The following is a 56656-nucleotide window of genomic DNA, read 5'->3' as shown; positions in this document are numbered from 1 at the left end:
GTGCAGTCGAATGCCAAGCGAGTGCTGAACTACAACTTCTCCTACCTGGACGCGACCTACCCCCTGCTCTTGAGCCTGCCACAGCCACAAACCGAGAAGATTCTCCTGGAGCGGTTGAAGGAACTGGGCGCGGAGGTGGAGTGGAACACCGAACTGGTGGACATCGAAAACCTGCCGGGTTCGGTGCGCATGACGCTCAAGCATGCCGATGGCACCGACGAAACCTTTGCCAGTCGCTGGGTGGCCGCCTGTGACGGCGCTCGCAGCAACATCCGAAAACGCCTGGACATGACCTTCGAAGGTTCGTCCTATGACCGCTTCTTCATGCTCGCCGATGCCGATATCCAATGGTCCGGCAGCCAGGATGAGGGCGCGTTTTTCCTCGGTGCACAAGACGGCTACGTGGCGGTTGCGCCGATCAGCGCCCAGTCCCGTTATCGGCTGTTCATCGAAATGCCCTACAACCTGCCGCCAGAAGGCGAGCGTCCGTCACTGAGCCTGGAGAACTTCCAGCGCCTGTGCGAAGGACGTGGGCAGAAGATGACGTTGTCCAATATTTCCTCGACGACCATCGCCTCGTTCCAGCATCGCCGCGTGCAAACGATGCAACAAGGCTCGGTGTTCCTGCTGGGGGACTCGGCGCATATCGGCAGCCCCATCGGTGGCCAATGGATGAACCTGGGGGTTTCCGAGGCCTATAACCTGGCCTGGAAAATCGCCTATGTCGATCAGGGCCTGGCGGATCCGTCCTTGCTCGACAGTTACAACGAGGAGCGTTATCCGGTTGCCCTGGAAGTCGAGAACACCGCCCACCGGTTGACGGGGCTGATTACCGTCCGGCGGCGCGCCCTGGTCTGGCTGCGTGACAACGTCCTGCCGTTGTTGAGTAAACGGAAAAAGGTCCAGCGTAAGTTGCCGTCAATGATTTCCGGTCATCAGTATCACTACGAAAAGAGTGATTACATCCAGGAATCGCTGACGAAGAAACAGCGCTACAACTGGAACAAGAAAGGTAAAAAAACCGAGTTCCCGAGTGCAGCACCTCGCGCCGGGCAACTGGCACCCGATGTCGAGTTGTGGCAACTGCAAGGGCTGCCCACAAAACACTTGATCGACCTGTTCCACGGAACGTTCACGCTGTTGATCTTCAGCGCGGCCGATCAGTTTTCACCTTTATTGCCGGGCCATTACGCCTTGGCCGAGTCGGTGGAAAAGGACTACCCAGGCATCAAGGCTTATTGCGTGATCGATGCCCTGAGCAGCGCCGGGCTGCCCTCCTGGCACTCGACACTGCTGGATCCCGATTGGCGACTGCACAAGCGCTACCACGCTAAGGCAGGCACGTTGATGCTGATTCGTCCTGACGGTTACATCGCTTTCCAAGGTGCCGATGCAATAACGCTGGCGACCTATCTGAACGTAAGGTCCGGGTTGCTCAAGGGCGCCAGAAAAACCATTTCTTGTGAGATCGACGCAGTGGAACTCCAACTTTAAGTCGCGCCATGGCTACAGCCAATTTGCTTCATTGATATAAACAAGGCCCAGTCCTGGGCCATGATTTTTGATCTTTCTTTTGTATAGAAATATCGACCGACTTGGTTAGGAGAACCTGATGCGTTTGCAACTTAACGATGTGGTGCAGGAATTCATCGTGTCCAACGGGAGAATAGCCCACAGCTATTTCTCTCTGTCTGAAAAGATCATTGAGTCATTGTGCGAATCCAATGTCGCCAAGGAAGCGATATTGCTGCGCGTGTTGGAACAGGCCGAAACCGTCACGGCCCATTACTTCAATGCTCATCAACAAGTTCTCGAGGGCGTTTATGCCCATGGGATCGAAACCTCCGTCAGCCAGAGTGTTGCAGTGCTGGAGCCTGTTCACGCTAAACCGACCATCTTGGCCCCGATGCCCGTCGCCGAAACCGTCGCAGAGACATCGGCACTCAGCTACGGGCAATGGTTGCGCGGCGAAATCAGCGCCGTCACCGGCTTCCAGGCACAACAGATCGACTTCGATCAAAGCTTCGAGAGCCTGGGGATCGACTCGCTGGGACTGGTGGATATTTTCGAGTCCCTGGCCCAGCACTTCCCGGAAAAGAAAGCGCTCACCGCGCAGCTCTTCGATGCCCCTACCCCGACCGCCTTGCTGGCCCGACTTGAAGCCGATCCACAGGCGCCGGCGGTGGATGTCCAGGGTTGGGTACTCGACCAACTCGCGGCGATCACCGGCTTTACGGTTGAGCAGATCGACCCGACACAAAGCTATGAAAGCCTGGGCCTGGATTCGCTCGTGCAGCTGGATTTCCTCGAGTCGGTCGTCGCCCTGTGGCCACAGCTCAAGGCTCACAGTTCCGAGCTGGCCAATGCCAAGTTCCCGCAGGCAACCATTGCCCTGATCCAAGCCGCCCTGGCCGATCCCCAACCGCAAGCGACGCCCTCACCTGCCGCGGCCGCCACTCAAGGGCAGGCGGAAAACCTGCTGCTCAACGCCCTGTCGCCGTTGATCCCGGACGCCGCGCAGTCCATCGATATCCAGACGCCGTTCGCCCAACTGGGCCTCAACGGCTTCGCTCGGGAGGCGCTCTGCCATTCCATGGCGCAACAGTGCTCGGCCAGCGAGTTTGCCGGTGAAGCGTTGATGTCCCGTCGCACGCCCCAGGATGCCTTGTCGCTGCTGGCCAGACTGAGCTGAGCCCAGCAACGAGCAACAGGAATGGAATCCGGGTGACGAACCAGTCACCCAGCAGTTTGGCGATCAGGAGACAGGGTATGAGTGGCGCAGCAACAACAGCGGGCGATTTTTGCTTCAGCGCGATGGCGGGCGAGTTTCCAGGAGCGCCGTCAACGGAAGCGCTTTGGCAGTTGCTTTCCCAAGGGCAGGTCGCACCGATCGAATCGATGCCGACACGCTGGGACGTGGACAAGGCGTCGATCTATTCAACCAAGGCCGGCGAGAAAGATCGCACCTACCTGGACAGCGCTTTTTGCCTGACTGACGACGCTTCGACTCCGTCACGGCACGAAGGACGACAGGTCGCCATTGGCAAGAAAGTGCTCCAGACGCTGTTCAGCCAACTGGCCGCACAGGGCTCGCCACTGAGTAGCGAACGCACGGCATTGGTGGTCGCAACCTCCTGGAGTGACGAGAGCTATTTCGTCACCGGCATGTCCGGAAAACCCGATGCACCGCTGGGCTTTACCCCGGGTGAACAAGTCGCGGCGCTGGCCGCGGCCTTTGCCTTGGGTGGACCGGCGCTATCGGTGGACACCGCGTGCAGTTCGTTCCCCTATGCCTTGGACATGGCCCAGGCACTGGTTAACAGCGGCCAGGCAGATAACGCGATTGTCATGGCCCTCAACACCGTGCTGCCGCCGGCGCTGTTCCTGGGCTTCTCGCAGTTGACGGCGTTTTCCGCGCGGGCGCGGATGGAAGCCTTCGGCCAGGACGCCGACGGCATTGTACCGGGCGAATGTGCCGTTGCGTTCCTGGTCGAACCGCTCGCCCAGGCCCTGACCGCGCAGCGCCGTCCAATGGGCGTCTTGCGCGCCTTGGGCATGTCCGCCGACGGCGCCGAAGGCTCGGTGTTTGCCCCCGGCAAACAGGCCCAATACTCGGCTTACCAACGTGCTTATCGCGGCCTTGACCCAAGGGACGTGGACTACATCGAAACCCACGGCACCGGTACACCGCTGGGGGATGCGACGGAACTGGCGTCGCTGGACAGCTTCTTCGCGCCCCATCGCACGGGCGGCGAGAAAATCACCATCGGTTCGATCAAGTCGGTCATCGGCCATCCCCTGGCCGCTGCCGGCGGCGCTTCGCTCGCCAAGGCCCTGATGATATTGCGCCACAAAGGCATTCCCCCGCAGCCGGGCTATCGCCCCAGCACAAAGGTCGACGCCACCTGCCTGCGACTCGCCACCCAGCAGGTACATCCTCTGGAGGCGCGTCAGTCGGCGATCCGGATTGGCATCTCCAGTTTCGGTTTTGGCGGCGCCAACGCTCACCTGGTGGTGGATGAATACGTTCCCAACGAGCGGCCTGCCGCAGCCCCCGCCAACACCTGCGGCGTGGTGATGCTGGACCTTGCCATCGTCGAGGCTGAGGCCGCGCTGGGCAGCCACCGTTCGTTGCAGGCATTCCAGCAGCAACTTGACCAACCGGCGGCGCCTTCGGTCGTGTTCCCTTATGGGCGCTTCGTCGATTACACCCCGGCGCCCGGTCAGCCGTTGCTGGGCAAATTCCTCGCCCAGGACCACGTCATCGATATCGATGGCTTCGGCATGGGCCCCAAGCCGCTGGCCCACGTCGACCCGTTCAAACTGTTGATCACCGATCGCGTCAACCACTTGCTGCGACGCTTGCCGGGCGTGGCCGGTTCGCCCGGCACCGCGATGGTCATGTGCTGCAACATGGGCGGCGAGCGCTTCAGCAACGCCTACAGCAGCGCCCACAACTTCTTTTCGCGGACACAAGGCGCGGCGCCGGGCGTCGAAGTGACTGACGTGGCAACCATGCTGCCGAACATGCTGTCCGGCTACCCGGCGCAGATTTTTGACTTCAAGGGTTTCCATCAGACCCTGGTCGGCACCGCGGGCCTGTTCTGGCAAACCTTGCTGGCTTCGCCGCAATGGTTCGACAACGGCATCACCACCCTCCTGCTCGGTGCCGGGCGTTTTCTCAGCGGTGAAATCGAGGTCGAGCGTGCCCGGCGTACCGAAACCCAGCAGGGTGAAGGACTGGGGCTGCTGGCGGTGCGTCGCTATCAGCCGCAGGCCTCAGACAAACCGTTGCTGGTGATCCGCGCCGCAGTCCTCGCCCACGCCGCCGACTCGTTGGAAGCGGCTTGCCGGTTGGTGGGCAAAGCGCCGAGCGATTATCCGAACGTTGATGCCTGTGAGTTGCAGCCTGCTGCGACGCCTGCCAGCGGATCACTGCAGGAGATCACCGGCTTCCTGGCTGAAGCCAGTGGTATCGAAACCCTGTTGGCGGTGATGTTGAAGGGCGCGACCCATAGCGTGATCGAGGTGCGTGAGGCCGGCAAGACGGTGATGTGGCTGTTTACCGAACGGCTTCGCCAGTGGACTCCGACCACAGCCGAGGCCAGCTCGCCCATCAAGCATCCGTTCATGCTGCGCTTTGCCCATTCGTCATCCCAGGAACTGCAGCAGGTCATCACGCCTGTCAGCCTGGTCCGCGAGCCACAGAACGATGGCGTCGACGTGCAACAGCTCAGCGACATGCTCACCAGTACCCTGCTCTCCGGGCTGCGGGTACGGGTGCGCGCCATGGAAAGCCTGTTCGCCCTGCACCGTGGCGATACCGCCCAGCGCCCGACGCCCTGGCAGCGCAGCGCGGAACATAGCGTGATCACCAACGCCCGGCGCAGCCCTCAGTCGCTGCACGCCCAACTGGTGGTGAATGAAGCGCACCCGTACTTCTTTGACCATCCGCTGGATCACATCCCGGGCATCTTGTTGCTGGAGGGGGTGCTGCAATTGCTCGAACTGGCCATGCCGCCACTGAGCGGACGGGTCGCCTACATCAAGACCCTGACGATCAAGTTCCAGCACTACGTACAGAAGCACGGCACGGTCGATCTGCATGTGGAGCAAGGCGAAGATTCCCAGGTGTTCAATGCCAAGGTCATGCAGGCCGGAAAAGTAATGTGCACGTGCGTGCTCGGGATGGCCTACAGCTCGGCGTTCGAGACCTCGCCGGCCAGCGACTTCACCGCCACGCCCTGCCGCGACAAGGCCCTGTTGCACAAGGCCCGGGCGGAAAACGTCATCGTCAGTGACATGAGTGGCGTCGCCCAAGGCCTGAGCGTGGACACGGTGAAACTGCCGCCGGAGCACTTCTTCCAGGCAGGCGATCCCCAGCACTATTCCATGGTGTATTTCCTCGAGGTGGCTCGCCAGTGCTACATGCAGATCGCCCATAGCCATTTGCGCATCCCGCTCAACACCCCGATGAACCTGCTGGCCTTGAGCTTCACCCTGGATCGTCCCATCCCCAGGAACAGCCCGCTGTCCTTGGCGCCGCAGGTCGGTTTTGACGCTGCGCTCCAGGCCTTCAAGACCAACCGCATCTACATCGACCTGTTCAACCGGGGCGAAAAAATCGGACAAGCCAGCATTACCGCCCAGGTGCTGAGTCAATCCGCACCGGCAGCCTGAGCATTGAATGGATCTGCCACCCCGCATGACCGTGCCCCCCACAACCAAGGTGTCACCGTGAACGACGTCAACGTGCAAGTCATAATCAAATCGCCCCCTTCTGAAATCTGGAAGATCTGGAGCAATTTTGCAGAAGCGCCGCTATGGGATACCGACGTCCGCCAGTGTCAACTCGACGGCCCGTTCCAGGTGGGGACGCGCGGCAAGTGTGTGCTCAAGAATGGCTTGAACATGCCACTGAAACTGGAAGCCGTGAGCCTGCACGAAAGCTATCGCAACAGCGCACGGCTGCTGTGGATCGACCTCGAATTCGATCACCAGATGCGCAGGATTTCTCCCGATGAAACCCATGTCATCCATAGCGCGAAGATTTCCGGCCCGCTGAGCTTCCTCTACCGCGGGCTGCTGCGCAAAGCGTTGACCGCAGCGATGACCACGGCACTGGACAACCTGTGCACGCTGGCTGAACAACGGGCCATCGGCGCACCAGGACACGAGAAAACCGCGACGCCTTTGCACCTCGTATGAATACCTCCCGGCAGGAGGCGCGCTGAACGCGCCTTCCCGGACTCGCTTCGCCTACTTATCGATAACAGCACATTTCGGATCTAGCATGAACCTACAAAAAAACACCCAGTATCTTGTCATGGGCATCGTTGGCCTGGGTGTCATCGCCCCAGCATCGACCTTCGCCGACACACTTGGCCCTTATGTCAGTGCCATGGGTGGCGTGAACTGGGTCTCTAATCAGGACCTGACCCAGAACAACCTCGACTTCGTCGAGATGGAATACAATCAACCGCTGCACTCGGGCTACGCTACCGGGCTGGCACTGGGCTGGCGGTTCCCGGTCGGGCTACGGCCCGAGGTGGAGCTGAGCTACCGCCGCAACACCATGGACCAGTTCAATAACCGGGTCTACGAAGGCGGCACCAGCATCGAGGGCAAAGGCGAACAGGAAGCCACCAGCCTCATGGCCAACCTCTGGTATGACATCTCGAACCTGCCGGCCCCCTTGAGCCGCTTCACACCTTATGTAGGCGGTGGCCTGGGCTACGCCGTGCTGACCATCACCGGCCTGGAAGCTGGCGGCGTCGAGTTCGGCGACACCCATCGCGACACCGTCTCGGCTTGGCAACTCGGCGCCGGGGTCGCTTATGAACTCAGCGAGCATTGGTCCATGTCCCTGGACTATCGCTACTTCAAGACCGGCGAAGCGCACTTCGGCGACATCCAGGGCCTGCCCCAGGGCGATGTGCAAACGGAGTACAACGCCCAGACCGTGATGCTTGGCTTGCGGTACTGGTTGTAGGCGAGGGCCGCTGCGCAGGGACTATGTGGCGAGGGGATTTATCCCCGCTGGGCCGCGGAGCGGACCTAAAATTAGACACTGTGATGTTTCAGGTTGACCGCATTCAGCCTTTGTTGGGGCTGCTGCGCAGCCCAGCGGGGATAAATCCCCTCGCCACAAGGTTATTTATTTGATGGGGGTATAAACGAAAAATGCTCCGTACCTTTCGATACGGAGCATTTCTTCAAGGCTTCCTCAGATGGCCAGGGCTTCACGCGGTGGTGAGTCGCCTGCTTCAATCGCCTGCAGAATCCAGAGCGATTCCGCAGTTTCTATCGAAGAAGCCAAAGCGGAACCTGCCTGGTATCCTTCAGGCGTTCTGGTTCCAGGGACGGTCTCCATGCTCGTCCTTAATGCGCGTCGGCAAGCCCATCACATCCAGCGCCTCGAGGAACGCCTCGGCAGGCAGCTCCTCGACGTTGACCATGCGCTGCACGTCCCACTCGCCACGGGCCACCAGCAAGGCTGCGGCCACGGGTGGCACGCCGGCGGTGTAGGAAATGCCCTGGCTGTCGGTTTCGGCGTAGGCATCCTCGTGGTCGGCTACGTTGTAGATGAACATCTCGCGCGGCTGGCCATCCTTGGTGCCCTTGACCAGGTCGCCGATGCAGGTCTTGCCGGTGTAGCCCGGCGCCAGCGAGCTCGGGTCAGGCAGCACGGCCTTGACCACTTTCAGCGGCACGACTTCCAGGCCTTCGGCGGTCTTGACCGGTTGTTCGGAGAGCAGGCCAAGGTTCTTGAGCACGGTGAACACATTGATGTAGTGCTCGCCGAAGCTCATCCAGAAACGCACGTTGGGCACGTCGAGGTTCTTCGACAGCGAGTGCACTTCGTCGTGACCGGTCAGGTACAGGTTCTGCGAGCCTACGACTGGCAGGTCGTCGGTGCGCTTGACTTCGAACATGGTGTTGCTGGTCCACTGGCTGTCCTGCCAGCTCCACACCTGTCCGGTGAATTCGCGGAAATTGATTTCCGGGTCGAAATTGGTGGCGAAATATTTGCCATGGGAGCCGGCATTGACGTCGAGAATGTCGATCGAATCAATGCGGTCGAAATGCTGTTGTTGCGCCAGTGCCGCATAGGCATTGACCACACCCGGGTCGAAGCCTACGCCGAGAATGGCGGTGATGTTCTTCTCCTGGCACTCCTGGAGATGGTTCCACTCGTAGTTGCCGTACCAGGGCGGCGTCTCGCAGACCTTGCCCGGTTCTTCGTGGATGGCGGTGTCCAGGTAGGCCACGCCGGTATCGATGCAGGCACGCAGCACCGACATGTTGAGAAAGGCAGAGCCGACGTTGATGACGATCTGCGACTCGGTTTCGCGAATCAGCGCCTTGGTCGCTTCGACATCCAGAGCGTTCAGTGCAAAGGCCTTGATGTCGGCGGGTTGCTTGAGGCTACCCTTGGCCTTGACGCTGTCGATGATGGCCTGGCATTTGGAGATGTTGCGCGACGCGATAGCAATACGACCGAGTTCGTCGTTGTGCTGCGCGCACTTGTGGGCCACCACCTTGGCGACACCTCCTGCACCAATGATAAGTACGTTCTTCTTCAATTTCTTTATTTCTCCTTCCGCCAGCTCAAGAGAGGCTGGACAAGTAGTCGTCGTAAACAAACTCGCGAACCACCTCGACGCTGCCGTCGAGTTGCTTCACAACGATGGACGGCATCTTCAGGCCGTTGAACCAGTTTTTCTTGACCATGGTGTAGCCCGCTGCGTCGATGAACGACAGCCGATCGCCGATGGACAACGGACGATCGAATTTGTACTCGCCAAAGATGTCTCCGGCCAGACAGGATTTGCCGCACACCATGTAGGTGTGTTCGCCCTCGCTCGGTGCCAGCTTGGCGTCCAGGCGATAGATCAGCAGATCGAGCATGTGCGCCTCGATGGAGCTGTCCACCACGGCCAGGTGCTTGCCGTTGTAGAGCGTATCGAGCACGGTGACTTCCAGCGACGCGCTCTGGGTGATCGCGGCCTCGCCCGGCTCCAGGTAGACCTGCACGCCATACTTTTGCGAGAAGGCCTTGAGCCGTGCGCAAAAGGCGTCCAGGGCGTAGCCCTCGCCGGTGAAATGGATGCCGCCACCGAGGCTGACCCACTCGACCTTATGCAGCAAGTGACCAAAGCGTTCTTCGATAGTGCCCAGCATCTGGTCGAACAGGCCGAAATCGCCGTTCTCGCAGTTGTTGTGGAACATGAAGCCGGAGATGTGCTCGATGACCTGCTCGATCTTCACCGGATCCCACTCGCCCAGGCGACTGAACGGTCGCGCCGGGTCGGCCAGCAGGTAATCGGAGCTGCTCACCTGCGGATTGACCCGCAAGCCACGGACCTTGCCGGCGGACGCTTCGGTGTAGCGCTGCAATTGGCCGATGGAGTTGAAGATGATCTTGTCGCAGTTGGCGAGCATCTCCTCGATCTCATCGTCGGCCCAGGCCACGCTGTAGGCATGGGTCTCGCCGGCGAATTTCTGCCGGCCGAGCTTGAGCTCGTAAAGCGACGACGAGGTGGTGCCGTCCATGTACTGCTGCATCAGGTCGAACACCGACCAGGTGGCGAAGCACTTGAGCGCCAGCAAGGCCTTGGCCCCGGACTGCTCACGCACATAGGCGATCTTCTGCATGTTCGCCAGCAGCTTTTGTTTGTCGATGAGGTAGTACGGCGTTTTGATCATTTTCGAGGCCTCCGGGCAAGGCGAGCCAAAAAAGGATGCGCATTGTGCCTTCACTGACTGCAGATCGAAAGAGCGAAAAGCCCCGTTCGCGCAATCATCCTGATCCAGGCCGACGCTTTGCGATAACCGGACGTACCGGCCGCCCAGGCGACAAGAGGCTGGATCTGGCAACGAAGGGATAATCAAAAAGCGCTGACGCTCGACCTTGAGCCGTCACGGATAAGCGGCACGGCGGGTTAACCGTCCGTGATCAGCTTTTATACATCAGGCCATGGAGCACACCGAACCTGAGGCCCGCTTCGCTAGCGAGCATGCCTGTAATACCGAAGACCTTGAACGCCGCCAGCATGATCGCCAGGCCACCGGGCAAGATGCCCAGGCGATGGCGTTGCAAGCCGGCCAACCTGAGTTGATCGACATGCCCGACTTCCAGCAGCCGCAGCGACAGGCGCAGCAACCCGCCGTAGGTGATGCCGCCTTGTCCGAAGTCGTTGAGGCCATTGGCCTTGAGCACCTTGGCCAACATCCGCGCCGTACCGGATGAGCCGATCACTTGCTGCCAGCCCTGCGCGCGATAATGCGCCGCCACTGCTTCAAACTGCAGGACGGCTACGCGTTCAGCCTCCAGCAGCGCCTGAGCGGTGATGCGTCCGCCCGGAAAGTAACGCGCGCCAAAGGTGCCACTGCCAATGGCAATGCTCTCCGTCAACAGCGGTTGGGCGCCCTGCCCCAAGATCAGTTCGGTCGAGCCACCGCCGATGTCCACCACCAATCGCGTCTGTTCAACGCCGGGCACCGTATGGGCCACGCCGGCATACACCAGCCGGGCCTCTTCATGCCCCGACAGCACGTCGATCCGAAACCCCAGGTGCCGCTCGGCACTGGCCAGGAACAGCTGGGCATTGGCCGCTTCGCGCACGGCACTGGTCGCCACCGCCCGCACTCGCCCGGCTTCAAAGCCGCGCAGTTTCTTGCCGAATCGGGCCAGGGCCTGCCAGCCTCGATCCAGCGCCAGCTCGTCCAGCGCCCCGGCCTGCAAGCCCTCGGCCAATCGGACCGGCTCGCGCAAGGTTTTCACTTCCTGGATCACCCTCTGTCGATTGCGCCTGACCGACTGACCAATCATCAGGCGAAAGGCGTTGGAACCCAGGTCAATGGCCGCGAACAGGGGGGCGTCGCCTTTCATAGCGGTATTCCTTGATTCATCAGCCAGCAGGCACAAGCGCTGCCGAGCATCCCACAATGATTTGCGAGGATCCTGCCACGCGTTCGATGACACCTGGATGACACTCCCTGTTTTAGCCAACGACAAACTCATGAAGCGTAGATGACGTCACTACTATGTAACAAACTGCAGATAGCGTGGATCGCGCCTCCACGACCGAGTTCTCCACCATGCTTTCAACCCAGGACACCTTGGTACAGCGCATCCACCGCGAGTTGCTCGATCACAGTGACGAAGAACTGGAGCTGGAATTGTCCGAAGACGGGCATGACCTGAACGCCCTGTTCGATGAACACGCCCCGCAAAGCAGCGAAAAGGAAAGCCGCCGACTGTATTTCAGCGAACTGTTCCGCCTCCAGGGCGAACTGGTGAAGCTGCAAAGCTGGGTGGTCAAGACTGGGCACAAGGTCGTGATCCTGTTCGAAGGACGGGACGCCGCCGGCAAGGGTGGCGTAATCAAGCGCATTACCCAGCGGCTCAATCCCCGGGTGTGTCGCGTTGCCGCCCTGCCCGCCCCCAACGACCGTGAACGGACTCAATGGTATTTCCAGCGCTACGTCTCGCACCTGCCGGCGGCGGGTGAGATCGTGCTGTTCGACCGCAGCTGGTACAACCGCGCCGGGGTCGAACAGGTCATGGGCTTCTGCACCGACGACCAGTACGAAGAGTTCTTCCGTACCGTGCCGGAATTCGAGCGGATGCTCGCCCGCTCCGGCATCCAGCTGATCAAGTACTGGTTCTCCATTTCCGACCAGGAACAGCACCTGCGCTTTCTCAGCCGCATTCATGACCCGCTCAAGCAATGGAAGCTCAGCCCCATGGACCTGGAGTCCCGTCGGCGCTGGGAGGCCTATACCAAGGCCAAGGAAATCATGCTTGAGCGCACGCACATCGCCGAGGCCCCCTGGTGGGTGGTGCACGCCGACGACAAGAAAAAGGCCCGGCTCAACTGCATCCATCACCTGCTGGGGCAAATGCCCTATGAAGAAGTGGAACTGCCGACCATCGAGCTGCCGCAGCGGGAACGGCAGGAAGACTATTCCCGCAGCCCGACGCCACCGGAGCTGATCGTGCCCCTGGTCTATTGAGACCCGCCTGGCAGGGACGCCCGGCATCGGCTTGTTCACCTCCTGCCGTCACATATCTATGTGGGAGCGAGCCTGCTCGCGATAGTGGTGTGCCAGCCAACATCCATTCAACTGACCGGACGCCTTCGCGAGCAGGCTCGCTCCCACACTGTTCCGAGGCGCTGCCACTATTGATGCCTGGCCCAATTTCCCCTGTGGGAGCGGGCTTGCTCGCGAAAGCGGTGCATCAGCCAACATCCATTCAACTGTCCGGACGCCTTCGCGAGCAAGCCCGCTCCCACACTGTTCCGAGGCGCTGCGAGTATTGATGTCTGGCCCAATTCCCCTGTGGGAGCGAGCCTGCTCGCGAAAGCGGTGCATCAGCCAACATCCATTCAACTGTCCGGACGCCTTCGCGAGCAGGCTCGCTCCCACACTGTTCCGAGGCGCTGCGGAGTATTGATGTCTGGCCCAATTCCCCTGTGGGAGCGGGCTTGCTCGCGAAAGCGGTGCATCAGCCAACATCCATTCAACTGTCCGGACGCCTTCGCGAGCAGGCTCGCTCCCACACTGTTCCGAGGCGCTGCGAGTATTGATGTCTGGCCCAATTCCCCTGTGGGCTGGGTGAGTTCATAGCCAGAAACGGTTAACATCCCTTTCCTTCGTCTACCCTCACAGAACGGCGTACCACCCCTGTGGGCTGACGCTTCAATATTTCCTTGCCTTCCTGTATCGGAGATCCTTCATGCTCAAGCCGTCCTTGGCGTTGGCCGCTGGTGTTGCCCTGTCGTTTTGCAGTTGGCTAGCGCAGGCCGCCGACACCCTGAAAGTCAGCGCGATTCCCGACGAAGCCCCGACCGAGCTGCTGCGCAAGTTCAAGCCACTGGGGGCTTACCTGGAACAGCAGACCGGCATGAAGGTCGAGTTCGTCCCCGTGAGCGACTACCCGGCCGTAGTCGAGGCGCTGGCCACCGACCGGATCGACATGGCCTGGCTGGGTGGCTTCACCTTCGTACAGGCGCGCCTGAAAACCGGCAACGCCATCCCCCTGGTCCAGCGCGAACAGGACGCCCAGTTCACCAGTAAATTCATCACCGCCGACCCTGCCGTCAAATCCCTGGCCGACCTCAAAGGCAAGAGTTTCGCCTTTGGTTCGGTGTCGTCGACGTCCGGCAGCCTCATGCCGCGCTATTTCATGCTCCAGGACGGCATCAAGCCGGAAACCTACTTCAGCCGCGTGGGTTATTCGGGCGCCCATGACGCCACCGTCGCCTGGGTCCAGGCCGGCAAGGTAGACGCCGGGGTGCTAAACGCCAGCGTCTGGGAAAAACTGGTCGCGGCCGGCAAGGTAGACACGGCCAAGGTCAAGGTGTTCGCCACCACCCCCACCTACTTCGACTACAACTGGACCGTGCGCGGAACCCTCGACCCGGCGTTGGCGGCCAAGATCAAGGCGGCCTTCCTGGCCCTCGATCCGGCCAACCCGAAGGACAAGGAAATCCTCGACCTGCAAGCCGCCAGCCGCTTCATCGAAACCAAGCCTGAGAACTACAAGGGCATCGAGGAAGCCGCGCGCGCCGCCGAACTGCTCAAATGACCCTGCAACTGACCCAGGTCAGCGTGACCCATGCCAACGGCGTCCAGGCGTTGCGAGGCATCGACTTGCACATCGGCGCCGGCGAACAGGTCGCGGTCATCGGCCCGTCCGGTGCCGGCAAGTCGAGCCTGCTCAATCTGCTGGCCACCGCCCTGCGCCCGGGCAACGGCGAGGTGCAGCTGCTCGGCGAGCGTGCCTGGCAGCTGCCTGCCCGTCAGCGGCAGCGCTTGCGCGCGCGCATCGGCCTGATCCACCAAGCGCCGCCCCTGCCGCCACGCCAAAGGGTGGTCACGGCGGTCCTGGCCGGAAAGCTCGGTCAGTGGGGCATCGGTAAAAGCCTGTTGAATCTGCTGCACCCGCTGGACATTCCCGGCGCCAGGGCGGCATTGGCCCGGCTGGACCTGGGCGACAAACTGTTCGCGCAATGCCAGCAACTGTCCGGCGGTCAACTGCAACGCGTGGGCATCGCCCGGGTGTTGTACCAGGCGCCGGAGGTGTTGCTGGCCGACGAGCCGGTTTCGGCCATGGACCCGGTATTGGCCGAACATACGCTTTCGGTGCTTTGCCAGCATGCCCGGGAACACAACGTGACCCTGGTCGCCAGCCTGCACGCGGTGGAACTGGCCTTGGCGCATTTTTCCCGGGTCATTGGCCTGCGTGAGGGGCAGATCCTGTTCGACCTGCCCACCGAGGCGGTCGACCGTCCGCTGCTCGACACGCTCTACGCCAACGATCAACTGCAGCCTTCACCAACGCCCCCTACTACCTTGAGCGTGCAGATCCCCCGATGCTGACACGCGATACCCGAGACCCCGCCACCCGCCCTCGCCTGCTGCTCAGCCTGCTGGCCCTTGTGCTGCTGTGGCCGGGCATCCGGTTCAGCGAATTGGACCTCAGCGTATTGGTCGCGAGTGACAGCCAGAGCGAGATGGGCCGCTTTGTCGCGGCGTTCTGGCCGCCCGCCCATGGCGACGAATTCGTTGAACTGCTGTGGCAGGCCACCTTGCAGACGCTGGCCATCGCCACGGCGGGCATGGCCCTGGCGTTGCTGCTGGCGGTGCCCGCGAGCCTGCTGGCCAGCCGCGCCCTGTCACTGTCGGCGGCCTCCCGTGCCGGCCACCCTGGCTATTGGGGCCAACTGCTGCGCTGGCCGGTACGCGGCCTGTTGATCTTCTTGCGCAGCGTCCCGGAAATCGTCTGGGCACTGCTCTTCGTCCGCGCCGTCGGCCTCGGCCCCACGGCCGGCGTACTGGCGATCGCGATTACCTACAGCGGCATGCTGGGCAAGGTCTACGCGGAAATCTACGAATCGGTCGACCAGCGTCCGGCCCACGCACTCTTGCAGTCCGGCAGCAGCCGACTCGCCGCCTTCTGCTACGGGATCCTGCCCAATGTCGCGGCGGAACTGTTGTCGTACACGGTGTATCGCTGGGAGTGCGCGATCCGCGCCTCGGTGGTGATGGGTTTCGTCGGTGCCGGGGGCCTGGGCCAGCAGATGGACCTGTCGCTGCGCATGTTCGCCGGCGGCGAAGTGGCCAGCCTGCTGCTGACATTCCTGGCACTGGTGCTGCTCGCCGATCAACTCAGCCGCCTGCTGCGCTGGAGGCTGGCATGAATCGCCTGATCAACGCGGCCATTGTCCTGTGCCTCGGCGCGGCGGTCATCGCCTCGTTCGTTTACCTCGGCATCGACCTGGGCGAACTCGGCGACAGTCGCAATCTGCACCAGATGGGCGCTTATGCGCAGCGTTTCTTCAGTCCAGACCTGAGCCCGGCCCATTTGAAGGCGATCGGTCACGGCGCCCTGGAAACCCTGGCCATGTCGGCCCTGGGCACCCTGCTCGCAGCGGTGTTCGGCCTGCTGTTGGCCTTGCCGGCAGCCGGGCGCTTTGGCTGGCCCCTGCAGAGCGCATCGCGCCTGGTGCTCAACGCCTTGCGTGCCGTTCCAGAACTGGTGTGGGCCGCGCTGATGGTCCTGGCCGCCGGGCTTGGCCCGAATGCCGGCACCCTGGCCTTGGCCCTGCACACCACCGGCGTGCTCGGCCGGCTGTTCGCCGAAGCCCTGGAAAATACCCCCTCCGAACCTGCCGACGCCATCCGCCTGCAAGGCGGCAACGCCGTGTTGGCGTTCTGTTACGGCACGCTGCCCAATCTCCTGCCGCAACTGCTGGCCTATGTCCTGTATCGCTGGGAAAACAATATCCGCATGGCCAGCGTGCTCGGCTTCGTCGGTGCCGGGGGCTTGGGGCAAATGCTCTACGTCAGCCTCAGCCTGTTCCAGGAAGCCCAAGGCAGCACGGTGATTCTGGCGATGCTGTTGCTGGTGTTGGCCGTCGATACGTTAAGCGGTTGGAGTCGCCAGCGTTGGGTCAAGGCCTGAGGGCGTTACCTTGCGTTGATGTGGCGTGAGCCCATCCCAAAAAAGACTGCGCAACCCCGTGGGAGCGGGCTTGCTCGCGAAGGCATTATCAGTTTCAACATCATCGTTGGCTGACAGTCTGCGTTCGCGAGCAAGCCCGCTCCCACAAAAGCTTTCCCCTGGGTATTTACCGCCCCCCATCGGCTGGGCTTGCGGTTCCGACAGGCCGGATTCAAGCCGGCGCCAGCCCAGCCGATAACCCTATCAATGATAGCCCCTGGCCTTGCCGGGCTCTGCCAGTTGCATAGGGTAATGATCAATGGGTTTGCCGCTGAATCGCCTGCTGATGTGGGGCGTCCTGATGTTCCTCGCTGCAAGCGCTTGCGCGGCAGAGACACCGCTGCGCATCGTGACGGAGGAGTTGCCGCCCTACAACATGACGCAGGACGGGCGCGTGACCGGCATGAGCACCGAGGTGGTCCAGGCCGTGCTCAAGGAAGTCGGCATGGACGCACCCATCCAGCCCATGCCCTGGGCCCGAGCCTACGAAATGGCGCTCAATGAAAGCAATGTGCTGATCTATTCGATCGTCCGCACGCCTGCACGGCAATCGCTTTTCCAGTGGGTCGGCACCATTGGCCCGACGCAGTGGTACATCTATTCCCTGGCAGACCGGCCGGTAAAACTCAACTCGCTGGCCGATGCCCATGGTCATCAGATCGCCACGGTCAATCAGGACGTGGGCGAGCAGTACCTGGTCTCGAAAGGCTTTCGCATCGGCGAAGACTTGCAGTCGAGCACCAAGTACGAACACAACTACCGCAAGCTCAAGGTCGATCACGTGGAGCTGTGGATTTCCAATGAGCTCAACGCGCTGTACCTGACGCGCCAGAACGGCGAAGACCCGGACAAGGTGCTGATCCGCTCCCTGGCGCTACCCGAACTGAGCAGCCCGGACGGCCTGAACATGGCGTTCAGCCGCAAGACGCCGGCCGAAACCGTGGAGAAGTTCCGCGTCGGCCTTGAAACCATCCGGCGCAACGGGGTCTACGACGCCATCCTGCGCAAATGGTTATGACATGGGTGACCCTTTCCGCACGACGTCCTCCCTGCCACCAGCGACCAAGGCGTTCAGTTCCCTGGGCCGGCGCCTAGTGCTGGCAACGCTGTTGTTCTGCCTGGTCTTTACCCTGGCCATGGTGACCTGGCGCACCTGGCAGGCCTGGGAAAACAACCTGGCGGACATGAATTCGGAATTGGCCCTGATCGATCAGGTCTTCCAGAACACCCTGGCCTACGCCATTTGGGAACTGGATCGTGAATCTCTCGACCAGCAAATCACCAGCGTCGCCGCGGCCGCTCCCGTGGGTCGCGTGGTGTTGAACATCTTGCGCCCGGGACAAGCGCCGGAAGTCATCGAACTCAAGCGCTACACCGTCGATCAATCGGGCGTGGTGCCGGTGCTGCATCGCCAGCTTATCGCCCACCCCTACGCCGGGGCCCATGAAAAAGTCGGTGAGCTGACCATTGAAGGCGACAATAACCTGCTGTGGGAGCGCCTCTGGAGCGAAGCACGCGGCATCGTCATCACCCAGCTCATCCAGTCCTTGCTGCTGGCTGGGTTGGTCATGACCATGTTCAACCGCCTGGTGACCGTGCATGTGGTGCATATCGCCCGTCATCTGGGTGAACTCGCGCCGCACACCCTCAAGCATCATCTCAAGCTGCAACGAGCGGTGCAGCGCCAGGACGAACTGAGCCTGCTCGAGTTCCAGGTCAATGAACTCCAGGACAATCTGCGCGCGCACCTCGAACGCCAACACTCGGACGAACTGGCCTTGGCCGCCAGCCGCGATCAAATGGCCGAACTGGTCGAGGCACGCACCGCGGAACTGAAGGCGGCGAACCAGTCGCTTGAAGCGCTGTCCCGTCACGATGCCTTGACGGGCCTGGCCAACCGTCGCTATTTCGACGAATTGAAGGAGATCGAGTTTCGCCGGGCGATCCGCCACAACACCCCGCTGGCCGTGCTCATGTGCGACGTCGATTTCTTCAAGATCTACAACGACACCTACGGCCACATGCAGGGCGACCTGTGCCTGAAAGAGATCGCCGAAACCCTGCGCACTGTGTTCGGCCGCTCAGGCGAACTGACCGCCCGCGTAGGCGGCGAAGAGTTCGTCGTGGTCCTGCCCAACGTCGACGCGGCCCAAGCCTGCGAAGCCGCCCAACGCTTGCGCGCCAGCCTGGCGGAACGTGAGCTGCCCCACAGCGGTTCCAAGGTTTCACCTTTCGTCACCGTGAGCATCGGCGTCGCCGAGTTGGACACGCAGACCATGGACCATTTCGATCAACTGTTGCAACGCGCCGACCAGGCGCTGTACCGGGCCAAACACCAGGGACGCGACCGCGTCGCCCTGTAATTACTCTCGCGCGCCATGAGGTCTATCTATGCACTATCGCCTGATACTCTGCTCGTGCTTGCTACTCGCCTCGATCAGCCTGCACAGCCACGCCGACACGATCGAAGTCGTGACCGAAGACTCCCTGTACGCCCATCAGCGTGACGACAAGGTCATCGGGCCGGGCATTCGCATCGCCGAAGAAACGCTGAAAAGCGCGCAGCTCACCGATTACAGCCTGTCGCTGTACCCATGGGCCCGGGCCTACGAAAAGGCGCTGCACGAGCCCAACGTGCTGATCTTCCCGCTGGACCGCACCCCGGCCCGCGAACAATTATTCAAATGGGTGGGTGAAATACATCGCGTGGCGAGCCGGCTCTATAAATTGCGCGACAATAAAGACATCGCCGTCAACAGCCTCGAAGAAGCCAAGCAGTACAGCATCGGCGTGGTGCGAAACGACGCCAAGCAGATCTACCTGCAACAACGTGGATTCACCCGGCTGGTCATCTCGGCCAACAACCACGACAACTTTGAAAAACTGCTGAATCGCCAGATCCAGTTACTGCCGATGCCGGAGAATACCGCGCGCCTGATGAGCAAGGATGCCCAGGTGGATTTCACTTCGCTGGAAGAGGTCTATACCCTCGACGAACAACCCCACAGAGTCCACTTGGCCTTCAGCCTGAGCACGCCGGATGACGTGGTCGCCAAGGCCCAACTCGCTTTCGAAAAACTCAAGGCGTCCGGTGAAGTCGCACGAATCATGAACGAACAGCGGTAGACTCTGGGGGATCACACCGCAAGCAACGATGAGGTATGTCCCGATGAGTAAAGCGTCCTACGTTCCGCCCAAGGTCTGGAAAAACGACGCCCCGTCTGGCGGCCATTTCGCCAGCATCAACCGCCCTGTCGCCGGGCCGACCCATGACAAAACCTTGCCGGTTGGCAAGCACCCGCTGCAGCTCTACTCCCTGGCCACGCCCAACGGCGTGAAGGTGACCATCCTGCTGGAGGAGCTGCTGGCGCTGGGTCATGCGGGCGCGGAGTACGACGCCTGGCTGATCCGCATCAACGAGGGCGATCAGTTCTCCAGCGGCTTTGTCGAGATCAACCCCAACTCCAAGATCCCGGCCCTGCTGGACCGCAGCGTGGAACCCGCCATCCGTGTCTTCGAGTCCGGCTCGATCCTGCTTTACCTGGCGGAAAAATTCGGCGCCCTCCTGCCCACCGACCCGGCAGGTCGCACCGAAACCTTGAACTGGCTGTTCTGGCAGATGGGCTCTGCACCGTACCTGGGCGGTGGCTTCGGGCATTTCTACGCCTACGCGCCGGAGAAACTCGAATACCCGATCAATCGCTTCACCATGGAAGCCAAGCGCCAACTCGACGTCCTGGACCGCCGCCTTGGCGAAAGCCACTACCTGGCCGGCAATGACTACACCATCGCCGACATCGCGGTCTGGCCCTGGTATGGGCAACTGGTGCGCAACAACGTGTACGGCGCCGCCGAATTCCTGAGTGCTCACGAGTACACCCATGTGCAGCGCTGGGCGGAAGAGATCGCCAAGCGCCCGGCCGTAAAGCGTGGGCAGCGGGTCAACCGCACGTGGGGCGATGAAGCGAGCCAGGTGCCGGAGCGGCATGCGGCTGGGGATTTGGGCTGAGGCCCTGTGGGAGCGGGCTTGCTCGCGAAAGCGGCGGATCAGCTAACATCGATGCTGAATGTGCCGATACCTTCGCGAGCAAGCCCGCTCCCACACTGGATCGGCGGTGAACCTCGGTTTCTCGACTGGCACAGCCCCCATGTGGGAGCGAGCCTGCTCGCGAAAGCGGTGGATCAGTTCGCCTCGATGCTGAATGTGCAGACGTCTTCGCAAACAAACTCGCCAACTCCCGCTCTGCAAAAAAACGGTTTGCCAGCGATACACGGCTACCGACTCTTGCAGGTCTTTGCAGAAATTCCAACTTCTTGATTTCAGTAAATAAATCGCCCCCCTCATAGGCTGCCCCCGCGCCCCCTGACTTACGAGGCCCATTGAGTTTTTTCAGGATATATACCTTCCTTCCAGAGCCTCGCTAATTTCATGCTTGCCCTCTGCATCCATTCTCCGTCTTGGTCTAATGGGCACGCAGCAAGTACCGTTAGCGTTCCCCGCACTTTGTTTAGCCTAAGAACACCAACATCCGCACCCCGCCCAAAAGAGTAGTCAACGTACTCCTCGGTATCAGCAATCTTGTCCATTTCAATGTAAAAGGCCATATTTTTCAGTCCTACCTTCGTTACTTCGTTAACGGGACACCGCCGTTAACGCGGAACAGCGGACGGTCGGAGCAATAATGAAATGGGGTGTGGCCGACGGTTTTTGCTTCTGATCGTTCGGTCATTTGCGATCTCCACTGACTGAGATGCAGCAGGACCGCGATACAGAGCTGCGGAGCAGATGAGGCCGTTTTTTTGATCTATTGATATGCATTGTTCAACTCCCTTGATTCGAAGAGCTGCCGCATCCGTTACCAAGCGAATGGGTGGCAGCTGTGCGCAGGTTGGTAAACCGGGGAATCAAGGAACCGGCACGTCAGAAGACGTCCCACGCACAGCTGCCATAAAACAAAATCGCAGGCCTGAAAGCCTGCAATCCTGTCTGTGCACTGTTACGCCTTATTCCACCGGGTTACCAAGCCCGGTCGCTGAATGTGCAGCGACATCCAGAGCGTAACGCGACAGAAAACCTTCGGCGAGAGGCTTAGGAATAGAATAGTGCTTTTGGTGGGATTTTCAGAAGTTTCCTACACGAGCCCCAATGCTCGCAGTCCATCAGGGACAGACACGTTTTGCGGACGCAGCTCAAATTCTCGAAGCACCTTTGAGAGGCTTGAGCACGCGTTGCGAGCAGGGGTACATCAAGAGGCACAGGTATTGGAGCAGATTTATGGTGATCCCTCAGGATTTGTCCCCCGTTATCCTGATACCTCCGACTGGCAAAACGTATCGCTCACCGAAGTGTCGATGATGATCTCGAAATGATCTTTGTCATGCTTGACTACCGGTGAAACTGAGCTGATTAGCTTGAGTTCAACGAGCTTCCCACAGATCTTGATCTTTTGGCGATTGAATGACCTTAGCGTCTCTTCATCAGTGCGATTTTCGACATGCGAACTGAAAATTTCTCGCTCGCTTCCTCCACTCTGGACCACGTTAGGACAAGACGCAGCTTCGAAGTCTTCACAGTAAGCTATTGGCACTGCAAGTTTATTTACAATGCGCAACTCGTATAAAAAAACTTGTTCCTCCAAGTTCTGTGCCAGAAAACAACCAGACAACACCAGCGGCAAACCCAATATTCTAAGGACGCTTAGAGATACAAATAAAATTCTTGACATCGCTCTCACTCGCAATTAATCGGTCAAATTTTATCCTAACGCTATCGGCTTCGTAGTATTTCATCAAATTCATTTCACCAGTTTTTGCGAGTAAACGGCGACAGACCACATTTCCAAAAACCAAGACAGCAATCGCTGCGCTGCACCTCCCGGCCGGCCTCGCTGAGTTCTCCGTCCGATAATTGCTTCAACTTCATCAGAGAACGTGGTCTGCCCCGCTTCTCCCAAGCAAAAACCGTTCTTTCAATGCAGCCACAACATCACGCATTGCTAAAAGCGGAGGAATCTCATCTTGAGAATATAAGCTGCAAGAAGACATATCCTCTGGGTAGTCAAAATCCGCATAAGCTTCCTGAAGGAAATTTATCTTCTCTTCGTAAGAGCCATCTAATGCTTCTATCCATAATAAGAATCCCAGTCGCCACTTATCTACGTCTGAAGCCCTACTTGTGCTCTCTAACGTTGAAATCAGACCAATAAGCTCATCATCACTTAAATCCTCCCCCCCGGCAATGATAGCGACATTCTCATTACTAGCATGACTGCCACTCACAAGCTGATTGACAGCGTAATCAAAAATGTCCTCTCTCTTTACCCACCCCCTTCTAAACCCAAAAACAAGTGTCGACCAACTCATCAAACCCAACCCAATCAGTATCTTGAACGGAGACATTTTTTCCATCCTATTTTTGAGACTCTGGTTAGGCAGCCGGGGGGAAACGGAGATAGACCACGTTTTCTAAATTAAGACAGTAATCGCTTTCCCAGGCGCCCCGGACGGCCTCGTTGAGCTCGCCGTCCAATCTTTGCTTCAATTTCATCAGAAAATGCGGCCTACTTCCATTTTTCCTGCCTGGCGGGAACGAATGGTGGTGGTTCCTTGGTTTACCGTAGAGAGGCCCCATTCCCAGCCGAGGGGTCTTCAGGCTTTCTCCATAGGAGTATCCTTGGCTGATCATGCACGACCGCTCCCTTCATCCGCGGCGCCCTCATAAAAAGACCTTTCAAACCGATGACTTACAGCGAGGAAAAAACAATGTATCAAACCGCTCTCCAACAAATCCGCGCTGTTTATGACGATAAAACCATTCGTGTTTATCAAGCCTATTCCGATGCTATTGCCGACAGTGCGTTAACACGCGGAACGTTTGTTTCGCCTCCCTTTAAAATGGAGCGCATGACGTGGATTAAGCCATCATTTCTGTGGATGATGTATCGCGCCGGTTGGGGATTCAAGGACGAAGGCCAAAAACGCATCCTTGCCATCGACATAACCCGCGAAGGTTTCGAGTGGGCACTGGCACATAGCTGCTCTAGCCATTCTGAACCTAACATGAGCCACGAGGAATGGAAACAACTCAAAAGCCGCTCCTCGGTACGTGTTCAGTGGGACCCAGAGCGCAATCTACTACTGCAACCACTGCCGTATCGCGCCATCCAGATAGGCCTCAGCCAAGAGGCCGTCCTTTTATATACCGAAGAATGGATTCAGCGGATTACTGACGTAACACCACTGGCCCACAAGATCAATTCACTTGTAATTAATCAGCAGATGGATGAAGCAAAAAAACTACTACCTCCAGAAGCTCCACTGCTAGGAATATGAACCAAAAGGCCCATATACCACTTTGTTGTTCTGCATCGCCTCTTCAAACTCAAGCTGCGTTGGCATAGACTCAAAGTGATCTACCCACTGCTCTTTTATGTGTTCGAACCAGTCTCCAGAGTTCATCTCATGGATTGGCTCCAAAATTTCAATTGGATACAGACCATCATCAGAGAGCCGCTTTAGCGCTTTCTGAGTAGCATCAACATAATCAATTCCAGACGCATAGCAACTTACATATGCCCCAGAAAAATCGGACGGCATGATTGACGACTCAAGCGGTCGAACATGAAAAGGAATAATAAAAACTATCGCCACCTTTACGCCTCTACCTAAGGAAAAAACGGAGACAGACTACGTTTCCAAACCAAGACAGCATCGCTTTCCGGGTGCCCCGGTCGGCCTCACTGAGCTCCCCGCCCGATCATTGCTTCAATTTCATCAGAAAACGTGGTCTGTCCCCGTTTCTCCTTTTTTATCGGGAACAAACAGTTCCCATGCCCCGGCCAATTTTAGATCCCTGATTACACTTAGAGTGCTAGGCCATCCATCGCCATAAACTTTTATATAAACAAACTCAATTTGCTGATCAACATCGTAGAAAAAAGAAACCTCCAACTCAAAACCTGAATAAATTTCGATCTCAAGTTTTTCACTCAGAAAGCTCAACCCCAAGCTATCAATCAGACATTCTTTAAACTCTAACGGCAAACGATTGCTCGTCTCAAACTCCCATCCATCCTGACCCAACTCTTTTCTTGCCCCTTCAGGAAGAATGAAAGCGGCCTGATATTTCCCCTTCATGACATCACTCCCATACAAGAACCGAAATTTTATTCAAACCTGCTTTCTTAGCGGCTACGGTACGACGGTGCTCATCTTGGATCTCCAATCGACCAGCGGAAACCGGGGACACTAAGCCCTCAGGGTTTATCCCCATGTCCTCCCCTATTGACAAAATTTATCGCTTACCGCTCTGTTAATGATGATCTCTGAATGGGCTTTGTCATACTTGACCACTGGGGACACGGTGCGAATCATCTTGATATCGAGGACCTTTCCACAGATCTTAATTTTTTGACGGTCGAATGCCTCTGAGTTTTCTTCGTCACTATCGACATGCGAATAGAACATTACACTCTCGGTTCCGCCACTCTGGATCACCTTAAAACAGCTCGTAGCATCAAACTCATTGCAATAAATTATTGGCGTTTCCTGATTATTCTTAATACGTAGCTCGTCTACAAAAACCTGTTCCAAGTCCGGCATCAGAAAACAGCCAGACAACGCGAGCGGCGGACAAGACATCTTAATGACGTTTAGAAATATAGATAAGATTTTTGACATCGCTCTCACTCGCAATAGATCGTTCATATTTTGTGCCGCTAGACAAATTTCTGTAAAGGAAACCGGGGATAGACCACGATTACCGAAAAACGTGGTCTGTTCCTAAGGGATCCCCAGAACCTACAATGCTGAAGCTCTGAGTCGCTACTGTGACCGTTACCGGATGCAGCCGATAATCCCTCTGCGGCCCATGAAATGCAAAACCAAGCCCGGCCTGCCTAGCTTGTTGTATCGGCCAAAATACCGGCCGCGAAACATCATCGAACACATGTTCGGCTGGCTGAAAGAAAGCCGCTGCATCGTCACACGCCTCGACAAGCTCGCGAAAAGTTATGCTGCGATGGTCTCGTTAGCTTGTGCTATGCCGTGTTTGCAACATTCCTTTTCGTACAGAGCCTAACTCTTCAGGAAGACCTCGACGTTGACCGCCCCAGTCTTGCGATCAACTCGGGATCGACTAATCACCTTTGCGTCCAACGGCTGCTCGGAAGGTATGTATATTTCAAACACGCCCTCGCCCTCAGTTTCGAATTTCCCTAGCGTCCAATTGGACTGATCCTCTTTCGACGGTTCCGGATACTCACTTAACGCCAGACGCGTAGCCTCCTTAGCGATTGGCTCCATTTCATCCAAGCTCATCAACCTCTTCATCACCATGGCTTCCACCCATTCAAGCTATCACCGTTCGGAACAAATATGCCTCGTTGCCCCATAGAACTGAACGCAAGGATACGCCAGGCATCGAGACGCATGCTCTGCGTGGCATATGGAGAGTCCTTTCGTACAAGTCGGACCAAAAACTTAGTCAACTCCAGAAGAGACAGCACCCTTTTCTATTCCCCTACTGTTTCAGTCAATCAAAATACATCAGAAGACTTGATCTGCCCGCACTGCCCCAAAGCTGCCAACTGGCTTTCGCTATATAACAGACTGCAACGAAACCGCCATCTCCAATGCAACCTTCGAATAATTCACACTACCATCAGAAGCCGGCTGTTGTTTCAATTCATCTAACGCATACACAACACTAGCTTTGTAACCAGACCGAAACAACCGAACGTCTTCCCTGTCGTTGACATAAATACCAACAGCTCGCACCGAGCCGTCTTCTAGCTTTAAATCAAGCATATTATTTGCTTGATGCTTATCTTGCCCCGCAACATAAGCCCGCAAAATGACGCCAGAAACGAATAACAGTGGCATTTGTCCTTGGCGGATGCTATCCCACCAATCTACTGATCCAAAAAGCCCATAGGTTCCTTTAAGCCCTATAAGCGGGCGAGTTTTATCCAATGTTAAAGCTTGAGTCAACGATACTCTTTCGTGATCTCTTTCCAAGTCATGCTCAAGACGATAAATCAACCTCATTGAATTATCATCTTCGCTCAAGCCAAAAAATATTTGGAGAACTCACCCAGCCAACCCTCAAAACAGATAATTTTTATCGCCAAACTCAGAATCTACTTGTGCGTAATGCTTTTACCCGACAATCGCTAGCATTCTATTTAGCCTTTAAAGAACGCAACAAAGCGTTAATAGCACTACTTCAAGTGAGCCAGAATTTTGCCCCCCCGTTAAGCCCTCTTGATCTTATTCTACGACCAACTGCCAACCGCCACTTCTTGCCTCTTCTTGCGTCAGATCCACAACATCTCTTATTTCAAAAGCCTTTTGATCAAGATTCGATTGTTGATTTAGCATCTTACGCTCACAAACTATCGTCAGAGGCTGTCGAACCTTATCACCAGAAACCGGATAAAATCGTTTTCCGATAACATCAACATTGGAGTTACAGCCTTTACAAGCGACGATCGTAACTCCATCTGACAACTCAAATTTTTCGACTACGCTCATTGTAAACTTCATTTATTAGAGCCCTATCTTTCTGTTGCCTTCTGACTTCTCAAGTGCGTTGGTCACCGTGATCCAATCTGAAAATCTCGCCATCGGCAAAATCCGTCATCACAACGCTACCAATAACAATATTATCTTATCTTTATCACGCTTGACATGTCAGTAGTCAATTCGCAGCTCACCTCGCTTGCCGAAGTTAACAATACGGACCAACTGAAATCCCATTGGAAGTACCTTATCTCGAATCAACTGGGAAACCGCATCTTCCAGAGCTTCAGGTGTGACCAAGTCCGCTGAAATGTGAATCCAGTACGGTACGTTTTCATGCGCATCTTCGTCTGAAATAGCGACGGAGAAAGTCATGCCACCAAGGGAACCCTTAAAATAATAACCATCAATGTAATTACTGCTCTCGCGCTCTTCCCCATCACTGACGTCTAGGGCATCGAAGAATCTTTTCGCAAATGGTCGCAGTTCCACGCAGCTAGGGTGCATGCCAAGCAGATTTACATATTGCATTGAATTCAACCTCCAGAAACGATTAGTTTCCAACAATTGACAGCCGGGGTCCCTCAGGGTCTGCCCCCCGTTTACCCTTGACAAAATTTATCGCTTACTGCCCTATCGATGATGATCTCGGAATGGTCCTTGTCACGATTGACTATTGGCGACACTGAGCGAATCAGCTTGATATCGAGGACCTTTCCACAGACCTTAATGTTTTGACGATCAAATGATTCTAACCTCTCTTCGTCACTGTCATTATCAACGTGCGAAACGAAAATTACGCTGTAGCTTCTGCCGCTCTGGACTACCTCAGAACAGGTCGTAGCATCGAATTCGTTGCAATAGGCTATTGGTACCGCCAGCTTATTTTCGATACGAAGCTCGTCAAAAAAAACTTGTTCCATTTCTATCAGAGAACAACTAGACAACGCCAGTGGCAAAATCGACACTTTAATGACGTGTAGAAATATAGATAAAATTTTCGACACCACTCTACTCTCACTCGCAACAGATTGGGAATATTTTTAAGGCATTATCTTATTAGCTACTTCAGCATCTATTGAAGACACCATCAAGATTCTCGACCGCATTGTTAGCCTCATCAGATTCACCATAGACTCCCCAATATGCGTCAAGTCAAAAGATAAAGGTTTCGCCAGAATAGAAACGTGGCTCTACCCTCCTTCCCTCTCATCAGTAAGCACAATATTCGCCACCAATGAACCTAGGGGAAGCTCCTTCGTTTTCCTAATTATTTGGCCTTTTAATGTCCAGTAGACATCAAGGTCTGAAACCTCTAGGTTGTCGACAACATCCTTACCACCGAGAAACAATGGCACCCTATAGCCGATACAGTCTTCATAGCTAGGAGCAGCACCTTGAGCTAGCCATTGAATATGGAAGCTAACAGCTAAAGCCTCTTCTCGGAACTCCATCAATTCTTCGTTATGAAAAGTCACGATATTGCAGGGAATCTCTAGCGCCTCTCCGGTTCCTGGCTCAAACATAACAACTCCAGAATGCCCCCCTTCCAACCGACCTGAATCCAGCGCAAATATGCAACCTAGCCAATCGTAAGCAAAGCATTGCACACGCCCATCGAAATTGGGGAACGCATATTCAATGACTTGGTTCCACTCACTAATCGAGCTAGGCGCCATCACTCGATATAATGCTCTATCAAATGAACACCCTCCAAACTCCGACATCAGTTCAGACACCCCATAAGCGTCGCCTTTAATATCCAGAGCAGTCAGGCCTTTATCGACTACACGATAATCCTCGGAGAAAGAACTGCGAAAAATATCATACATGCGTCAATCTCCGATCTTCCATATTGTCAACTTTAAAAAACATTGGAGCAGTTCACATTTTCTACAGTATCCGCTATTGTTACCCCTGCTCCTTTCGCCTACCGCTGACAACTTGATTCCAATAGCGCACAGCTTCAAAATGCTGTTGCCTCGTCAACCATGTTTTGTTTTCTGGGCTTATTGGATCGCCACCTAAAATGACCGGTACGATCTCGAACAACTCCATTCCCTTGGGGCGCCCTGGCTTATTCATCCTCGTTTGCCAACCGAGCAAATAGATCGGGGAGATCGTAGGCTAGCGTTTCGGCATACCGCCGATCCATGCCTATAAACGGGATGCGCACTATCGGCATCGCTGCGTCATCGGTATCGAAGCCATACCCCTCGCCGCCTCCGCTCGAAGCGAACAAGAAGATGCCCGGAGCATAGACTTCTACTTCATACTCCCGATTGAAGTCGGCCAATTCCTCTGCACTCCAAAAAACAATGTAATTCTCGCCTATGAAACCCTCGCCACCATTATGCTGTTTGAGAAAGTCGATATAACTTTTTGGAAGTGCCATACCCGAGTGAGTCGAGAGGTCATTGAGGATCTCGGATTCAGCTGGGTCATTGAACTCCCCCTCTGTCAAATGATATTTCATAGCTAACAATACCTACTCCAATCAGTTGGTTCGTCTGACGGACTTTCCTTTTCATCTATAGCCCACAGCACCAATTTCTCTCCCGTCAACCAAAGTGGAACTCCTGGCATATCAAATATCTCTTCAATAGAAACCAGAGTTATTAACTCACCCTATGATATTTGACGGCAAACTCGAAAACCTCGCTCCCCTACCCTAAGATCTATCAATCGATGAACGTCAGGGTACTCACCATACTTTTCCGAAATTATTTCTGGATGGATGCTGAGCACTTAAAACAACTCCACTCCATCACAAGACTCATGGTATCGAAATAGAGCAGATTTAAGTCGGCGCTGGATGCTCAAGCAAGCTTTCCCAACAGCAGAAACATAAGGAATATAGCCCCCCCCCGAGGATCCGCTACCCCTCGTAAACAGTAGCAGCAATTAACATTTCCGCAGCAATCCGCCAAGTTATTTTTTCAACATCAACAGCTTCCCCCATATTTTTGTAATATCCACCCATGTCATTTGCGAAACCTGAGAGCCCCAAAAGAAACTGATCCAAAGTATCGTTCTGCCACTCGTCACGATTACTTACATAATCCCGGCTTAATATCTCAACAAAATCGACAAAACCCGCTTTTGTTGAAACGGCCTTTGCGCATTCACACAACTCATCACTCGTCATAATTTATTCCCAGGAACAGATCACGATTATGAAACGAACCAATTACAGGTGAATTCAAATCTCGACCTATCCTTGCCCCCCTTACATCATCTTTCTTTGCCAAACACTTGACTTAGAGCTCCGCCACGCATGCCATCCAAGCGGAAGATCAGCCAGCTCAATAACGGTTGGGTCGAGCATCACAATGCTTTGCAAACTCACGACCATTGCATCTTCTTCGCTGACAGGCTCCGATTGACTGGAGTGAAACTGCCAAGCACCATCATCGCTATCATGCGAAACATACGCTATCCAGCCACCCGATAAAACTATTTTCTGGCTTGCAACGACCGCGACGTTCGGAGGATCACTAAACTGCCAACCTGCCGTTACCATACTTATCATCCTTAACTGCTTTTTTGTCTTCTCTGTTTCCGTGTAATCACTACAGCCCCCACCCAACATAGTTAAATCACACACCCGTCAGTAATCCAATCAGTTAACGACATACCGATCCTTTTAAATTCATCAGAATCCATACTGCCTTGATCCACTAGGTAGACGCCTTTACCTGCAAGCGGAAGCATTATAGAACGGCCACCACTATCGTCACCTATAGCAAGATAGGCTGAGGCATATTTATCCACCTCCAGGGTCTTATTCCTTTCAACAAGCTCACTAGAAGAATATAAGATCACACCATTTTGCAATGAAAAACCATCTGCCGAATTAAGCATCTGCACATAAGCGTCTGGCAGTTGCACGTGAAAACCTCCTTGCAACTCAACCAACCTAACGCTCGAGAGAGCACCATTGACTATAGCAACTCCTCTAACATTCAAAATATTCATTTACCCTCCCAGAAACATGGCCTGCTCCCGCCTTACCCAACCTCCTTTCACTCATCAACCATTAACTCAAAAGACTCCGCTAAAACATCACAATCAACCCACGCAACGGGTTCCTCAAACAAACCCTCAAAAATATACATTCGGCAGTCACCAGAACCACTTGCTAAAGGAGGTAAATGCCCTATTAAATATTCATCCTTAAAGCCGTCCGGCTCTTTGGGATCTCCGATGTATTCGGTCAAACTCCTTTTTGATGTAACAACACCTCGAAACACCAGCTTTCCGGATGGCAATCGCGGACCGTCGGCCATCAACGGATGTCCGGCCATCGGAAGAACCCCATATACAGGGATAGACAAAGTTCTTCCTTCCGTTAAAGGGCTACTTAACCGTGACTCCGTAAAGTGAAGCTTTTCAATCCCCTCAGAAACTCGCCTCATACTTATCACCGATGCTCATGAAGGGGGATTCCCTCTCGCGCCTAGGATTGCTTTGGCGGCCATAACAAGTAGCAAGAGGCCATCACCGAAGCATAGCGGCTGCCATTTTTTCGTCTAGAGGTCAGGGACTGTTTTTTCATCGCCCTCCCCTGGCACCCATACGAAAGTCGCTGGCCAACAGACCTAGTAAACCCCAACCAAAAGCCCCTATGGACCCTCCCCGCAAATAGCACAAGCTCACGCCCACACAAGCCCCCCTCAGCCGTGACCGCTACAGCGAAAGGACTCCCACGCATCCCTCGTACGCATCACGTCGCGCTCAACCGAGTCCAGCCATGAACCTAGCGAACCTCTTCAACAAAGCCCGAACCCGCACTCAAGGGACGGTCAGCGTGGCCTGCATTTCGGGTGAACTTGACCAAACGCTGGCCAACCTACGTATCACCCCAGTACTGATCACCGGTTTCGTCTCCCCTCACCTGGACATCGACCAGGTCGCCGCCAAGATCAAGAAGCGCTTCGCCCACAGCACCATCAGCCTGTGCACGACCTCGGGTGAGTTGTGCAACGCTGCGAACACGCTGTACTGCCAGACCGGCGAAACCTGGGATCGGGTAGTACTGCAGTTGTTTGACGCCAGTGTGATTGTGTCGGCCGAGGTGGTGATGGTGCCGCTGGAGTGCGAGGACATTCGCGGTGGCGGCAAGCGCTTGGCCATGCGTGAGCGAATCACGCGGTTGGTGAATAACATCAAGCAGGCGCAGGTGCGCACGCCCATTGATCATCGCGATACCTTGGCCTACGTGGTGTTCGATGGTCTTTCGGCTTCCGAGTCGTTTTTTATGGAAGCGCTTTATGAGTCTGGACGCTTCCCCTGCCTGTTCGTCGGTGGTTCGGCCGGGGGCAAGGCTGATTTCAAGAAGACCCTGATCAGTGATGGGCAGCGCAGTTATCAGAACCATGCGCAGATTGTCTTCTTGAAAACCGCGGCGGACGTGCGCTTCGGGGTGTTCAAGAGCCAGAATTTCCAACCGGCGGGGTTGACGTTCAGCGTGCTGACCGCGTCGGTCGAAGACCGCACCATCGACCAGGTCATCGACAGCCGGGGGAACATCAAGAGCATGGTCCAGGCGCTGTGCGAGGCATTCAAGTGCAGTGCCCAGGCATTGGAGAAGAAGCTGGCCGATTATTCATTTGCCATTCGCGTGGGCGAAGAATTGTTCGTGCGTTCCATAGCCCGCATCGACCATCAACAGCAGATCATCCAGCTGTTCTGCGACGTGGCGCCTGGCGAAGAGTTGGTGATGGTCAAGCGCACGCCCCTGCGCGAGGCGACCCGACTCGACTACGAGAAATTCCTCAAGGGCAAAGGCGGCCAGCCGGTGGCCGCTATTCTCAATGACTGCATCCTGCGTCGGCTCAACAACAGCAGCGACCTGGGCAGCATGACCGGTATTTTCGGGGATGTACCGTTGGCCGGTTTCTCGACGTTTGGTGAAATCCTCGGCCTGAACCTGAACCAGACGCTCACGGCGATTTTCTTCTTCAGGGTCACCAAGGGCGCCGGTTTTGTCGATGAGTACGTCGACAACTTCATCGCCCACTATGGCGAGTTCAAGGCGTTTTTCCTGCGCCGCCAGATCAAGAAATTGGCGGGGCTGAACCATGTGGTGGTCAAGCAGATCAAGGCGTTCAAGCTGAATGATTTCAGCAGCGCCTTGGATACCCGCGGCCTGGACCCGACGATCCTGCCGGTGTTCGATGGCCTGACGGACCTGGGCCAGGTATTGGCGCAGGCCAGCCAGCAACAGGCGCAGATGGCGACGCAGATCAAGCACTACTCCGGCGAGCTGCACCTGTCGATGGATGACCTGACGGGCACGATCGACCGGCAACACAGCGTCGCCGAGCAGGCCGGCACCACCGTCGAGCAGTTGGCCACGCAAGCGGGTGAAGCGGTGGTCGGCGCCCGTGCGCTCGCCAGTTCGAGTTTGCGCATTCAGTCGATTGTCCAGGTCATCCAGCAAATCGCCGGTCAGACCAACCTGTTGGCCCTCAATGCCGCCATCGAGGCCGCGCGGGCCGGTGAGATGGGCAGAGGGTTTGCGGTGGTGGCCGATGAGGTCCGCAAGCTGGCGGAGATCACCCGCAAGAATGCGGCGGAAATCGGTGCGGACATTGATCTTCTTTCGACGGAGATCCAAGGGGTCGCCCAGCAGATTGAAGACCAGTCCGTCGCTGTGAGCGCCTTGCGGGCGATGCTCGATGCCCTGGAAGACTCGAGCCGGACCACCGAAGGCACGGCGCAACGCACGAAAGCCATTGCGGATACCTTGACCGGGCTGACCCATGCCAATGCTTGAGATCGAGTCGGCCAGACAGTGAAGCGAGGGTAAGCGCCTGCCACAGATCCCTTTGTGGAACACTCCCTTGTGGGAGCGAGCCTGCTCGCGATGACGGCGGCCCAGTCAACATCACTGCAAACTGATCCACCGCTATCGCGAGCAGGCTCGCTCCCACAGGGTCAGTGCAATGCCTGCAAGATCGCCTGTCAGGGAATCAACATCTGCACCTGCCCCGGCACGACGATCTTGATCACTCCGGCCCAGGTGCACATCAAGGTGCTGTTGGCGTCGATGGCCGGCATGTTGCCCAGCAACAGGGTCGGGGCGCCGCCGGGGATCCACGGGGCGGCGGTGGCCGGGATGCAGGGCATGGGGGTCAGCACACCCAGGGCCGCTGCGGTGGCGGCGGCCACGGTGGGGTTTGCCAGGCTCATGCACATGCCGAAGGTAGTGATGTTCACCAGCGGGATGTGATCCATGATGTTCGCCGCCGGCATCCCGCCGGTCAGCAGGCGATTGACCGGCAGCACATTGAGCACCGCCGGGGCGGCGCCGAAGCTGCATTGCAGGGTCGCGGTGCCACAGACTTGCGGGCATCCCATCGCGGTTGCTCCTTTGAAAGCGACAGACCCCAAAACCTTAGCTCGCCCCCATCCAACGCGCACGCCGCCATGCATCAAGCCCGCTGATTATCCGGCAACACGCTAACCTATAAGACCCTGGCGTGCTTGTGACGCCTCCCACGCGCCATTAGATTAGCCAATGATCGATGGCCTCCAAAATAAGCAGAAGGGATAAGCATGGCGTTTACTGATCAGTCCACCCGCGTGCGCGACGGTGAAGAACTCGATGCCAACCTGATCGACCCGTACCTCAAGGCCCACATCCCCGGCCTGACCGGCCTGCCGAAGATCAGCCAGTTCCCCGGTGGCGCGTCGAACCTGACCTACCTGCTGGAGTACCCCGAACAGGAATTCGTCCTGCGCCGGCCGCCGTTCGGCCACAAGGCCAAGTCCGCCCATGACATGGGCCGTGAGTTCCGCATCCTCAACCAATTGCGCGATGCTTTCCCGTACTGCCCCAAAGCCTATGTGCACTGCACCGACGAGTCGGTGATGGGCGCGGAGTTCTACGTAATGGAGCGGGTCAAGGGCATCATCCTGCGCGCCGAGCTGCCGCCGGAGCTGGGTTTTGACGCCGAGCGCACCGAAGCGCTGTGCAAGAGCTTCATCGACCGCCTCGTCGAACTGCACCGCGTCGACTACAACGCTTGCGGCCTGGCCGACCTGGGCAAGCCCGAAGGCTACGTGGCCCGGCAGATCCGTGGCTGGAGCGACCGCTACGAAAAGGCCCTGACCCCTGACGCGCCGAAGTGGGAAGCGGTCAAGGCCTGGCTCAACGACAAGATGCCCGCCGACCACCCGACGTCGAGCATCGTCCACAACGACTACCGCTTCGACAACGTGATCCTCGACCCGGAAAATCCGATGCGGATCATCGGGGTGCTGGACTGGGAGCTGACCACCCTTGGCGACCCGTTGATGGATTTGGGCAACAGCCTCGCCTACTGGATCGAGGCGGACGACCCGGCGCCGGTACAACTGTTGCGCCGCCAGCCCAGCCACGCGCCGGGCATGTTGACCCGCCGTGAGTTCGTCGACTACTACGCCGAGCGCGCCGGGATCCGCATCGACAACTTCGACTTCTACTACACCTACGGCCTGTTCCGCCTGGCTGGGATCGTCCAGCAGATCTACTACCGCTTCTTCCACGGCCAGACCCAGGACAAACGCTTCGCGCAGTTCGTTCAGATGAACAAGCTGCTGGAGCAGATGAGCCTGCAGGTCATCGCTAAATCCACGCTCTGAGCGCCCTCATAACAAGGAAACAGCATGTCCAAGACCCAGTTGTTCGACCTCGACGGTAAAATTGCCTTCGTTTCCGGCGCCAGCCGCGGCATCGGCGAGGCCATCGCCAAACTGCTGGCCCAGCAAGGCGCCCATGTGATCGTGTCCAGCCGCAAGCTCGACGGTTGCCAGCACGTGGCCGATGCGATCATCGCCGCCGGCGGCAAGGCCACCGCCATCGCCTGCCACATCGGTGAAATGGAACAGATCAGCCAGGTGTTCGCAGGCATCCGCGAGCAGTTCGGGCGCCTGGACATCCTGGTGAACAACGCCGCCACCAACCCGCAATTCTGCAACGTCCTGGACACCGACCTGGGTGCGTTCCAGAAAACCGTGGACGTGAACATCCGCGGCTATTTCTTCATGTCCGTGGAAGCCGGCAAGCTGATGCGCGAGAACGGCGGCGGCAGCATCATCAACGTGGCGTCGATCAACGGTATTTCGCCAGGGGTCTTCCAGGGCATCTACTCGGTGACCAAGGCTGCGGTGATCAACATGACCAAGGTCTTCGCCAAGGAATGCGCGCAGTTCGGCATCCGCTGCAACGCCCTGTTGCCGGGCCTGACCGACACCAAGTTCGCCTCGGCACTGGTCAAGAACGACGCCATCCTGAAGACTGCCTTGGCGCAGATCCCCCTCAAGCGCGTGGCCGACCCGAGCGAAATGGCCGGCGCGGTGCTGTACCTGGCCAGCGATGCGTCGAGCTACACCACGGGCGTGGCGTTGAATGTGGATGGCGGGTTTCTGTCCTGACAGTGAGTCCCATGGCAGACCCGTGAAGATCCCCTGTGGGAGCGGGCTTGCTCGCGAATGCGGTGGATCAGTGAATACAGCTGCGACTGACACACCGCATTCGCGAGCAAGCCCGCTCCCACAAAGGGATCTTCAGCAATCACGAAAATGAATATTTATTCCAATATTTGCAATTAGAGAATATTTATTCCATAAAGAACCCTTCTGAAAATAAAAACTCAAAAGGGCTCTTTCTCATGCGTGAACTCGGCATCGGTCTGATTGGCACCGGCTTCATGGGCCGCGCCCATGCCTTGGCGTTCCACAATGCCAAGGCGGTGTTCGACCTCCCCTTGAACCTGAAACTGGCGGCCCTGGCCGACGCCGATCCGCAGCGTGCCCGGCAATGCGCCCAGAGCTGGGGGTTCGAGACGGCCCACAGCGACTGGCAACAGCTGATCGACGACCCGAAGGTTCACCTGGTCGCCATCACCACCCCCAACCACCTGCACTTCCCGATGGCCATGGCCGCGTTGGCGGCGGGCAAGCCGGTCTATTGTGAAAAGCCGTTGGCGGTGTCCCTGGAACAGGCCGGGCAGATGCGCCAGGCGGCCAAGGCCGCAGGGGTGGTGACGCGGGTCGGCTACAACTACCAGCACAACCCGATGATTCAACGGGCGCGGGACATGATCCAGCGCGGCGAACTGGGGCGGATCATCAGTTTCCAGGGTGAATTCAGCGAAGATTTCATGGCCGATCCGACCTCACCGTGGTCATGGCGTTGCGAAGCGAGCCATGCCGGTGGCGCGCTGGCGGACCTGGGCAGCCATTTGCTCGCCATGGCGCGGCACTTGTTGGGCGATGTCGAGGCCGTCTGTGCCGACAGCCAGACCGTGCACCACCAACGCCCTGCCAGCGCCGGCAATGCCGAACAGCGGGCCATCGCCGTGGATGATCAAGTCCATGGGCTGCTGCGTTTCGCCAATGGCGCCCGGGGCACGGTGAGCAGCAGTTGGCTCAAGCACGGCTACAAGAATCACCTGAGTTTCGAGATCAGCGGCACCCTTGGCACCTTGGCGTTCGATCAGGAGCGGTTGAATGAACTTCGCCTGTGCCGCGCCGGCCAGCCCGGCTTCCAGCGTTTGCTGGCCGGCCCGGATCTGCCCGGCTATGCCGCGTTCAGCCCGGCTGCCGGGCACCAGTTGGGCTACAACGAATTGAAGACATTGGAAGTGCAGGAACTGATCATGGCGCTGGCCGGCGAAGGCGCCGGCGGGACGGATTTCGAAGAGGCCTGGGAAGTGGAGCGATTGGCGGCGGCAATTCGCATCGCGGCGCGGGAGGAGCGCTGGGTCAAGGTCAACGAGCTATAACTTGCTGAGCAAACCGCTCATGTAAACGGCTCTTGTGGCGAGGGAGCTTGCTCCCGCTGGGTTGCGCAGCAACCCCAGAGAGGCTGAATGCAATCAATCTGACATACCGGGGTGAATGGTTTTGGGGCTACTTCGTAGCCCAGCGGGAGCAAGCTCCCTCGCCACAGAGGGACTGTATTCAACCTAGAGAAGGGTTTGCAGTTCAACCAATCGCCCCGCCAACGCCTTGGCCTGGCTCGCCACATCAGTCACCGCCGTGCTTTCCCACCACATCCCCCGCAGCGGCGGGCCCATGGCGAACAGGCGGCTGGCCGGTTCGCCTTGGGCATCCAGCACCGCACCATCAGCACGCGCGGCGATGCCCAAAGCCAACGGCCCCGGCTGGATCAATCCTCGAGCCAGCAACTGTTGCGGCAACGGTCGCGCAACACGACGCCAGTCATATTCGATGCCACTGGAGTTGATCAACGCGGCGCCCTGCACCACTTCCAATGCAGCCTCGCCCCGTCGACGAATATTGATCGCTACCGATCCTTCGCCAGACGCTGCCAGTCCCTTGAACGACGCCGCCTGAATCCGCAACCGCCCTTCCCCATGCAGGCGCGCGACCAGTTCCGCGCTCAACGGCGGCGAGCGATGGTGATGACTCTCCCACCACGGCCGCACATGCCGCACGAATTGCCGGCGCTGCACATCGCTGGCCTGGTTCCACAAGCGCCCGATGTGCGCGCGCACCGTGTCCAGCGGCGCCTGCCAGTCGATCCCTTGGGCTTGGGCCTGGCGGCATTGCTCGCGCAAGGCACGCATCAGTTGGCGGGGCGAACGCAGGCTGTGATCCTCGGCGAGGAAATCCACCCAGGCCGGTGGCTGGCGGCGCACATGGGGCAGCAGGCCATGGCGGGAAAACACTTCAATCGGCCCGCGATGCCCGGCCTGTTCCAGCGACACCACGGCGTCGACCATGGTCAGTCCCGAGCCGATGATCAGCACCGTGGACTGCGGATCGAGCTGGCGCATCGCGGCCACATCCCACGGATCCAGGGCCGCGGCGTTCAATCCGCTGGATTCGGTTTGCGGGGTACGCGCCGCCGGGAACATGCCGGTGGCCAGCACCGCAAAACCGCCGTGCAAGATTTGACCGTTGTCCAGCGTCACCTTCACGCCATCGTCGGCAAGCCGAAGGTCCACGGCTTCCCCGCGCACGTGCTCGGCGGTCGAACCATTTTGTGCGCCCAACTCACGAGCCTCGGCCAGGCGTTGTTGGACATAAAGGCCAAACATCCCCCGGGGTGGGAATAACTCGCTGATGGGCACGTGCTGCTGATCCGACTCGGGCCAGCCGCCGGCCTCGATGAACGCGGTGAGCCATTGGGTCAAGTCATCGGCGTTGTCCGGATCGACACTCATGCGGGCCGCGTTGCCATTCAAGGTATGGCCCAGCTCTACGGCGCTGTAGGCCTCTCCCCGTCCCAACTCGCTACGCGGCTCGACGATCAGCACCTCGCGCCGGCCCGGCAGGCGCAGCAGTTGCGCGGCGAGCATGGCGCCGCTCAAGCCGCCGCCGATGATCAGGATATCGGCTTCGCGGATGAGGCCGCTCCCCTGTCGCTCCAGCGCTGTGTCCATACCGCTCTCCCCAGGCATCAAATCACCACGTTGCGTACGAATCTCACCGCCACCGGACCATCGTTGCGATAGGCATGGGGCTGGTTGCTGGCGAACATGAAGAACTCTCCAACGCCTATGCGACGCTCTTCGCTGCCCAGCAGCAACGTCAGGCAGCCTTCGAATACATAAAGTTGTTCGCTCCATCCATCTGCGTCGCACTCGGAATGGTAATGTTCGCCCGGCTCCAGCCGCCATTCCCAGAGTTCTACCTCTCGGCTGGCGGTGGCCTTGGCGAGCAACACAGCTTTGCTGCCCGGGATCACACCGGCCCAGACCAGTTCGTTGATGCGGCTCGAGTCGCGGGCTTCGGGGGCTTGGATCAAGTCGCTGAAGGCGACATCGAGGGCTTCGGCGACCCGGTCCAGGGTCGTCAGGCTGACGTTCTTTTCGCCGGCCTCGATGGCCACCAGCATCCGCCGACTGACCCCCGACAGCTCGGCCAGCGCCGCCTGGCTGAGTTCGGCGGCATGCCGCAGACGACGGACGTTCTGGCTGACGTGTTGCAGGACGGAGGCCCGCTGGCCGGATTCTTTGTGCACTATATTGCTCACATGGCAGGGTTGCGCATTATACTGCCCAACTTCGGGCGCATTGTGCGTCCGCCTCAAGTGGCGCGCAAGGTCATGGCATCGGTGAATTCCCCCCAAGCTTCCTCCCGTTTCTCAAGGTTCAGCAAGGCCGAATGCGTGCTGGTGCTGATTACCATGATCTGGGGCGGGACTTTCCTGTTGGTGCAGCACGCCATGACGGTCAGCGGGCCGATGTTTTTCGTAGGCCTGCGTTTCGCTGCCGCGGCCGCGTTTGTCGCGCTGTTCTCCTGGCGGCATCTGCGTGAACTGACGCTGTTCGAACTCAAGGCCGGGTGCTTCATCGGCGTGGCGATCATGCTCGGCTACGGTTTGCAGACCGTCGGCCTGCAAACCATCCCCAGCAGCCAGTCGGCGTTCATCACCGCCCTCTACGTGCCGTTCGTGCCCTTGTTGCAATGGCTGGTGCTGGGCCGGCGGCCAGGCTTGATGCCGAGCATCGGTATCATGCTGGCGTTCACTGGGCTGATGCTGGTGTCCGGTCCGGCCGGGGCCTCGCTGAACTTCAGCCCCGGTGAAATCGCCACGCTGATCAGCGCCATCGCGATTGCCGCCGAAATCATCCTGATCAGCGCCTACGCCGGCCAGGTCGATGTGCGCCGAGTGACCGTGGTGCAACTGGCGAGCACGGCGGTGCTGGCGTTCCTGATGGTGGTGCCGACCCAGGAAGCGATCCCGGATTTTTCCCTGTTGCTGCTGGTCAGCGCCGTGGGCCTGGGGGCCGCCAGCGCAGCGATCCAGGTGGCGATGAACTGGGCACAGAAAAGCGTCTCGCCGACCCGCGCCACGCTGATCTATGCCGGTGAGCCGGTATGGGCCGGCATCGCCGGGCGCCTGGCGGGCGAGCGGCTGCCGGCGATCGCATTGTTCGGCGCTGCGCTGATCGTGGCGGCGGTGATTGTCAGTGAGCTGAAGACCCGCAGCAAAGGTGTTGTCGAAGTGGATGAGGGGCTTGAGCGCGAGCAGTGAGGCCGGTTACCTGCGATGGTGATTGGACCTGTGGCGAGGGAGCTTGCTCCCGCTGGGTTGCGCAGCGGCCCCAAGGAAGCCGAATGCAATCAACCTGACACACCCGGGTGAATGGTTTCGGGGCTACTGCGTAGCCCAGCGGGAGCAAGCTCCCTCGCCACAGGGATAAAGCGCGACATTGCGCAGGACCTCGCCCCAGCGACTCCAATACGTGCGCTGATTCCTGAGCGGTGCCCCCTGCCCAAACAACGCAAAGTCAGAAAACTCCACCTACCCTGTAGGATTCTGCGACACCCTCGCGGTTGGTGATCGGGAATACGCCACGTATGATCCCTCACAACCTTCCGCCGAATAGAAGCCTATGTCACTGATAGTTCTATTGCTTTTGCCCTTCATCGGCAGCTGTGTCGCGGCGCTGCTGCCGCATAACGCCCGTAACGCCGAATCACTGCTGGCCGGCCTCGTCGCCCTGGCCGGCACGGTTCAGGTGGCCTTGCTGTACCCGCAGATCGCCGACGGTGGCGTGATCACTGAGCGCTACACCTGGCTGCCCAGCCTGGGCCTGGATTTCGTGCTGCGCCTGGACGGTTTTGCTTGGCTGTTTTCGTTGCTGGTGCTGGGCATCGGCACGCTGGTGTCGCTGTACGCCCGCTACTACATGTCGCCGGACGATCCAGTGCCACGCTTCTTTGCCTTTTTCCTGGCGTTCATGGGCGCCATGCTCGGGTTGGTGATCTCCGGCAACCTGATCCAGATGGTGTTTTTCTGGGAACTGACCAGCTTGTTTTCGTTCCTGCTGATCGGCTACTGGCATCACCGCGCCGACGCTCGACGCGGTGCCTACATGGCCTTGATGGTGACCGGCGCCGGCGGGCTTTGCCTGTTGGCCGGGGTGATGCTGCTCGGCCATGTGGTGGGCAGCTATGACCTGGACAAGGTCCTGGCCGCCGGCGACCTGATTCGCGACCACGCCCTCTATCCGATCCTGCTGCCGCTGATCCTGATCGGCGCCCTGAGCAAAAGCGCCCAGTTCCCTTTTCATTTCTGGCTCCCCCACGCCATGGCCGCCCCCACGCCGGTGTCGGCTTACTTGCACTCGGCGACCATGGTCAAGGCCGGGGTGTTCCTGCTGGCGCGGTTATGGCCGTCGCTGTCGGGCAGTGAAGAATGGTTCTACATCGTCAGCGGCGCGGGAGCCTGTACGTTGCTGCTGGGCGCCTACTGCGCGATGTTCCAGAATGACCTCAAGGGTCTTTTGGCCTACTCCACCATCAGCCACCTCGGGCTGATCACCCTGCTGCTGGGCCTGAACAGTCCGCTGGCGGCCGTGGCGGCGGTGTTCCATATCCTCAATCACGCCACGTTCAAGGCGTCGCTGTTCATGGCCGCCGGGATCATCGACCACGAAAGCGGCACCCGGGACATTCGCAAGCTCAGCGGCCTGGTGCGGCTGATTCCGTTCACCGCGACCCTGGCGATGGTGGCCAGCGCTGCGATGGCCGGGGTGCCGCTGCTCAATGGTTTCCTGTCCAAGGAAATGTTCTTCGCCGAGACCGTATTTATTTCCGCCACGGCCTGGGTCGAGCTGGCGCTGCCGATCATCGCCACCCTCGCCGGGACGTTCAGCGTCGCCTATTCCTTGCGCTTCACCGTGGACGTGTTCTTCGGTCCCACCGCCACCGACTTGCCCCTGACGCCCCATGAACCGCCACGCTGGATGCGCGCACCGGTTGAGCTGTTGGTGTTCACCTGCCTGCTGGTGGGGATTTTCCCCGCCCAGGTGGTGGGTTCGTTGCTGGCCGCCGCCGCGCTGCCCGTGGTGGGCGGTCCGCTGCCGGAGTACAGCCTGGCGATCTGGCATGGCCTGAACGCGCCGATGATCATGAGCCTTGTGGCAATGTCGGGGGGGATCGTCTTGTACCTGCTGCTGCGCAAACAGTTCAAGCAAGGCCACATCAACCGGCCGCCGTTGATCGGTCGCCTCAGCGGCAAGCGGCTGTTCGAGCGTTGCCTGGTGTTGATGATGCGCCAGGGCCGGCGACTGGAGCGCAGGATCAGCACCCGGCGCCTGCAAGCCCAACTGTTTTTCCTGGTGCTGGCGGCAGTATTGGCCGGGCTGATCCCGATGTTGCACAGCACGCTGGTCTGGGGCGACCGGCCGAAGATTCCCGGCTCCATCGTCTTCGTGACCCTGTGGCTGCTGGCGATCGCCTGCGCCCTGGGCGCGGCCTGGCAGGCCAAGTATCACCGGCTCGCGGCCCTGACCATGGTCAGCGTCTGCGGCCTGATGACCTGCGTGACCTTCGTCTGGTTCTCCGCCCCTGACCTGGCCTTGACGCAACTGGTGGTGGAGGTGGTCACCACGGTGCTGATCCTGCTGGGCCTGCGCTGGCTGCCACGGCGGATCGAGGACGTCTCGCCGCTGCCCAACAGCGAGCGGCGGGCGCGTATCCGGCGCGTGCGGGACTTGCTGCTGTCCATCGCCGTCGGCGGCGGCATGGCGCTGTTGTCCTATGCGATGCTCACGCGGCAGACGCCCAACGACATTTCGTCGTTCTACTTGAGCCGTGCCTTGCCCGAAGGCGGCGGCAGCAACGTGGTCAACGTGATGCTGGTGGATTTCCGGGGCTTCGACACCCTGGGGGAAATCACCGTGCTGGTGGCGGTGGCCCTGGCGGTGTTCGCCCTGTTGCGACGCTTCCGTCCACCGAAGGAAAGCATGCAGCTACCGGCGCAACAGCGCCTGTTGGCGCCGGACGTGGTCACCGACCTGGTCAACCCGCGCCATGCCAGCGATACCGCCCTGGGTTTCATGATGGTGCCGTCGGTGCTGGTGCGCCTGCTGCTGCCGATCGCCCTGGTGGTGTCGTTCTACCTGTTCATGCGCGGCCACAATCAACCCGGTGGCGGCTTCGTGGCCGGGCTGGTGATGTCCGTCGCGTTCATCCTCCAATACATGGTCGCCGGCACTCAGTGGGTCGAGGCGCAAATGAGCCTGCGACCGCTGCGCTGGATGGGCACCGGGCTGTTGTTCGCCACCGCCACCGGCCTGGGGGCGATGGCCGTGGGGTATCCGTTCCTGACCACCCACACCTGGCATTTCGAACTGCCGCTGCTGGGGGATATCCACCTGGCCAGCGCGCTGTTCTTCGATATCGGCGTGTACGCGGTGGTGGTCGGTTCCACCCTGTTGATCCTCACCGCCCTGGCGCACCAGTCGGTCCGGGCCCATAAACCGGGCCTGCAACCCAAACCCGTCGCCGCCGTCAAAGGAGCCACCGCCTGATGGAAGAAGTCATCGCAATCGCAATCGGCGTACTGGCCGCCTCGGGTGTCTGGCTGGTGTTGCGGCCACGGACCTTCCAGGTGGTCATGGGCCTGTGCCTGCTATCCTACGGCGTCAACCTGTTCATCTTCAGCATGGGCAGCCTGTTCATCGGCAAGGAGCCGATCATCAAGGACGGCGTGCCCCAGGATCTTCTGCACTACACCGACCCGCTGCCCCAGGCACTGGTGCTGACCGCCATCGTGATCAGCTTCGCCATGACCGCGCTGTTCCTGGTGGTGCTGTTGGCCTCCCGGGGGCTGACCGGTACCGACCACGTGGACGGTCGGGAGCCCAAGGAATGATGTTGACGCCTCATCTGATCGCCGCGCCCATCCTGCTGCCGCTGCTGACCGCCGCGTTGATGCTGATGCTGGGCGAGAAGCATCGCCCGCTCAAGGCCCGGATCAATCTGTTGTCCAGCCTGCTGGGCCTGGGCATCGCCGTGCTGTTGCTGCGCTGGACCCAGGACCAGGCCCTGCCCGCGTCCATTGGTGTGTACCTGCCGGGCAACTGGCAGGCGCCGTTCGGCATCGTCCTGGTGGTCGATCGCCTGTCGGCGCTGATGCTGGTCCTGACCGGCATCATCGGCGTCAGCGCCCTGCTCTTCGCCATGGCCCGCTGGGACCGCGCCGGCGCCAGTTTCCATGCGTTGTTCCAGATCCAGCTGATGGGCCTCTACGGCGCCTTCCTGACCGCGGATCTGTTCAACCTGTTCGTGTTCTTCGAAGTGCTGCTGGCGGCTTCCTATGGCTTGATGCTGCACGGTTCGGGCCGGGCGCGGGTGTCCTCGGGCCTGCATTACATTTCCATCAATCTGCTGGCCTCGTCGTTGTTCCTGATCGGCGCGGCGCTGATCTACGGCGTCACCGGCACGTTGAACATGGCCGACCTGGCCCTGAAGATCCCGCTGGTGCCGGAGGCCGACCGCGGCTTGTTGCACGCCGGCGCCGGCATCCTCGCGGTGGCGTTCCTGGCCAAGGCCGGCATGTGGCCACTGAACTTCTGGCTGGTGCCGGCCTACAGCGCCGCCAGCGCACCGGTGGCGGCGCTGTTTGCAATCATGACCAAGGTCGGCGTCTACACGATCCTGCGCCTGTGGACACTGCTGTTCTCCGGCCAGGCCGGCGCCTCGGCGTATTTCGGCGCCGACTGGCTGGTCTATGGCGGCATGGCGACCATCGTCTGCGCCGCCATCGCGATTCTGGCGGCCCAACGCCTGGAGCGCATGGCGAGCCTGAGCATCCTGGTTTCGGCGGGGATCCTGTTGTCGGCCATCGGCTTCGCCCAACCGAACCTGGTGGGCGCGGCGCTGTTCTACCTAGTGAGCTCAACCTTGGCGCTCTGCGCGCTGTTCTTGCTGGCGGAGCTGATCGAACGTTCGCGCTCGGCCAATGAACTGTCCCTGGACGACGACTTCGACACTTTGCCGCGGCCGTTGGAATCCTTGCAGCCGCCCAAGGGCATCAACCTCGATGACGAGCAGAAAGCCGTGGTCGGCCAAGTGATTCCCTGGACCATGGCCTTCCTCGGCTTGAGCTTTATCTTTTGTGCGCTGTTGATCATCGGCATGCCGCCGCTCTCGGGGTTCATCGGCAAGCTGAGCCTGCTGAGCGCCTTGCTCAATCCCCAAGGATTCGGCGCCAGTGCCGGGGCGCCGGTGTCGAACCAGGCGTGGGGCTTGTTGGCGCTGCTGATCCTGTCGGGGCTGGCCTCACTGATCGCCTTCTCGCGCCTGGGCATCCAACGCTTCTGGACACCTCAGGAACGCCCGTCACCGTTGCTGCGGCCGTTCGAATGCCTGCCGATCGTCGTACTGCTGGGCCTGGGCATCGCCCTGACCTTCAAGGCCGAGCCGTTGCTGCGCTATACCCAGTCGGCCGCCGACGCGCTGAACACTCCGGAACATTACGTGATGTCGGTACTCGCCACCCGCGCCGTGCCCAACCCCGAAGCCCGCGCCGCGTTGCGGGAGGTACAGCCATGAAGCGCCTGTTTCCCGCCCCGTGGTTGTCCCTGGCGTTATGGCTGCTGTGGTTGGTGCTGAACGTGTCCGTCAGCGCCGGCCATCTGCTGATGGGTGCTGCATTGGGGTTCCTGGCGCCGTTGCTGATGCGTCCGCTGCGCCCACGGCCCATCCGTATCCGCCGGCCGTGGGTGGTGTTGCGCCTGTTCCTGCTGGTGGGCCGCGACGTGCTGGTGTCCAACCTGGCGGTGGCCTGGGGGGTGCTGAACGCCGCCCGCCGCCCGCCTCGCTCGCGATTCATCAAGGTGCCGCTGGACCTGCGCGATGCCAACGGCCTGGCCGCGCTGTCGATGATCACCACGGTGGTTCCCGGGACCGTCTGGTCGGAACTGGCCCTGGATCGCAGCATCCTGTTGCTGCACGTGTTCGACCTGCCGGACGAGGCGTCATTCATCGCGCACTTCAAGGCCACCTACGAGCGCCCCTTGATGGAGATTTTCGAATGAGCCCGTTGCTGTCCAATGCGATCCTGTTGAGCCTGTTCCTGCTCTCCCTGGCGATGGTGTTGACCCTGTGGCGACTGTTCAAGGGCCCGTCGGCCCAGGATCGGGTACTGGCCCTGGACTACCTGTACATCGTGGCGATGCTGATGATGCTGGTGCTGGGCATCCGATATGCCAGTGACACCTATTTCGAGGCGGCGCTGCTGATCGCCCTGTTCGGCTTTGTCGGCTCGTTTGCCCTGGCCAAGTTCCTGTTGCGTGGCGAGGTGATCGAATGACCGGCGAACTGTCGATGTGGGTGGAAATCCCGGTGGCGATCCTGCTGGTACTCAGCAGCTTTTTCGCCCTGGCCGGGGCGATCGGCCTGGTGCGCTTGAAGGATTATTTCCAGCGCATGCACCCACCAGCCCTGGCCTCCACATTGGGCGCCTGGTGCGTGGCATTGGCCTCGATCATCTATTTTTCGGCGCTCAAGTCCGGGCCGGTGTTGCACGCCTGGCTGATCCCGATCCTGCTATCGATCACGGTACCGGTGACCACCCTGCTGCTGGCCCGGGCGGCACTGTTCCGCAAGCGCATGGCGGGGGATGATGTGCCGGCCGAAGTGAGCAGCCGCCGAACCGACTGACAGGTATCTCGAGCCGGTACAGCTTTTGTGGCGAGGGAGCTTGCTCCCGCTGGGGTGCGCAGCAGCCCTTGGACCTGTCACCTCGATGGGTCAGGCTGACTTGTGTTCAGCTTTTTAGGAGGGCTGCGCCCTCCAGCGGGAGCAAGCTCCCTCGCCACAACGGCGTTCGCCGTTAGAGGTTCAGGCCCACGCCACCGTCAACAACCCGGCCCCAAGCACCACGCACAACGGCGAATAGATCCAGGTGTCGAGCCTGGCGAAGGTCGAGCCCTTGACCTCCTTGAAGAAACCCACCAACTCCGACTCGCCAATGGCTCGGGCGAACATCAGCAAGGCAATCGCGCTGATCAGCCACTGCAACGCCCGATGGGTGACCGGCTGGGCGAGCAGGCCGACCCGCAGGCATACCAGCAGCGCAATCATCAGCAGCGCCAGGGCCACCAGCAACGTCAGCCAGCCCGAGGGGTCGAACGCCGGTCGCAACGCGTCCCCCTGCTTCACCGGCACCTGGGGCACCACCGCCAGGGCCGCCCACCGCCCGCCCAGGGCCCAATACAAATGAATCAAGCTGATGGTCGCAAACACTGCGACCAGCGACCGAGCCAATAAAAGCGTCATTCGCCAGCCTCCTCAAAAAGGTTGAACAATCATCCTAGCTCGAATTTGGCATTTCGCTGGACGGGCGCAGGTTGCCAGTTTTCAGCGAATGACGACTTGCCCAGGATCAACTGTTCAATTGACTGACGTACTCGCTACAGACCGGCGGACACCTTGTCGGCGACGTCCTTGGGCAGCCAGGCCTGCCAGACCTGTGGATGCGCCTTGAGGAACGCTTCGGCGGCTTCACGGGGTGGCGTGCGTTTCTCGCTCATGTCGGCCAGGGCCTTGTTCAACGGCTCGATGGGCAAGTCGACCTTGCTGAAGAACTCGGCAATGTCCGGGTATTGCTTCTGGAACGGTACGGAGACGCCAATCGACAGTTTCGAGGCCAGCGAGCGGGTCGGCTTCGGGTTGGGGTTGTCGGCGTCGGTCAGGGTTTTCCAGGCCTCGGCATCGAAAGGCGGCTCTTGCAACTGCACCAGCTTGAAGCGCCCGAGCAGCGGCGTGGGCGACCAGTAGTAAAACAGGATCGGCTTGCCCCGGCGGATCGTCGAGCTGATTTCCGCATCCAGCGCCGCCCCCGAGCCGCTGCGAAAATTCACGTAGCTGTCGGACAGGCCATAGGCCTTGAGCTTCTGCTTGTTGACCACCTCGGAGGTCCAACCGATGGGGCTGTTGAGAAAGCGGCCCTTGTCGGGGCTTTCCGGGTCCTTGAACACGTGCTTGTAGCGCGCCAGGTCCTCGACGCTGCGCAGGTCTGGCGCCAGGGGCTTGATGCCCTTGGCCGGGTCGCCCTTGATGACATACTCGGGCACCCACCAGCCTTCGGTCGCGCCTTTGACCGTATCGCCCAAGGCGACCACCTTGCCTTCGGACTCGGCCTTGACCCACACCGGGCTGCGGCCGGCCCACTCCTCGCCGATCACCTGGATATCGTTATTGGCCAGGGCGGTTTCCAGGGTGATGGTGGTGCCGGGCAAGGTGTCGGTCTGCAATCCATAGCCCTTTTCGACGATGACCCGCAGGATATCGGTGATCAGGCTGCCGCTTTCCCAGTTCAAGTCGGCAAAGTGGATCGGCGCTGTGGCGGCCGACGCCGGAAGGGGTGAAACCAACACAGCGAAGGTGGCCCAGGCAGCCAGCCACTGTCGAACTCGTCTCATGCTTTGCACCTCGTGCCAGATAACAGCAATTCCTGAACGGCCCTGCGTAACGAAACGCAAGCCCCTGAATAGTTCAGTCAATTGACTGTAGCCGAGGTTCCAGCGAGATCTTGCGAAACTGTCAGCGGTTTGGGTGCACAGGCGCCGAAACGGTCACTCACTGGCCTTGAAAGTGACCAGTTCGCCCTTGCGCCACTTGGCGGCCTTGGCGGTTACCGCTTTCAAGGTCTTGGTCAAGCCTTCCTGCAGCTGTTCATTGGCCGCGAACACGGTCACTACGCTGTGGCCTTCCTTGAACAGGATGGCCTGGCCACCGGGAGTCGTGACGAAGGCGTAATCGCCAAGGCCATAGACCGTCAGCTTGATTTCGCGAAAGCGGATTTCAAACTTGCCGCCTTCGCGACTGGGCAATACCGCCGCGCGAAAATGATCACCGACCTTGAGCTCCAGCCTGGGTTTGTCATCGACTACCAGGGCCGATTCGGTGTCGATTTCGGCAACATAAATACCTTCGGCGGTCTGCTCGGTGATGTAGACGAAACGTGACTGGAATTGTTTGACCAGTTTTGCCCGCAGGTCACCAAGTACAAATAACGCATGCATGTCGAGATTACTTACTGCCAAGGAAACATCCCCATCTTTGAAAAAGACCCGCCCCGCGCAAAGGACGGACCACGAGAACCCGTACCGACTGTAATGTCGTAATGGACCTGTCACTGAAATTCGAAATGAACGGCGCGCCCTGTCCCGGGCCGAGAGCAGACTAAAGGTTGCCGCTCTCGCCGTCTTTCCCGGGGAGTCGCCAGAGGCTGAAGGAAAACGCCACTCTGAGCATCGGAAAAGATGGGACTACTAACTTTAGGGAAATTTCTCACTTAAAAAAGCATTTTTCTGACATCGAGCCCAAAAAAAATTGCTTTAGATAGGCGCAACCGTCCACACGGCTCTGCCGATTCTAGAGCAGCTCAAGGCGTGGAGACTACTCGAAGTCGCCGGCAATTCGTCGGTAAATCATGAAAAGGAATTCATAATGATCGCTTTCCCTCCCCTGACCCACCCCTTCGCCCCATGCATCGCTGGAGCAGCCAACAGCTTTGACGGTGTCGATCGCCTGTCAATTTCGTTGATTCAACCGCGTTACCGGGTAGTCCTGGCCGGCAAGTGTTTTTTTCATATAGAAGAAACATCGACTGGACGTGTAAGAGGATTCCGAACCGACCATAACGAGGCCTGTCACCTGGCCAGGCGTCTCGAACAGAGCGCCTGAATGCCTTCGTCCATGACTTAACTCAGCCGCCGACGGGCAACTGCTGCCATACTGCCCGTCCAGCGAAGATCGTCGTCCAATGGCGGATCGCGCACCCATAATGATTTTGAGGAGCAGGCGCGACGTGACGGAATTTGATATTGGCGAATTTTTTATCCGGGGCGAGGCCAGGGAAGTCGAAGGCGAGTTCCAAGCGGTCATTGTAATGCGTGCCAAACCACCGTTGACCACTGTCACTTGCCACCAGGTGGAAAAGGATCGCTGGTTCAAGACTTCGCAAGTCGCCGCCGAGGCCGCCAGGGAAGCAGCCAGGGCGCTGAAGGCCGCCGTGGACGAAGGCGCCTTGAAAGCCTGATTCCAATCGAACTCCTGATAAGCGCTTGCCTCAGATAAAGGAAGCACCGACGCGCCATGACGGCGCCGACCAGAGGAGACTTCCATGGAACAGCCTTCCCACGACCTCAAGACCCTGTTCGACCAACTCGGCCTGCCCTCCGATGGCAAGGCCATTGACGATTTTATCGTGGCCCACCCACTGTCCCCGGAAATCAAGCTGGTGGAGGCTGATTTCTGGTCGGACCAGCAGAAAGAGCTGCTCCAGGAATGGCTGCTCGCAGACGGCGAAGAAGCGGTGCTGGTGGACCAGCTGAATGTGCGCCTGCACGACGGCAAGTAGCGGCAAGGCCCATTAATAGCATTCACCACCGCTCTTGTGGCGAGGGAGCTTGCTCCCGCTGGGCTGCGCAGCAGCCCTTGGACCTGCCGCCTCGGTGGGGCAGATTGATGGGGGTCAGCCTTTGGGACTGCTGCGCAGCCCAGCGGGAGCAAGCTCTCATCAAACAAAATCCATCCCCTTGTTCTCCAAAGCTTTTTAAGCCGCGACCAATCGAACACCCAGCTTTGTAGCCTTACGCTGTAAGGCTCTCAGCTGGCGATCACGGCTTTTGGCCTCGTATTCGTTCATATCCTGCGCCACGTAAGGTTGTCCCTTGGTCAGCATGGCGTAGATCAGGCGGGCCAGTTGGTGAGCCGTAGCCTTAATGGCGCAGGCCGTATCCATGCGAGCCAATCGGGCGCGGTGACTGGCACCGATAAAGCTTTTATCGGTGCGGGCGCTAGAGGCCGCCTGCTTCAACGCTTGTGCCGCCCGGTTAAATACCTTGGGGACATGACCGGGCAAGGGTTTTCCCCCCGATATTCGGGTTGAGGGCGCTACCCCCATCCAGGAGCTGAAATGTTGCTCAGTCGGAAAACGCGACAAATCAGGTCCGACTTCGCTCGCCAGAACCAAGGCGGATTCGATTCCGATGGTGGGAATCGCGGTCAGGTCCACGCCCATGATTCTCACAAGTGCCTGGTGCAAGCTGGCTTGTTCATCTGCCGAGCGATGCGGGCTACGCAGTGGCTTGGTGGGTTGCGTGGGCTCATGGTTCAGCACTGGAAGTCGATCAAGTGCCTGAGTGATGGTCCGATCACATTCGGCAATCTGCTTCTCAAGGAAATCATGAGCAGCCACCTCCTGAGCCAAAGCATGCAGATGCTCGACTCGCCAGTTACCGTGCAGGCTGCGGGCAATGGTTTGGTGATCGGCCTTGATACGGCCGTCTCGGAAGTTGGCCAAGACTTGAGGGTCACGCTCGCCATCGATGATGGCCTTGATGATTTTCATCCCTGTCACGCCAGCAATATTGCTGATGACATTGGCTAACTGAATGTTCATCTGCGTCAGGGCTTTTTGCATGCGGTTGATGGTCTTGGCTTGATCACGAACCTTCATGGCCCGCTGGCGAACCAATGATCGCATCGAGCAAATATCATCAGCGGGTCGGAAAGCACCTCTGAGTAAGCCATGGGTCATGAGTTGCCAGATCCACTGGCAATCCAGAACATCGGATTTACGTCCGCTTATCTGACGAGTTGCACGGGAATTGACCAGATACACCTCAAAGCCCCTTGAATCGAGAAGCTCGAACAGCGGTATCCAGTAAACGCCAGTGGCCTCCATCGCCACGACCTTGATTTTCAGCGATTCCAACCATTCGGCCAGGCTCACCAAATCCTCAGTGAAGGCCGGAAAACAGCGAACCGGCTTGTCGCTTTGATCGGGATTGACGCCAACCCAGTGCTCGCGGCTGCCGATATCGATACCGGCACAATGAGGGTGAATCACTTCAAATCGTTTCTGCTGCTTCTTGCGCGCCATGACAATTCCTCGCAGGATTGAATGGCGCGCGGGGAACACGGTGGCGAACGGATTCACTCTCTCATACGTGGTCACAGCTTGCTGTGCCTACAACGACTCCACGCCGATACCGTGCCGGCCACTCTCCCTCGCGGGTGCGGACACACCAGTGATAGCTACGGCCTCTTTCCCCGCGCGCACCCAATCTTAAGCCGAGCACTTGTTTGCTGCGCGACAGCGCAGCGTCGGCGACGCGGCGGGGACTCCCTCGCCACAAAAGCTTCCTTGCCACATCGATAGCATTGAAACCTAGCGCGGCTTCTCGGGTTTGTAGCCCAAGCGCAAGCCGCCCCAATGACGCCCCTTGAGCATGATTGGCACGGACAGGTCATGCATCAACTCCCCCGTGTCCCGGGTGTAGGTCTGCAACAGCACCGGTTGCTGGTGGCTGCCGCAGCGGATCCCGGTGCGATCGGAGAACTTGCGCTTGGTGCGGTTATTCAGCGTGTCCACCTGGGGATCGCCGGTCAGCGGCTGGCTGAAGACCTTATTGTGGGTCGGCACATAACCCTGCTGGGTGCAGGCAATCGCAAACACCAGGCCCTCGTGACGGGCCAGCAGCGGTTCCTGGATCGCTGGCAGGACCTGGTCGGTGTAGCGGTCGAAGCGGGTCTGGTATTTGGCCGGCTGGGTATTGGGGATCGGTTGATAGTTACGGTCGAACAAATCCTCGAGGCTGACACGGCCCTGGTCGATATCGGCCTCGAACTGCGCGGCGATCTGGCTTGCCCCTTCCCGCGCGAGGTCGTAGACCCGCTGGTGATAATCGTCGAGGCCCACCTCGGCCAGGCGTTCGCTGATGGTTTCGGCCTGGCCTTCCATCTGCACCGCCGCCTCGGCCAGGCGCTGGGTCTGCTGGTCGCTGATGGACAGGTCGCTGCGCATCTGCTCGATGGCGTGGAACAGGCTGTCGAGTTGTTCGCGATTGGTGTCAGTGCCCTGGGCAATGGCACCGACCTGGGTTTCAACCCCTTCTGCAAGGCGGGCGATGTTCTCCAGGTGCTGGCCGGTGTGCTCGACCTGCTGCACACCACTGTCCAGGTCGGCGGCCAGTTGGCGGATCTGCTCCACCACCTGGGCGGTGCGCTGCTGGATGTCGGCCACCATCACCCCGACTTCGCCGGTTGCCGCGGCGGTACGCCCGGCCAGGCCGCGAACTTCATCGGCCACCACCGCGAACCCACGGCCATGCTCACCGGCCCGGGCCGCCTCGATGGCCGCGTTCAGCGCCAGCAGGTTGGTCTGGCTGGCGATCGATTGGATCACCAGGCTGACCCGCTGGATTTCATCGCTGCGTACGCTCAGGGCTTCGATCAATTCCCGGCTGTCATTCGCCCGCTGGCTGAGCTGGTGCATGCGGCTGATGGACTCCACCAGTTCGCTGCGCCCGGCCACGCTGCTGCGATGGGCCTCGCTGGCGGCGCCCAGGGCTTGCTGACTGAGTTGTGAAGTGGCCTGTTCAGTGGCGATCATCGATTCGGCATTGCTGACGATCTGCGCCGCCGCATCGAGTTGGGACTGGACCTTGCCGGCCAGTTGCTTGACCGAATAGGCAACACCGGCGGCCGACAGGGCGTTATGGCTGGTGGTGTAGGACAAGTCGCGGGTCAACTCGGCCAGGGTGTCAGTGCTGGGTGCGGCTGCCGCGGCCACGCGTGAACGCAGGCGCGGCAACCAGACGATCAGCATCACCAGCGGCAGGCCCAAGTACAGCGACCAGCCGCCCAAGGCCATACCGCACAGCAGCAAGGCCAGGGCCAGGCTCTGCAAGGTCGGCGTCAGCCAGCGCGCCGCGCCTTTCGTTTCGGGTACCGAGGCCGGCACCGCACCCGCCAGCGTTCCGTCTGTCGCCATGTTCGTCACCCACATTCTCGTTGTTATGACCGCATTAAACGCCACTACCGAGCCATTATCCATGGTCCATTAGTCGTGTTCTTGCAGCAGGTCAACGGGAGTAGACGAACAGGTACCGGCGAAAGCAAAAGATCGCGGCCTTCGTCAAAAGGTCGCGATCTTTTTGAACAACGCGAATCAGGCCTGACGCTGGTGCTTGTCGATCTGTTCGTGACGTTCCTGGGCTTCGATGCAGTACTTGGTGGTCGGGCTGATCAGCAGGCGCTTGAGGCCGATCGGCTCGCCGCTGTCGTCGCACCAGCCGAAGCTGTCGTCGTTGATGCGGTCCAGGGCCTGCTCCAGTTGAGGCAGCATGCGCTGGTCGCGATCGATGGCGTTGACCAGCCAGGTACGCTCTTCTTCTACGGAAGCAGCGTCCGCCGGGTCGGCCGGGGTGTCCAGGCTCTCAATGGCGATTCGGTTCTGTTCGATGCGCTCGTGGGTTTCGACTTTCATGTTCTGCAACAGCTTGGTGAAGAAAGCCAGCTGCTCGGCATTCATGTAGTCATCCGCCGGCATGGCCAGCAACTTTTCCTTTGTCATTGATTTCTCTATAAAAAAACGTGCATTAAGGCGAATTATGGAGCGTCCCGCAGCGCAGCTGCCACGCTCATCGGGAAAGGCGCCGTCTATTGCAAGCGCCACCCGGCACTCAATTTACGAGGGGCGGCAGTCTAAGGCCGAGTCGAGGCCTCAGCAACTGAAAACATAGGGAAAATGTCCGACAACCCCCTCAAATGTTCTCTGACAGGCTTTTAGCAGTCATCGGAGTGCGTTTATAACAAGAAATTCGGTGCAATTGCTGTATTAAGAAGACAAATGGCAACGCCACGCGGGTCAGGCGTGGCGCTTTGTCGCAACTTTTGCGGATCAGCGCTTGAGTTTGCGCTTGTTGCGGTACTGGTCGATGACCACCGCCACCACAATGATCAAGCCCTTGATGATGTCCTGGATGTAGGCATCGACCCCGACGAAGGTAAAACCGCTGGCCATCACCCCGAGGATCAGCGCCCCGATCACCGTCCCGGTGATGCGCCCCACCCCACCCGCCAGGCTGGTGCCGCCGATCACCGCCGCCGCAATCGCGTCCAGCTCATAGGACATGCCCATGCCCGCCTGGCCGGTCGCCGCCCGCGCCGAGGCCACCACGCCAGCCAACCCCGCGAGCAACCCGGCAATGCTGTAGACGATCACCAAGTGGCGCTTGACGTTGATGCCCGATGTGCGCGCCGCCTGCATGTTGCCGCCAATGGCGTAGGTGTACTTGCCGTACTTGGTGTAGCGCAGGGCAATGTGGAAGATCACCGCCACCACCAGGAAGATGATCACCGGCATCGCGCCATGGCCAATGGCGGTATAGGAATCGGACAGCATGCTCACCGGCTGGCCTTCGGTGTAGTAGCGTGCCAGGCCACGGGCCGAGACCATCATGCCGAGGGTGGCGATGAACGGCGGGATGCCGGTAATGGCGATGATGCTGCCATTGATCGCCCCGGCCAGCAGCCCGACCCCAAGCCCCGCCACCACGGGTATCCACACCGGCAAGTCCGTCAGCGAGGGAAACACCGCCCGGGCGAAGTCCGAGGTCTGGGCCAGGCTGGCGGCGATCATCGCCGACAGCGCCAGCACCGAGCCGGACGACAGGTCGATGCCGGTGGTAATGATCACCTGGGTCACGCCGATGGCCAGCAGGCCGATGATCGACACTTGCAGGATCATCAGCACCAGGCGCTGGGAGTTCATCAGGAAACTCTGGTCACGCATGATCCAGCCGAACATTTCGAACACCAGGCCGATGCCGATCAGCACCAGGAAGATGCTCAGTTCCGTCGGCAACCGCCGCCGGGTCCTGTTCGGTGCTGCCGCGGGTTTGTTTTCCAGTATCGCGTTCATAGCCAATCACCTTTTTTGATCCGTGGCCAGGGAACTTGCTCCGCTGGGCCGTATTGCGAGCCGACACAGGGCCGCTTCGCGCCCCAGCGGGAGCAAGCTCCCTCGCCACATTTTTGCTCGACTTTATTTACCTGAGCCAA

The 56656-nt window shown here is 58.9% G+C and carries 54 protein-coding genes and 2 pseudogenes (1 of these 56 running past the window's edge); 30 read left to right on the top strand and 26 right to left on the bottom strand.

Features of this window, described 5'->3' with window-relative positions; translation table 11 throughout:
- The 5 genes from HU715_RS06740 to HU715_RS06720 all read left to right on the top strand — a co-directional run.
- Positions 1-1494 carry the 3' portion of an FAD-dependent monooxygenase gene (locus tag HU715_RS06740; RefSeq protein ID WP_186707377.1) on the top strand. It extends 270 nt beyond the left edge of the window, so the window shows 1494 of its 1764 coding nt (coding positions 271-1764); the start codon falls outside the window, past its left edge; the stop codon is at positions 1492-1494.
- A gap of 118 nt (positions 1495-1612) precedes the next feature.
- Positions 1613-2692 carry a phosphopantetheine-binding protein gene (locus tag HU715_RS06735; RefSeq protein ID WP_186707376.1) on the top strand — a complete coding sequence of 360 codons (1080 nt, stop codon included), beginning with the start codon at positions 1613-1615 and terminating at the stop codon, positions 2690-2692.
- A gap of 77 nt (positions 2693-2769) precedes the next feature.
- Entirely contained in the window at positions 2770-6180 is a 3411-nt protein-coding gene (locus tag HU715_RS06730) for a polyketide synthase family protein (protein WP_186707375.1), read from the top strand.
- Between the two features lie 57 nt (positions 6181-6237).
- A complete protein-coding gene (locus HU715_RS06725) occupies positions 6238-6708 on the top strand; it encodes an SRPBCC family protein (RefSeq protein ID WP_186707374.1) in 471 nt (156 codons plus the stop codon).
- 85 nt (positions 6709-6793) lie between these two features.
- Complete coding sequence (locus tag HU715_RS06720) at positions 6794-7492, top strand: outer membrane protein (RefSeq protein ID WP_186707373.1); 699 nt, start codon at positions 6794-6796, stop codon at positions 7490-7492.
- Between the two features lie 349 nt (positions 7493-7841).
- On the opposite strand, the gene HU715_RS06715 is transcribed toward HU715_RS06720, so the two are convergent.
- The 3 genes from HU715_RS06715 to HU715_RS06705 form a co-directional block, all read right to left on the bottom strand.
- Positions 7842-9086 (bottom strand): saccharopine dehydrogenase family protein, encoded by a 1245-nt coding sequence (locus HU715_RS06715; protein WP_122565818.1) that lies wholly within the window; start codon positions 9084-9086, stop codon positions 7842-7844.
- Between the two features lie 25 nt (positions 9087-9111).
- A complete protein-coding gene (locus tag HU715_RS06710; protein ID WP_053122737.1) occupies positions 9112-10209 on the bottom strand; it encodes a carboxynorspermidine decarboxylase in 1098 nt (365 codons plus the stop codon).
- 250 nt (positions 10210-10459) lie between these two features.
- On the bottom strand, positions 10460-11395 hold the full coding sequence (locus HU715_RS06705; protein ID WP_186707372.1) for a Ppx/GppA family phosphatase: 936 nt from the start codon (positions 11393-11395) through the stop codon (positions 10460-10462).
- Positions 11396-11604: 209 nt separating this feature from the next.
- Between HU715_RS06705 and ppk2 the strand changes: the two genes are divergently transcribed.
- The 9 genes from ppk2 to yghU all read left to right on the top strand — a co-directional run bounded on the left by ppk2 (position 11605) and on the right by yghU (position 20525).
- Positions 11605-12522, top strand: a complete 918-nt coding sequence (gene ppk2 / locus HU715_RS06700; protein ID WP_186707371.1) for a polyphosphate kinase 2 — start codon at positions 11605-11607, stop codon at positions 12520-12522.
- Between the two features lie 724 nt (positions 12523-13246).
- Complete coding sequence (locus HU715_RS06695; protein ID WP_186707370.1) at positions 13247-14098, top strand: putative selenate ABC transporter substrate-binding protein; 852 nt, start codon at positions 13247-13249, stop codon at positions 14096-14098.
- Entirely contained in the window at positions 14095-14892 is a 798-nt protein-coding gene (locus HU715_RS06690) for a phosphonate ABC transporter ATP-binding protein (protein WP_186707369.1), read from the top strand. The genes HU715_RS06695 and HU715_RS06690 overlap by 4 nt, the downstream gene beginning before the upstream one ends.
- Entirely contained in the window at positions 14886-15713 is an 828-nt protein-coding gene (gene phnE / locus HU715_RS06685; RefSeq protein ID WP_186707368.1) for a phosphonate ABC transporter, permease protein PhnE, read from the top strand. Before HU715_RS06690 ends, phnE (HU715_RS06685) begins: the two co-directional genes overlap by 7 nt.
- The gene (gene phnE / locus HU715_RS06680) at positions 15710-16477 is read left to right on the top strand and encodes a phosphonate ABC transporter, permease protein PhnE (RefSeq protein ID WP_186707367.1); all 768 of its coding nucleotides are present in this window, start codon (positions 15710-15712) and stop codon (positions 16475-16477) included. Before phnE (HU715_RS06685) ends, phnE (HU715_RS06680) begins: the two co-directional genes overlap by 4 nt.
- A gap of 298 nt (positions 16478-16775) precedes the next feature.
- Positions 16776-17534 (top strand): substrate-binding periplasmic protein, encoded by a 759-nt coding sequence (locus tag HU715_RS06675; RefSeq protein ID WP_186707366.1) that lies wholly within the window; start codon positions 16776-16778, stop codon positions 17532-17534.
- Between the two features lies 1 nt (position 17535).
- A complete protein-coding gene (locus tag HU715_RS06670; RefSeq protein ID WP_186707365.1) occupies positions 17536-18879 on the top strand; it encodes a GGDEF domain-containing protein in 1344 nt (447 codons plus the stop codon).
- 28 nt (positions 18880-18907) lie between these two features.
- On the top strand, positions 18908-19642 hold the full coding sequence (locus HU715_RS06665; RefSeq protein WP_186707364.1) for a substrate-binding periplasmic protein: 735 nt from the start codon (positions 18908-18910) through the stop codon (positions 19640-19642).
- Positions 19643-19685: 43 nt separating this feature from the next.
- Positions 19686-20525, top strand: coding sequence for a glutathione-dependent disulfide-bond oxidoreductase (gene yghU / locus HU715_RS06660; RefSeq protein WP_186707363.1), 840 nt, complete (start codon positions 19686-19688; stop codon positions 20523-20525).
- A 616-nt stretch (positions 20526-21141) separates the two neighbouring features.
- Here the strand turns inward: yghU and HU715_RS06655 are convergent.
- Positions 21142-21246 (bottom strand): DUF3077 domain-containing protein, encoded by a 105-nt coding sequence (locus HU715_RS06655; RefSeq protein ID WP_186707362.1) that lies wholly within the window; start codon positions 21244-21246, stop codon positions 21142-21144.
- Positions 21247-22438: 1192 nt separating this feature from the next.
- Entirely contained in the window at positions 22439-22915 is a 477-nt protein-coding gene (locus HU715_RS06650; RefSeq protein ID WP_186707361.1) for a DUF2247 family protein, read from the bottom strand.
- A gap of 339 nt (positions 22916-23254) precedes the next feature.
- On the opposite strand from HU715_RS06650, the gene HU715_RS06645 reads away from it, so the two are divergent.
- Positions 23255-23848: a DUF4291 domain-containing protein gene (locus HU715_RS06645; RefSeq protein WP_225917565.1), complete on the top strand. Its 594-nt coding sequence runs from the start codon at positions 23255-23257 to the stop codon at positions 23846-23848.
- On the opposite strand, the gene HU715_RS06640 is transcribed toward HU715_RS06645, so the two are convergent.
- Positions 23837-24112: a hypothetical protein gene (locus HU715_RS06640; protein ID WP_186707360.1), complete on the bottom strand. Its 276-nt coding sequence runs from the start codon at positions 24110-24112 to the stop codon at positions 23837-23839. The genes HU715_RS06645 and HU715_RS06640 overlap by 12 nt on opposite strands.
- Before the next feature lie 177 nt (positions 24113-24289).
- Complete coding sequence (locus HU715_RS06635; protein WP_186707359.1) at positions 24290-24652, bottom strand: hypothetical protein; 363 nt, start codon at positions 24650-24652, stop codon at positions 24290-24292.
- A 664-nt stretch (positions 24653-25316) separates the two neighbouring features.
- On the opposite strand from HU715_RS06635, the pseudogene HU715_RS06630 reads away from it, so the two are divergent.
- Positions 25317-25595 (top strand): annotated as a pseudogene (locus HU715_RS06630) (IS5/IS1182 family transposase); the annotation flags it as partial.
- A gap of 518 nt (positions 25596-26113) precedes the next feature.
- Here the strand turns inward: HU715_RS06630 and HU715_RS06625 are convergent.
- The 9 genes from HU715_RS06625 to HU715_RS06585 form a co-directional block, all read right to left on the bottom strand.
- Complete coding sequence (locus tag HU715_RS06625; protein WP_033028100.1) at positions 26114-26563, bottom strand: immunity protein RhsI2 family protein; 450 nt, start codon at positions 26561-26563, stop codon at positions 26114-26116.
- 222 nt (positions 26564-26785) lie between these two features.
- A complete protein-coding gene (locus HU715_RS06620; RefSeq protein WP_186707358.1) occupies positions 26786-27049 on the bottom strand; it encodes a hypothetical protein in 264 nt (87 codons plus the stop codon).
- Positions 27050-27208: 159 nt separating this feature from the next.
- Entirely contained in the window at positions 27209-27568 is a 360-nt protein-coding gene (locus HU715_RS06615; protein WP_225917564.1) for a hypothetical protein, read from the bottom strand.
- Between the two features lie 662 nt (positions 27569-28230).
- On the bottom strand, positions 28231-28869 hold the full coding sequence (locus tag HU715_RS06610) for a T6SS immunity protein Tdi1 domain-containing protein (RefSeq protein ID WP_186707357.1): 639 nt from the start codon (positions 28867-28869) through the stop codon (positions 28231-28233).
- A gap of 245 nt (positions 28870-29114) precedes the next feature.
- Entirely contained in the window at positions 29115-29513 is a 399-nt protein-coding gene (locus HU715_RS06605) for an SMI1/KNR4 family protein (protein WP_186707356.1), read from the bottom strand.
- Between the two features lie 402 nt (positions 29514-29915).
- A complete protein-coding gene (locus HU715_RS06600; protein WP_186707355.1) occupies positions 29916-30185 on the bottom strand; it encodes a DUF7660 family protein in 270 nt (89 codons plus the stop codon).
- 81 nt (positions 30186-30266) lie between these two features.
- Positions 30267-30560 carry a hypothetical protein gene (locus HU715_RS06595; RefSeq protein WP_186707354.1) on the bottom strand — a complete coding sequence of 98 codons (294 nt, stop codon included), beginning with the start codon at positions 30558-30560 and terminating at the stop codon, positions 30267-30269.
- Between the two features lie 71 nt (positions 30561-30631).
- Positions 30632-31015 (bottom strand): SMI1/KNR4 family protein, encoded by a 384-nt coding sequence (locus HU715_RS06590; protein ID WP_225917563.1) that lies wholly within the window; start codon positions 31013-31015, stop codon positions 30632-30634.
- A gap of 47 nt (positions 31016-31062) precedes the next feature.
- Complete coding sequence (locus HU715_RS06585) at positions 31063-31374, bottom strand: hypothetical protein (protein WP_186707353.1); 312 nt, start codon at positions 31372-31374, stop codon at positions 31063-31065.
- Positions 31375-31790: 416 nt separating this feature from the next.
- Between HU715_RS06585 and HU715_RS27605 the strand changes: the two are divergent.
- Positions 31791-32945, top strand: a pseudogene (locus HU715_RS27605) (FIST signal transduction protein); the annotation flags it as partial.
- Between the two features lie 327 nt (positions 32946-33272).
- A complete protein-coding gene (locus tag HU715_RS27600) occupies positions 33273-33818 on the top strand; it encodes a methyl-accepting chemotaxis protein (RefSeq protein ID WP_437182509.1) in 546 nt (181 codons plus the stop codon).
- Between the two features lie 188 nt (positions 33819-34006).
- Here HU715_RS27600 and HU715_RS06575 read toward each other — a convergent pair whose 3' ends face one another.
- Positions 34007-34402, bottom strand: coding sequence for a DUF4280 domain-containing protein (locus HU715_RS06575; RefSeq protein WP_003202818.1), 396 nt, complete (start codon positions 34400-34402; stop codon positions 34007-34009).
- 198 nt (positions 34403-34600) lie between these two features.
- Between HU715_RS06575 and HU715_RS06570 the strand changes: the two genes are divergently transcribed.
- The 3 genes from HU715_RS06570 (at position 34601) to HU715_RS06560 (ending at position 37812) form a co-directional block, all read left to right on the top strand.
- Positions 34601-35668, top strand: coding sequence for a phosphotransferase family protein (locus HU715_RS06570; RefSeq protein WP_186707351.1), 1068 nt, complete (start codon positions 34601-34603; stop codon positions 35666-35668).
- 24 nt (positions 35669-35692) lie between these two features.
- On the top strand, positions 35693-36460 hold the full coding sequence (locus HU715_RS06565) for an SDR family oxidoreductase (RefSeq protein ID WP_025213231.1): 768 nt from the start codon (positions 35693-35695) through the stop codon (positions 36458-36460).
- Between the two features lie 236 nt (positions 36461-36696).
- Positions 36697-37812: a Gfo/Idh/MocA family protein gene (locus HU715_RS06560; protein WP_186707350.1), complete on the top strand. Its 1116-nt coding sequence runs from the start codon at positions 36697-36699 to the stop codon at positions 37810-37812.
- Positions 37813-37995: 183 nt separating this feature from the next.
- Here HU715_RS06560 and HU715_RS06555 read toward each other — a convergent pair whose 3' ends face one another.
- Entirely contained in the window at positions 37996-39438 is a 1443-nt protein-coding gene (locus HU715_RS06555; RefSeq protein ID WP_186707349.1) for an FAD/NAD(P)-binding protein, read from the bottom strand.
- 17 nt (positions 39439-39455) lie between these two features.
- Positions 39456-40019: a helix-turn-helix domain-containing protein gene (locus HU715_RS06550; protein WP_186707348.1), complete on the bottom strand. Its 564-nt coding sequence runs from the start codon at positions 40017-40019 to the stop codon at positions 39456-39458.
- Between the two features lie 12 nt (positions 40020-40031).
- Between HU715_RS06550 and HU715_RS06545 the strand changes: the two genes are divergently transcribed.
- The 7 genes from HU715_RS06545 (at position 40032) to HU715_RS06515 (ending at position 47458) form a co-directional block, all read left to right on the top strand.
- On the top strand, positions 40032-41036 hold the full coding sequence (locus HU715_RS06545) for a DMT family transporter (protein ID WP_186707428.1): 1005 nt from the start codon (positions 40032-40034) through the stop codon (positions 41034-41036).
- A 361-nt stretch (positions 41037-41397) separates the two neighbouring features.
- Entirely contained in the window at positions 41398-44322 is a 2925-nt protein-coding gene (locus tag HU715_RS06540; RefSeq protein ID WP_186707347.1) for a monovalent cation/H+ antiporter subunit A, read from the top strand.
- Complete coding sequence (locus tag HU715_RS06535) at positions 44322-44666, top strand: Na+/H+ antiporter subunit C (RefSeq protein WP_003202835.1); 345 nt, start codon at positions 44322-44324, stop codon at positions 44664-44666. The genes HU715_RS06540 and HU715_RS06535 overlap by 1 nt, the downstream gene beginning before the upstream one ends.
- Positions 44663-46348 (top strand): monovalent cation/H+ antiporter subunit D, encoded by a 1686-nt coding sequence (locus tag HU715_RS06530; RefSeq protein WP_186707346.1) that lies wholly within the window; start codon positions 44663-44665, stop codon positions 46346-46348. The genes HU715_RS06535 and HU715_RS06530 overlap by 4 nt, the downstream gene beginning before the upstream one ends.
- Entirely contained in the window at positions 46345-46833 is a 489-nt protein-coding gene (locus tag HU715_RS06525; protein WP_186707345.1) for a Na+/H+ antiporter subunit E, read from the top strand. Before HU715_RS06530 ends, HU715_RS06525 begins: the two co-directional genes overlap by 4 nt.
- On the top strand, positions 46830-47108 hold the full coding sequence (locus HU715_RS06520) for a K+/H+ antiporter subunit F (protein ID WP_018612749.1): 279 nt from the start codon (positions 46830-46832) through the stop codon (positions 47106-47108). The genes HU715_RS06525 and HU715_RS06520 overlap by 4 nt, the downstream gene beginning before the upstream one ends.
- Positions 47105-47458 (top strand): Na+/H+ antiporter subunit G, encoded by a 354-nt coding sequence (locus tag HU715_RS06515; RefSeq protein WP_186707344.1) that lies wholly within the window; start codon positions 47105-47107, stop codon positions 47456-47458. Before HU715_RS06520 ends, HU715_RS06515 begins: the two co-directional genes overlap by 4 nt.
- Before the next feature lie 180 nt (positions 47459-47638).
- Here HU715_RS06515 and HU715_RS06510 read toward each other — a convergent pair whose 3' ends face one another.
- From HU715_RS06510 to HU715_RS06500, 3 genes are all read right to left on the bottom strand, one after another.
- Positions 47639-48076 (bottom strand): DUF3995 domain-containing protein, encoded by a 438-nt coding sequence (locus HU715_RS06510; RefSeq protein ID WP_186707343.1) that lies wholly within the window; start codon positions 48074-48076, stop codon positions 47639-47641.
- Positions 48077-48210: 134 nt separating this feature from the next.
- Positions 48211-49221, bottom strand: a complete 1011-nt coding sequence (locus tag HU715_RS06505; RefSeq protein ID WP_186707342.1) for an ABC transporter substrate-binding protein — start codon at positions 49219-49221, stop codon at positions 48211-48213.
- A gap of 153 nt (positions 49222-49374) precedes the next feature.
- Positions 49375-49824: a hypothetical protein gene (locus tag HU715_RS06500; RefSeq protein ID WP_053122788.1), complete on the bottom strand. Its 450-nt coding sequence runs from the start codon at positions 49822-49824 to the stop codon at positions 49375-49377.
- 788 nt (positions 49825-50612) lie between these two features.
- Between HU715_RS06500 and HU715_RS06495 the strand changes: the two genes are divergently transcribed.
- Both HU715_RS06495 and HU715_RS06490 read left to right on the top strand, forming a co-directional pair.
- Complete coding sequence (locus HU715_RS06495; protein WP_186707341.1) at positions 50613-50843, top strand: hypothetical protein; 231 nt, start codon at positions 50613-50615, stop codon at positions 50841-50843.
- A gap of 84 nt (positions 50844-50927) precedes the next feature.
- Positions 50928-51164 carry a DUF2789 family protein gene (locus HU715_RS06490; RefSeq protein WP_186707340.1) on the top strand — a complete coding sequence of 79 codons (237 nt, stop codon included), beginning with the start codon at positions 50928-50930 and terminating at the stop codon, positions 51162-51164.
- A 195-nt stretch (positions 51165-51359) separates the two neighbouring features.
- Here the strand turns inward: HU715_RS06490 and HU715_RS06485 are convergent, their stop codons facing one another.
- From HU715_RS06485 to HU715_RS06470, 4 genes are all read right to left on the bottom strand, one after another.
- Positions 51360-52691 carry an IS110 family RNA-guided transposase gene (locus HU715_RS06485; RefSeq protein WP_217884307.1) on the bottom strand — a complete coding sequence of 444 codons (1332 nt, stop codon included), beginning with the start codon at positions 52689-52691 and terminating at the stop codon, positions 51360-51362.
- A gap of 288 nt (positions 52692-52979) precedes the next feature.
- Entirely contained in the window at positions 52980-54584 is a 1605-nt protein-coding gene (locus tag HU715_RS06480) for a methyl-accepting chemotaxis protein (RefSeq protein WP_186710403.1), read from the bottom strand.
- A gap of 177 nt (positions 54585-54761) precedes the next feature.
- Positions 54762-55166, bottom strand: coding sequence for a TraR/DksA family transcriptional regulator (locus HU715_RS06475; protein WP_003202859.1), 405 nt, complete (start codon positions 55164-55166; stop codon positions 54762-54764).
- 327 nt (positions 55167-55493) lie between these two features.
- Entirely contained in the window at positions 55494-56516 is a 1023-nt protein-coding gene (locus HU715_RS06470; RefSeq protein ID WP_186710404.1) for an ABC transporter permease, read from the bottom strand.
- Between the last annotated feature and the right edge of the window lie 140 nt (positions 56517-56656).

Source organism: Pseudomonas zanjanensis (assembly GCF_014268745.2).
GTDB lineage: Bacteria > Pseudomonadota > Gammaproteobacteria > Pseudomonadales > Pseudomonadaceae > Aquipseudomonas > Aquipseudomonas zanjanensis.
Note: the sequence above shows the minus strand (reverse complement) of the source record. Positions and strands in the feature narration are given on the sequence as shown.

Bases quoted from the DNA above. Each gene is read 5' to 3' on its own strand.
- phnE (WP_186707367.1), top strand. From the start codon at position 15,710: ATGAATCGCCTGATCAACGCGGCCATTGTCCTGTGCCTCGGCGCGGCG.
- HU715_RS06690 (WP_186707369.1), top strand. From the start codon at position 14,095: ATGACCCTGCAACTGACCCAGGTCAGCGTGACCCATGCCAACGGCGTC.
- HU715_RS06670 (WP_186707365.1), top strand. From the start codon at position 17,536: ATGGGTGACCCTTTCCGCACGACGTCCTCCCTGCCACCAGCGACCAAG.
- HU715_RS06540 (WP_186707347.1), top strand. From the start codon at position 41,398: ATGTCACTGATAGTTCTATTGCTTTTGCCCTTCATCGGCAGCTGTGTC.
- HU715_RS06735 (WP_186707376.1), top strand. From the start codon at position 1,613: ATGCGTTTGCAACTTAACGATGTGGTGCAGGAATTCATCGTGTCCAAC.
- HU715_RS06590 (WP_225917563.1), bottom strand. From the start codon at position 31,015: ATGAATATTTTGAATGTTAGAGGAGTTGCTATAGTCAATGGTGCTCTC.
- HU715_RS06490 (WP_186707340.1), top strand. From the start codon at position 50,928: ATGGAACAGCCTTCCCACGACCTCAAGACCCTGTTCGACCAACTCGGC.
- HU715_RS06480 (WP_186710403.1), bottom strand. From the start codon at position 54,584: ATGGCGACAGACGGAACGCTGGCGGGTGCGGTGCCGGCCTCGGTACCC.
- HU715_RS06730 (WP_186707375.1), top strand. From the start codon at position 2,770: ATGAGTGGCGCAGCAACAACAGCGGGCGATTTTTGCTTCAGCGCGATG.
- HU715_RS06570 (WP_186707351.1), top strand. From the start codon at position 34,601: ATGGCGTTTACTGATCAGTCCACCCGCGTGCGCGACGGTGAAGAACTC.
- yghU (WP_186707363.1), top strand. From the start codon at position 19,686: ATGAGTAAAGCGTCCTACGTTCCGCCCAAGGTCTGGAAAAACGACGCC.
- HU715_RS06565 (WP_025213231.1), top strand. From the start codon at position 35,693: ATGTCCAAGACCCAGTTGTTCGACCTCGACGGTAAAATTGCCTTCGTT.
- HU715_RS06605 (WP_186707356.1), bottom strand. From the start codon at position 29,513: ATGAAATATCATTTGACAGAGGGGGAGTTCAATGACCCAGCTGAATCC.
- HU715_RS06710 (WP_053122737.1), bottom strand. From the start codon at position 10,209: ATGATCAAAACGCCGTACTACCTCATCGACAAACAAAAGCTGCTGGCG.
- HU715_RS06640 (WP_186707360.1), bottom strand. From the start codon at position 24,112: ATGCCGTCCGATTTTTCTGGGGCATATGTAAGTTGCTATGCGTCTGGA.
- HU715_RS06475 (WP_003202859.1), bottom strand. From the start codon at position 55,166: ATGACAAAGGAAAAGTTGCTGGCCATGCCGGCGGATGACTACATGAAT.
- phnE (WP_186707368.1), top strand. From the start codon at position 14,886: ATGCTGACACGCGATACCCGAGACCCCGCCACCCGCCCTCGCCTGCTG.
- HU715_RS27600 (WP_437182509.1), top strand. From the start codon at position 33,273: ATGGCGACGCAGATCAAGCACTACTCCGGCGAGCTGCACCTGTCGATG.
- HU715_RS06470 (WP_186710404.1), bottom strand. From the start codon at position 56,516: ATGAACGCGATACTGGAAAACAAACCCGCGGCAGCACCGAACAGGACC.
- HU715_RS06545 (WP_186707428.1), top strand. From the start codon at position 40,032: ATGGCAGGGTTGCGCATTATACTGCCCAACTTCGGGCGCATTGTGCGT.
- HU715_RS06560 (WP_186707350.1), top strand. From the start codon at position 36,697: ATGCGTGAACTCGGCATCGGTCTGATTGGCACCGGCTTCATGGGCCGC.
- HU715_RS06595 (WP_186707354.1), bottom strand. From the start codon at position 30,560: ATGGTAACGGCAGGTTGGCAGTTTAGTGATCCTCCGAACGTCGCGGTC.
- HU715_RS06600 (WP_186707355.1), bottom strand. From the start codon at position 30,185: ATGACGAGTGATGAGTTGTGTGAATGCGCAAAGGCCGTTTCAACAAAA.
- HU715_RS06500 (WP_053122788.1), bottom strand. From the start codon at position 49,824: ATGCATGCGTTATTTGTACTTGGTGACCTGCGGGCAAAACTGGTCAAA.
- HU715_RS06530 (WP_186707346.1), top strand. From the start codon at position 44,663: ATGATGTTGACGCCTCATCTGATCGCCGCGCCCATCCTGCTGCCGCTG.
- HU715_RS06620 (WP_186707358.1), bottom strand. From the start codon at position 27,049: ATGAGCGTAGTCGAAAAATTTGAGTTGTCAGATGGAGTTACGATCGTC.
- HU715_RS06505 (WP_186707342.1), bottom strand. From the start codon at position 49,221: ATGAGACGAGTTCGACAGTGGCTGGCTGCCTGGGCCACCTTCGCTGTG.
- HU715_RS06695 (WP_186707370.1), top strand. From the start codon at position 13,247: ATGCTCAAGCCGTCCTTGGCGTTGGCCGCTGGTGTTGCCCTGTCGTTT.
- HU715_RS06635 (WP_186707359.1), bottom strand. From the start codon at position 24,652: ATGAAGGGGAAATATCAGGCCGCTTTCATTCTTCCTGAAGGGGCAAGA.
- HU715_RS06510 (WP_186707343.1), bottom strand. From the start codon at position 48,076: ATGACGCTTTTATTGGCTCGGTCGCTGGTCGCAGTGTTTGCGACCATC.
- HU715_RS06575 (WP_003202818.1), bottom strand. From the start codon at position 34,402: ATGGGATGCCCGCAAGTCTGTGGCACCGCGACCCTGCAATGCAGCTTC.
- HU715_RS06520 (WP_018612749.1), top strand. From the start codon at position 46,830: ATGAGCCCGTTGCTGTCCAATGCGATCCTGTTGAGCCTGTTCCTGCTC.
- HU715_RS06485 (WP_217884307.1), bottom strand. From the start codon at position 52,691: ATGGCGCGCAAGAAGCAGCAGAAACGATTTGAAGTGATTCACCCTCAT.
- HU715_RS06625 (WP_033028100.1), bottom strand. From the start codon at position 26,563: ATGAGGTTGATTTATCGTCTTGAGCATGACTTGGAAAGAGATCACGAA.
- HU715_RS06675 (WP_186707366.1), top strand. From the start codon at position 16,776: ATGGGTTTGCCGCTGAATCGCCTGCTGATGTGGGGCGTCCTGATGTTC.
- HU715_RS06705 (WP_186707372.1), bottom strand. From the start codon at position 11,395: ATGAAAGGCGACGCCCCCCTGTTCGCGGCCATTGACCTGGGTTCCAAC.
- HU715_RS06665 (WP_186707364.1), top strand. From the start codon at position 18,908: ATGCACTATCGCCTGATACTCTGCTCGTGCTTGCTACTCGCCTCGATC.
- HU715_RS06515 (WP_186707344.1), top strand. From the start codon at position 47,105: ATGACCGGCGAACTGTCGATGTGGGTGGAAATCCCGGTGGCGATCCTG.
- HU715_RS06655 (WP_186707362.1), bottom strand. From the start codon at position 21,246: ATGACCGAACGATCAGAAGCAAAAACCGTCGGCCACACCCCATTTCAT.
- HU715_RS06610 (WP_186707357.1), bottom strand. From the start codon at position 28,869: ATGTATGATATTTTTCGCAGTTCTTTCTCCGAGGATTATCGTGTAGTC.
- HU715_RS06615 (WP_225917564.1), bottom strand. From the start codon at position 27,568: ATGCAATATGTAAATCTGCTTGGCATGCACCCTAGCTGCGTGGAACTG.
- HU715_RS06555 (WP_186707349.1), bottom strand. From the start codon at position 39,438: ATGGACACAGCGCTGGAGCGACAGGGGAGCGGCCTCATCCGCGAAGCC.
- HU715_RS06535 (WP_003202835.1), top strand. From the start codon at position 44,322: ATGGAAGAAGTCATCGCAATCGCAATCGGCGTACTGGCCGCCTCGGGT.
- HU715_RS06650 (WP_186707361.1), bottom strand. From the start codon at position 22,915: ATGTCTCCGTTCAAGATACTGATTGGGTTGGGTTTGATGAGTTGGTCG.
- ppk2 (WP_186707371.1), top strand. From the start codon at position 11,605: ATGCTTTCAACCCAGGACACCTTGGTACAGCGCATCCACCGCGAGTTG.
- HU715_RS06720 (WP_186707373.1), top strand. From the start codon at position 6,794: ATGAACCTACAAAAAAACACCCAGTATCTTGTCATGGGCATCGTTGGC.
- HU715_RS06525 (WP_186707345.1), top strand. From the start codon at position 46,345: ATGAAGCGCCTGTTTCCCGCCCCGTGGTTGTCCCTGGCGTTATGGCTG.
- HU715_RS06645 (WP_225917565.1), top strand. From the start codon at position 23,255: ATGACTTACAGCGAGGAAAAAACAATGTATCAAACCGCTCTCCAACAA.